Annotated in this window: 57 protein-coding genes and 1 pseudogene (2 of these 58 running past the window's edge); 45 read left to right on the forward strand and 13 right to left on the reverse strand. The window is 38.7% G+C overall.

Annotation, left to right across the window (positions count from 1 at the left end):
* Nucleotides 1-1,174, forward strand: partial view of a Na+/H+ antiporter family protein gene (locus JOC86_RS20840; RefSeq protein WP_205174876.1) — the 3' portion only. The gene continues 143 nt to the left of window position 1, outside the view; 1,174 of the gene's 1,317 nt are visible here — the last part of the coding sequence; the start codon falls outside the window, past its left edge; its stop codon occupies nt 1,172-1,174.
* A gap of 1,391 nt (nt 1,175-2,565) precedes the next feature.
* On the opposite strand, the gene JOC86_RS20845 is transcribed toward JOC86_RS20840, so the two are convergent.
* Together JOC86_RS20845 and JOC86_RS20850 are read right to left on the reverse strand one after the other, a co-directional pair.
* Nucleotides 2,566-2,781, reverse strand: a complete 216-nt coding sequence (locus JOC86_RS20845) for a twin-arginine translocase TatA/TatE family subunit (RefSeq protein WP_205174877.1) — start codon at nt 2,779-2,781, stop codon at nt 2,566-2,568.
* A gap of 24 nt (nt 2,782-2,805) precedes the next feature.
* The gene (locus JOC86_RS20850) at nt 2,806-4,557 is read right to left on the reverse strand and encodes an alkaline phosphatase D family protein (protein WP_205174878.1); all 1,752 of its coding nucleotides are present in this window, start codon (nt 4,555-4,557) and stop codon (nt 2,806-2,808) included.
* A 364-nt stretch (nt 4,558-4,921) separates the two neighbouring features.
* Here JOC86_RS20850 and JOC86_RS20855 point away from each other — a divergent pair, with 364 nt between their 5' ends.
* The 16 genes and pseudogenes from JOC86_RS20855 (at nt 4,922) to JOC86_RS20925 (ending at nt 15,497) form a co-directional block, all read left to right on the forward strand.
* Entirely contained in the window at nt 4,922-5,275 is a 354-nt protein-coding gene (locus JOC86_RS20855; protein WP_205174879.1) for a hypothetical protein, read from the forward strand.
* A 272-nt stretch (nt 5,276-5,547) separates the two neighbouring features.
* On the forward strand, nt 5,548-6,414 hold the full coding sequence (locus tag JOC86_RS20860) for a YitT family protein (RefSeq protein ID WP_205174990.1): 867 nt from the start codon (nt 5,548-5,550) through the stop codon (nt 6,412-6,414).
* Nucleotides 6,415-6,453: 39 nt separating this feature from the next.
* On the forward strand, nt 6,454-6,636 hold the full coding sequence (locus JOC86_RS20865) for a twin-arginine translocase TatA/TatE family subunit (protein ID WP_205174880.1): 183 nt from the start codon (nt 6,454-6,456) through the stop codon (nt 6,634-6,636).
* A gap of 99 nt (nt 6,637-6,735) precedes the next feature.
* Nucleotides 6,736-7,440, forward strand: coding sequence for an ABC transporter ATP-binding protein (locus JOC86_RS20870; protein ID WP_205174881.1), 705 nt, complete (start codon nt 6,736-6,738; stop codon nt 7,438-7,440).
* On the forward strand, nt 7,430-8,566 hold the full coding sequence (locus JOC86_RS20875; protein ID WP_205174882.1) for an ABC transporter permease: 1,137 nt from the start codon (nt 7,430-7,432) through the stop codon (nt 8,564-8,566). Before JOC86_RS20870 ends, JOC86_RS20875 begins: the two co-directional genes overlap by 11 nt.
* A gap of 363 nt (nt 8,567-8,929) precedes the next feature.
* Entirely contained in the window at nt 8,930-9,328 is a 399-nt protein-coding gene (locus JOC86_RS20880) for a GNAT family N-acetyltransferase (RefSeq protein ID WP_205174883.1), read from the forward strand.
* A 24-nt stretch (nt 9,329-9,352) separates the two neighbouring features.
* Nucleotides 9,353-9,970: an FMN-binding negative transcriptional regulator gene (locus tag JOC86_RS20885; protein ID WP_205174884.1), complete on the forward strand. Its 618-nt coding sequence runs from the start codon at nt 9,353-9,355 to the stop codon at nt 9,968-9,970.
* Nucleotides 9,971-9,999: 29 nt separating this feature from the next.
* Nucleotides 10,000-10,548: a GNAT family N-acetyltransferase gene (locus tag JOC86_RS20890; protein WP_205174885.1), complete on the forward strand. Its 549-nt coding sequence runs from the start codon at nt 10,000-10,002 to the stop codon at nt 10,546-10,548.
* A 20-nt stretch (nt 10,549-10,568) separates the two neighbouring features.
* Nucleotides 10,569-10,970: pseudogene (locus JOC86_RS20895) on the forward strand (SDR family NAD(P)-dependent oxidoreductase); the annotation flags it as partial.
* 152 nt (nt 10,971-11,122) lie between these two features.
* Complete coding sequence (locus tag JOC86_RS24800; protein WP_239587752.1) at nt 11,123-11,293, forward strand: MarR family transcriptional regulator; 171 nt, start codon at nt 11,123-11,125, stop codon at nt 11,291-11,293.
* A gap of 46 nt (nt 11,294-11,339) precedes the next feature.
* Nucleotides 11,340-11,465 carry a hypothetical protein gene (locus tag JOC86_RS25075; RefSeq protein ID WP_275583422.1) on the forward strand — a complete coding sequence of 42 codons (126 nt, stop codon included), beginning with the start codon at nt 11,340-11,342 and terminating at the stop codon, nt 11,463-11,465.
* Between the two features lie 284 nt (nt 11,466-11,749).
* A complete protein-coding gene (locus JOC86_RS20905) occupies nt 11,750-13,435 on the forward strand; it encodes a methyl-accepting chemotaxis protein (RefSeq protein ID WP_205174886.1) in 1,686 nt (561 codons plus the stop codon).
* Between the two features lie 27 nt (nt 13,436-13,462).
* Nucleotides 13,463-13,609 carry a hypothetical protein gene (locus tag JOC86_RS20910; RefSeq protein ID WP_205174887.1) on the forward strand — a complete coding sequence of 49 codons (147 nt, stop codon included), beginning with the start codon at nt 13,463-13,465 and terminating at the stop codon, nt 13,607-13,609.
* Between the two features lie 288 nt (nt 13,610-13,897).
* Nucleotides 13,898-14,410: an AAA family ATPase gene (locus tag JOC86_RS20915; RefSeq protein ID WP_205174888.1), complete on the forward strand. Its 513-nt coding sequence runs from the start codon at nt 13,898-13,900 to the stop codon at nt 14,408-14,410.
* Nucleotides 14,411-14,424: 14 nt separating this feature from the next.
* Nucleotides 14,425-14,889, forward strand: coding sequence for an NUDIX hydrolase (locus JOC86_RS20920; RefSeq protein ID WP_205174889.1), 465 nt, complete (start codon nt 14,425-14,427; stop codon nt 14,887-14,889).
* Between the two features lie 14 nt (nt 14,890-14,903).
* A complete protein-coding gene (locus JOC86_RS20925) occupies nt 14,904-15,497 on the forward strand; it encodes a histidine phosphatase family protein (protein ID WP_205174890.1) in 594 nt (197 codons plus the stop codon).
* 189 nt (nt 15,498-15,686) lie between these two features.
* Here the strand turns inward: JOC86_RS20925 and liaG are convergent, their stop codons facing one another.
* From liaG to pxpB, 4 genes are all read right to left on the reverse strand, one after another.
* Nucleotides 15,687-16,550: a LiaG family protein gene (gene liaG, locus JOC86_RS20930; protein WP_205174891.1), complete on the reverse strand. Its 864-nt coding sequence runs from the start codon at nt 16,548-16,550 to the stop codon at nt 15,687-15,689.
* Between the two features lie 154 nt (nt 16,551-16,704).
* Nucleotides 16,705-17,472 carry a LamB/YcsF family protein gene (locus JOC86_RS20935; protein WP_205174892.1) on the reverse strand — a complete coding sequence of 256 codons (768 nt, stop codon included), beginning with the start codon at nt 17,470-17,472 and terminating at the stop codon, nt 16,705-16,707.
* A 13-nt stretch (nt 17,473-17,485) separates the two neighbouring features.
* Complete coding sequence (locus tag JOC86_RS20940; protein WP_205174893.1) at nt 17,486-18,487, reverse strand: 5-oxoprolinase subunit C family protein; 1,002 nt, start codon at nt 18,485-18,487, stop codon at nt 17,486-17,488.
* Nucleotides 18,487-19,191 carry a 5-oxoprolinase subunit PxpB gene (pxpB, locus tag JOC86_RS20945; RefSeq protein WP_205174894.1) on the reverse strand — a complete coding sequence of 235 codons (705 nt, stop codon included), beginning with the start codon at nt 19,189-19,191 and terminating at the stop codon, nt 18,487-18,489. Before pxpB ends, JOC86_RS20940 begins: the two co-directional genes overlap by 1 nt.
* Nucleotides 19,192-20,100: 909 nt before the next feature.
* On the opposite strand from pxpB, the gene JOC86_RS20950 reads away from it, so the two are divergent.
* From JOC86_RS20950 to JOC86_RS20960, 3 genes are all read left to right on the forward strand, one after another.
* Nucleotides 20,101-21,252 carry an MFS transporter gene (locus tag JOC86_RS20950; protein WP_205174991.1) on the forward strand — a complete coding sequence of 384 codons (1,152 nt, stop codon included), beginning with the start codon at nt 20,101-20,103 and terminating at the stop codon, nt 21,250-21,252.
* A gap of 231 nt (nt 21,253-21,483) precedes the next feature.
* Complete coding sequence (locus JOC86_RS20955; RefSeq protein WP_205174895.1) at nt 21,484-24,234, forward strand: dynamin family protein; 2,751 nt, start codon at nt 21,484-21,486, stop codon at nt 24,232-24,234.
* A gap of 349 nt (nt 24,235-24,583) precedes the next feature.
* Nucleotides 24,584-25,396, forward strand: a complete 813-nt coding sequence (locus JOC86_RS20960; RefSeq protein ID WP_205174992.1) for a ZIP family metal transporter — start codon at nt 24,584-24,586, stop codon at nt 25,394-25,396.
* Nucleotides 25,397-25,489: 93 nt separating this feature from the next.
* Here JOC86_RS20960 and JOC86_RS20965 read toward each other — a convergent pair whose 3' ends face one another.
* Nucleotides 25,490-26,887 (reverse strand): FAD-binding oxidoreductase, encoded by a 1,398-nt coding sequence (locus tag JOC86_RS20965; protein ID WP_205174896.1) that lies wholly within the window; start codon nt 26,885-26,887, stop codon nt 25,490-25,492.
* 127 nt (nt 26,888-27,014) lie between these two features.
* Here JOC86_RS20965 and JOC86_RS20970 point away from each other — a divergent pair, with 127 nt between their 5' ends.
* From JOC86_RS20970 to JOC86_RS20995, 6 genes are all read left to right on the forward strand, one after another.
* Nucleotides 27,015-27,686, forward strand: a complete 672-nt coding sequence (locus tag JOC86_RS20970) for a GntR family transcriptional regulator (RefSeq protein WP_205174897.1) — start codon at nt 27,015-27,017, stop codon at nt 27,684-27,686.
* A complete protein-coding gene (locus tag JOC86_RS20975) occupies nt 27,683-28,729 on the forward strand; it encodes a TRAP transporter substrate-binding protein (protein WP_205174898.1) in 1,047 nt (348 codons plus the stop codon). The genes JOC86_RS20970 and JOC86_RS20975 overlap by 4 nt, the downstream gene beginning before the upstream one ends.
* 211 nt (nt 28,730-28,940) lie before the next feature.
* Nucleotides 28,941-29,462 carry a TRAP transporter small permease gene (locus JOC86_RS20980; RefSeq protein WP_205174899.1) on the forward strand — a complete coding sequence of 174 codons (522 nt, stop codon included), beginning with the start codon at nt 28,941-28,943 and terminating at the stop codon, nt 29,460-29,462.
* Nucleotides 29,463-30,749: a TRAP transporter large permease gene (locus tag JOC86_RS20985; protein ID WP_205174900.1), complete on the forward strand. Its 1,287-nt coding sequence runs from the start codon at nt 29,463-29,465 to the stop codon at nt 30,747-30,749.
* 15 nt (nt 30,750-30,764) lie between these two features.
* On the forward strand, nt 30,765-31,931 hold the full coding sequence (locus tag JOC86_RS20990; RefSeq protein WP_205174901.1) for an aminotransferase A: 1,167 nt from the start codon (nt 30,765-30,767) through the stop codon (nt 31,929-31,931).
* A 40-nt stretch (nt 31,932-31,971) separates the two neighbouring features.
* Nucleotides 31,972-33,612: a M20/M25/M40 family metallo-hydrolase gene (locus tag JOC86_RS20995; RefSeq protein WP_205174993.1), complete on the forward strand. Its 1,641-nt coding sequence runs from the start codon at nt 31,972-31,974 to the stop codon at nt 33,610-33,612.
* Between the two features lie 79 nt (nt 33,613-33,691).
* Here JOC86_RS20995 and JOC86_RS21000 read toward each other — a convergent pair whose 3' ends face one another.
* Both JOC86_RS21000 and JOC86_RS21005 read right to left on the reverse strand, forming a co-directional pair.
* Complete coding sequence (locus tag JOC86_RS21000; protein ID WP_205174902.1) at nt 33,692-34,261, reverse strand: biotin transporter BioY; 570 nt, start codon at nt 34,259-34,261, stop codon at nt 33,692-33,694.
* Nucleotides 34,262-34,396: 135 nt separating this feature from the next.
* Entirely contained in the window at nt 34,397-34,720 is a 324-nt protein-coding gene (locus JOC86_RS21005) for a YflT domain-containing protein (protein ID WP_205174903.1), read from the reverse strand.
* A 201-nt stretch (nt 34,721-34,921) separates the two neighbouring features.
* On the opposite strand from JOC86_RS21005, the gene JOC86_RS21010 reads away from it, so the two are divergent.
* Together JOC86_RS21010 and JOC86_RS21015 are read left to right on the forward strand one after the other, a co-directional pair.
* Nucleotides 34,922-35,482: a DUF4352 domain-containing protein gene (locus JOC86_RS21010; RefSeq protein WP_205174904.1), complete on the forward strand. Its 561-nt coding sequence runs from the start codon at nt 34,922-34,924 to the stop codon at nt 35,480-35,482.
* On the forward strand, nt 35,482-35,814 hold the full coding sequence (locus JOC86_RS21015) for a hypothetical protein (RefSeq protein WP_205174905.1): 333 nt from the start codon (nt 35,482-35,484) through the stop codon (nt 35,812-35,814). The genes JOC86_RS21010 and JOC86_RS21015 overlap by 1 nt, the downstream gene beginning before the upstream one ends.
* A gap of 79 nt (nt 35,815-35,893) precedes the next feature.
* On the opposite strand, the gene JOC86_RS21020 is transcribed toward JOC86_RS21015, so the two are convergent.
* Both JOC86_RS21020 and JOC86_RS21025 read right to left on the reverse strand, forming a co-directional pair.
* A complete protein-coding gene (locus JOC86_RS21020) occupies nt 35,894-36,049 on the reverse strand; it encodes a hypothetical protein (protein ID WP_205174906.1) in 156 nt (51 codons plus the stop codon).
* 18 nt (nt 36,050-36,067) lie between these two features.
* Nucleotides 36,068-36,220 (reverse strand): Fur-regulated basic protein FbpA, encoded by a 153-nt coding sequence (locus tag JOC86_RS21025; RefSeq protein WP_239587753.1) that lies wholly within the window; start codon nt 36,218-36,220, stop codon nt 36,068-36,070.
* 274 nt (nt 36,221-36,494) lie between these two features.
* Between JOC86_RS21025 and JOC86_RS21030 the strand changes: the two genes are divergently transcribed.
* The 3 genes from JOC86_RS21030 to JOC86_RS21040 all read left to right on the forward strand — a co-directional run bounded on the left by JOC86_RS21030 (nt 36,495) and on the right by JOC86_RS21040 (nt 38,753).
* On the forward strand, nt 36,495-37,250 hold the full coding sequence (locus JOC86_RS21030; RefSeq protein ID WP_205174907.1) for a threonine/serine exporter family protein: 756 nt from the start codon (nt 36,495-36,497) through the stop codon (nt 37,248-37,250).
* Nucleotides 37,251-37,262: 12 nt separating this feature from the next.
* On the forward strand, nt 37,263-37,715 hold the full coding sequence (locus JOC86_RS21035) for a threonine/serine exporter family protein (protein WP_205174908.1): 453 nt from the start codon (nt 37,263-37,265) through the stop codon (nt 37,713-37,715).
* Nucleotides 37,716-37,919: 204 nt separating this feature from the next.
* Nucleotides 37,920-38,753: a zinc-dependent metalloprotease gene (locus JOC86_RS21040; protein ID WP_205174909.1), complete on the forward strand. Its 834-nt coding sequence runs from the start codon at nt 37,920-37,922 to the stop codon at nt 38,751-38,753.
* A gap of 16 nt (nt 38,754-38,769) precedes the next feature.
* On the opposite strand, the gene JOC86_RS21045 is transcribed toward JOC86_RS21040, so the two are convergent.
* Complete coding sequence (locus JOC86_RS21045; RefSeq protein ID WP_205174910.1) at nt 38,770-38,949, reverse strand: hypothetical protein; 180 nt, start codon at nt 38,947-38,949, stop codon at nt 38,770-38,772.
* Between the two features lie 125 nt (nt 38,950-39,074).
* On the opposite strand from JOC86_RS21045, the gene JOC86_RS21050 reads away from it, so the two are divergent.
* Nucleotides 39,075-40,475 (forward strand): M28 family peptidase, encoded by a 1,401-nt coding sequence (locus JOC86_RS21050; RefSeq protein WP_205174911.1) that lies wholly within the window; start codon nt 39,075-39,077, stop codon nt 40,473-40,475.
* 192 nt (nt 40,476-40,667) lie between these two features.
* Nucleotides 40,668-41,084, forward strand: a complete 417-nt coding sequence (locus JOC86_RS21055; RefSeq protein WP_205174912.1) for a GNAT family N-acetyltransferase — start codon at nt 40,668-40,670, stop codon at nt 41,082-41,084.
* 213 nt (nt 41,085-41,297) lie between these two features.
* Here the strand turns inward: JOC86_RS21055 and JOC86_RS21060 are convergent, their stop codons facing one another.
* Nucleotides 41,298-42,041 (reverse strand): MerR family transcriptional regulator, encoded by a 744-nt coding sequence (locus JOC86_RS21060; protein WP_205174913.1) that lies wholly within the window; start codon nt 42,039-42,041, stop codon nt 41,298-41,300.
* A gap of 725 nt (nt 42,042-42,766) precedes the next feature.
* On the opposite strand from JOC86_RS21060, the gene JOC86_RS21065 reads away from it, so the two are divergent.
* The 12 genes from JOC86_RS21065 to JOC86_RS21115 form a co-directional block, all read left to right on the forward strand.
* Complete coding sequence (locus JOC86_RS21065) at nt 42,767-43,534, forward strand: 3-hydroxyacyl-CoA dehydrogenase (protein WP_205174914.1); 768 nt, start codon at nt 42,767-42,769, stop codon at nt 43,532-43,534.
* 644 nt (nt 43,535-44,178) lie between these two features.
* Nucleotides 44,179-44,268 carry a putative holin-like toxin gene (locus tag JOC86_RS24805; RefSeq protein ID WP_239587754.1) on the forward strand — a complete coding sequence of 30 codons (90 nt, stop codon included), beginning with the start codon at nt 44,179-44,181 and terminating at the stop codon, nt 44,266-44,268.
* A 472-nt stretch (nt 44,269-44,740) separates the two neighbouring features.
* Complete coding sequence (murQ, locus tag JOC86_RS21070; RefSeq protein WP_205174915.1) at nt 44,741-45,640, forward strand: N-acetylmuramic acid 6-phosphate etherase; 900 nt, start codon at nt 44,741-44,743, stop codon at nt 45,638-45,640.
* Nucleotides 45,641-45,680: 40 nt separating this feature from the next.
* Nucleotides 45,681-46,514 carry a MurR/RpiR family transcriptional regulator gene (locus JOC86_RS21075; RefSeq protein ID WP_205174916.1) on the forward strand — a complete coding sequence of 278 codons (834 nt, stop codon included), beginning with the start codon at nt 45,681-45,683 and terminating at the stop codon, nt 46,512-46,514.
* Nucleotides 46,515-46,535: 21 nt separating this feature from the next.
* Nucleotides 46,536-47,894, forward strand: a complete 1,359-nt coding sequence (locus tag JOC86_RS21080) for a PTS transporter subunit EIIC (protein WP_205174917.1) — start codon at nt 46,536-46,538, stop codon at nt 47,892-47,894.
* Nucleotides 47,891-48,901: a MupG family TIM beta-alpha barrel fold protein gene (locus tag JOC86_RS21085; protein ID WP_205174918.1), complete on the forward strand. Its 1,011-nt coding sequence runs from the start codon at nt 47,891-47,893 to the stop codon at nt 48,899-48,901. The genes JOC86_RS21080 and JOC86_RS21085 overlap by 4 nt, the downstream gene beginning before the upstream one ends.
* Before the next feature lie 219 nt (nt 48,902-49,120).
* The gene (locus JOC86_RS21090; protein ID WP_205174919.1) at nt 49,121-50,266 is read left to right on the forward strand and encodes an acyl-CoA dehydrogenase family protein; all 1,146 of its coding nucleotides are present in this window, start codon (nt 49,121-49,123) and stop codon (nt 50,264-50,266) included.
* Nucleotides 50,267-50,280: 14 nt separating this feature from the next.
* Nucleotides 50,281-51,432 carry a thiolase family protein gene (locus JOC86_RS21095; protein WP_205174920.1) on the forward strand — a complete coding sequence of 384 codons (1,152 nt, stop codon included), beginning with the start codon at nt 50,281-50,283 and terminating at the stop codon, nt 51,430-51,432.
* Nucleotides 51,433-52,119: 687 nt separating this feature from the next.
* The gene (locus tag JOC86_RS21100; RefSeq protein ID WP_205174921.1) at nt 52,120-54,531 is read left to right on the forward strand and encodes a M14 family zinc carboxypeptidase; all 2,412 of its coding nucleotides are present in this window, start codon (nt 52,120-52,122) and stop codon (nt 54,529-54,531) included.
* 135 nt (nt 54,532-54,666) lie between these two features.
* Nucleotides 54,667-55,446, forward strand: coding sequence for a DeoR/GlpR family DNA-binding transcription regulator (locus JOC86_RS21105; RefSeq protein WP_205174922.1), 780 nt, complete (start codon nt 54,667-54,669; stop codon nt 55,444-55,446).
* Nucleotides 55,439-56,299, forward strand: coding sequence for a Cof-type HAD-IIB family hydrolase (locus JOC86_RS21110; RefSeq protein ID WP_205174923.1), 861 nt, complete (start codon nt 55,439-55,441; stop codon nt 56,297-56,299). The genes JOC86_RS21105 and JOC86_RS21110 overlap by 8 nt, the downstream gene beginning before the upstream one ends.
* A 256-nt stretch (nt 56,300-56,555) precedes the next feature.
* A protein-coding gene (locus tag JOC86_RS21115) for a hypothetical protein (protein WP_205174924.1) crosses the window boundary here: on the forward strand, nt 56,556-57,671 show its 5' portion. The gene runs 222 nt beyond the window's last position; the window shows 1,116 of its 1,338 coding nt (coding positions 1-1,116); the start codon lies at nt 56,556-56,558; the stop codon falls past the right edge of the window.

Here is a 57,671-nt window from a genome sequence, read left to right on the forward strand (position 1 = left end):
TATTTCAGGGATGGGGGGGCAAGCGAATACAGCATTAAGTTATGTAATGCTTGGGATTTTTGCGGTTATGATTGGTTATTCAGGAATTACAGGATTTCTTGTGAAAAGACTTGTAAGCGTTTTAAAAGGGAAACGTTCTATTTTACTATTAACCATTGCGGGAGTCGCCTGTTTGTCTCAAAATGTGGTTCCAATCCATATCGCGTTTATCCCGATTCTAATTCCTCCTTTACTTCATTTGTTTGATAAAATGAAAGTCGATCGCAGAGGGGTCGCCATGGCCTTGACGTTTGGACTAAAAACTCCTTATATCATGATACCGGCAGGGTTTGGACTGATTTTTCATGGAATCATCGCAGATGAAATGACCGCTAATGGAATGGAAATATCCATCGGTCAAATTTCAATGGCGATGCTGCTACCAGGAATCGGAATGATTGCGGGGTTGTTATTTGGAGTTTTTGTTACATACCGGAAGGACCGTGAACCAAAAGAAACAATTGAAATGGAAGAGAGTACTGGCTTCGAATCAGCAGCAGCACTAGAGAATTTCAAATTTTCCAAAGAGCATTTGTTTACGTTGATTGCAATTGTTGCTGCACTTGCAACTCAATTAATCTATGATTCTCTCGTCCTTGGTGCGTTGCTAGGAATTATTCTATTGTTTGCATTTCGAGTTGTGCCGTTCTACAAAGGAGATGAAATCGTTAACGATGGAATTAAGATGATGGGGATGATTGCCTTTGTCATGTTAATTGCTTCTGGGTATGCAACCATTTTGAAAGATACAGGTTCAGTTGAAGCATTAGTAGCATCAACCTCAGGGGAACTTGGTGATAATAAACTACTGATAGCGATGGTATTAATAATGGTTGGTTTAGTCATTACAATGGGAATTGGTTCTTCCTTCGCGACGATTCCAATCATTGCCGCTTTATACGTACCGCTTTGTGCAACAGTTGGGTTCTCACCTTTAGCAACAGCCGCCTTAATCGGTACAGCTGCCGCCTTAGGGGATGCAGGTTCTCCAGCATCTGACAGTACATTAGGTCCAACCTCTGGATTAAATGCAGACGGTAAGCATCATCATATTTGGGACACCTGCGTTCCGACATTTTTGCATTACAACACGGGGTTGGTGATTTTTGGAGTGTTGGCTGCACTAGTTTTATAATTAGTTTCTAGATTATTTAAGCGGGAAGAATGAATAGGAGATACTTTAGAAAAAGTGAGGTCTTAATAGAAGCCGCGAAAAAGAGTTGAAGTCGAAATGATGTCATGAAAAGAAGCTATTGGTACCGTAAAAAAGGGTGAAGAGGTCATCATAATCAAAATGACCGCCCGTTTTCCTATGGATGGCAGAAATTTGGTCGTTCATGAGTTTAATGAACGTCCGTTTTCCCATGGATGGCAGGAATTTGGTCGTTCATGAGCTCAATGACCGCCCGTTTTTGCATGGATGGCAGGAATTTGGTCGTTCATGAGCTCGATGAATGCCCATTTTCCCATGAATAGCAGAAGTTTGGTCGTTCATAAACTCGATGAACGCCCATTTTTCCATGGATGGCAGAACTTTGGTCGTTCATGGGCTCGATGAATGCCCATTTTTCCATGGATGGCAGAACTTTGGTCGTTCATGAGCTCAATGAATGCCCATTTTTCCATGGATAGTAGAACTTTGGTCGTTCATGAACTCAATGACCGCCCGTTTTCCCATGGATAGTAGAAATTAGGTCGTTCATGAACTCAATGACCGCCCGTTTTCCCATGGATAGTAGAAATTAGGTCGTTCATGAGCTCAATGAATGCCCATTTTTCCATGGATAGCAGGAATTTGGCCGTTCATGAGCTCGGTGACCGCCCGTTTTCCCATGGATAGTAGAACTTTGGTCGTTCATGAACTCAATGACCGCCCGTTTTCCCATGGATAGTAGAAATTAGGTCGTTCATGAGCTCAATGACCGCCCGTTTTTGCATGGATGGCAGGAATTTGGTCGTTCATGAGCTCGGTGACCGCCCGTTTTCCCATGGATAGTAGAAATTAGGTCGTTCATGAGCTCGGTGACCGCCCGTTTTCCTATGGATAGTAGAACTTTGGTCGTTCATGAACTCAATGACCGCCCGTTTTCCCATGGATAGTAGAAATTAGGTCGTTCATGAGCTCAATGAATGCCCATTTTTCCATGGATAGTAGAAATTAGGTCGTTCATGAGCTCAATGAATGCCCATTTTTCCATGGATAGCAGAAATTAGGTCGTTCATGAACTCGATGAACGCCCATTTTTCCATGGATGGCAGAACTTTGGTCGTTCATGAGCTTGTAGAAAATCGCAAAAGCAAAAGTGACATGCTCAAAGAATTTGAAACAAGGCTTTCATTTAATGTTTCGTCAATTAATGTTTGGGATCTTCCGTATCAATGTGTATAGAAGCAAAAAATAAATGAAGCAAAACGAGGCTGCCCCAAACCTGGATGACAGATCCCACAATAGCCTATATAGAAGTAAATCCTCCATATAGACGAACATTGTGGTCCCGCTCCTTTGTGGACAGCCTCATTATGCCATTAAACTGTTTTATCTTGTTTTTTATCCAGTTTCGTTAAGCCTGATTGTTCTTCTTCTTTTTTCTCACCGGACATTAAGTCACTTGTTGCACTTTTAAACTCGGATAACGTTCTGCCAAAGGCACGGCCGATTTCAGGCAGCTTTGACGGACCAAAAACAATCAAAGCGATGACAAGCACGATAATTAATCCGGGAATTCCGATATTTGAGAGCATTAATTATTCATTCCTTTCAAAAAGTTAGTTCGGGACTTTTTCTCCTTTTTTTATCATTTGCTTTTTATGTGCACGTCCATGTGCTTTATGACGATCTTCTTCCACTTCATTGGATTCGTGTTTACCCATTGGAACGGTTGTTGCCGCTATTTCTTTTAGACCTTCTTGACTTTTTTCATAGACAAAGGAGGCTCTAGTTGAAATATCTGCTCCTGGTTTTGAGACAAATGGAAGGACGCGGTAGTCTGTTCTCCATTGGGTCGGAGTTACTTCACAGCGAACATATCCACGGTAATCATTGAAGAATTTGATATGTTCATTATGTGATAAAATGCGGTCGGTATCGGCACGCTTATCAGCTCCGTTTCCACCGGATGTGATGGAAGTTCCGACAAACTCAGCTCCCAACACTCGTGAATCTGGTTTATCAAAGTCTGCTGTTATATTAGAAGCCCAGCTTGCATGAACATCCCCAGTAAGGACGATGAGATTATTCATGTCTTTACTTTCAGCGAAATCGATAATCCTTTGACGAGCAGGAACATATCCATCCCAGCCATCCATGCTGTATTTTGGATTGGTTGGACTGGATCCATAATTTCGTTGTGCAAAGAAAATTTGTTGGGCTAGTACATTCCACTTCGATTGTGATTGATCAAGATTTCCAAGTAACCACTTTTCTTGATCTGGACCAAGTAGAGTACGAGACGGATCCAATGATTCTGGTGTTTGTGGAGAACTCTTATCACCATTTGCTTGGTCAGAACGGTATTGGCGAGTATCCAGTACAAAGAAGTTCGCTAGGTCACCATAAGAGAAGTCACGATATAACTGCATATCGGCACCGTGTGGTAACGATGATCTACGAAGCGGCATATGCTCGTAATAGGCTTGATAGGCATTAGCACGGCGTTTAACAAATTCCTCCACTGATTGACCTTTTTCAGGAATGATATTGGCATAGTTATTTTCGACTTCGTGGTCATCCCATGTTACAACCCAAGGGAATGCAGCATGAGCCGCTTGCAGATCCCCGTCCGTTCGATATTGTGCATGGCGATTGCGGTAATCCTCTAATGATATAATTTCTGGACCGCTATGGCTTCTAACATTACCAGTACTTGCCACATATTCATTTGGACCGTATTCATATATGTAATCACCAAGATGAAAAACGAGATCAAGATCCTCTTTTGCCATATGTTTGTAAGCAGTATAGTAGCCATGTTCGTATTGTTGACAGGAAGCAAAGGCAAAGCTGAGGCTTGCTACACTTGCACCTTTTGCTGGAAGTGTTTTCGTTTTTCCTACTTGACTAAGTTCATGGCCAGCTTTAAAACGATAGTAATATACTGTATTAGGCAGTAGCTTGTCGACTTCAACATGGACGGAATGAGCAAGTTCAGGCTTTGCAATTTCTGTTCCGCGTTGAACAATATGACGGAAATGTTCATCTTTTGCTAATTCCCATTTCACAGGAATGTTTCGTAAAGGCATTCCTCCACCTTTAAGAGGTTCAGGGGCTAATCTTGTCCATAAAACGATACTGTCAGAAAGCGGATCTCCAGAAGCAACTCCTAGTGAGAAAGGATAATCACTGAATTTTGGAGCGGCGTCGACTTTAAATCCACCCATAGATTGAGCTAAAGCAAGTCCCAGGGAAATACCGGCAATTTTACCTGCACCTTGAAGAAATCCACGTCTATCAAGATTTTTTTTCAAGCTTTCCTCATTTAATTTTTTGATCCATTCATCCATCGGTCTTTCATGTGACATGTTATCTTTCCCCTTTCAAAAATGTATTAAATGAACTGTGTTTATTGTAGGGAATGTTTATTAACGGACTGTGAAGAATTGTTAAGAGAGAAAGGCGAGTCATTTAATGGATAGGGAAATGATAACAGGACTATAGAAGAAGATCGTTACTGATATTTCCAAATTTGCTTTTAAATGTTTCTAACTTCGACAGAATCCATCGTTATGCGCAGTCTTTCTGTCCCTGTTTTTTTTATATTAACTTAAAGAAAACAAAATGTATTACTAGAACACAAGTTGCTGTTACGAACGCTGCTAATAGACAGAAAGTAAAAATAAGTGCTAGTATTACTATAAGGGTTATCATGTGGAAGGAAGGAATCAAGTGAATAAGTTATTTCTCGTGGTGCTTTTTTGTTTTTTGGTGTTGATTCATCCAGGTAAAAAACTAGATCAGTATGCTATTCATTCAAATGAAGAACACTCTATTTCAAGTCCTTCCTACCTTTCTGATGTCGATATGATCCCTGTTTCTATTACCTCTATTTTACAAAAACAAGAAATGACGGGTGCTATTCCACCATCTGTTCATGTATTATCTGTTGAAATTTCTCAACGTTCTGTGAATCTTCTTCCTATAGATTCATTTCCAGATTCCCGTGGGTTTTTGAAAGTGGTTATGTCCCATTCTAATTACCTCTCCAAGCATTCACTTATAAATGTACAGTATATTTACTAAATAGCTTTAAAACAGTATGTTCTTTCAACTTTTTAGCAAGTTTGAGAGTTTATTTGCTGTGTCTTTTTCATTTTGATGTTTATTCTATCGGAATGAAATAAAAATTAATCCTTATCAGTCTTTTTCTCTTGTTTATTTTTTGGTCATAATATATGACAGGGGGCTGAAGGGAAATGCTTTATCAATTGGTGTGGCCTATACAATGATGAAGCTTTGCAAATGAAGGAGGAAGCTTTGTGAGTGAAAATGATCCATTAGAAAATTTGACGAAAATGAAAGTTCAACATAAGAAAATCCCTTTAAAAGAAGTTGTGAAAAGAGCCATTCTTATTACCATTGGGGCCATAATCATGTCGGTCGGTCTTGAGATTTTTCTAGTTCCAAATCAAGTTATTGATGGTGGGATTGTAGGGGTTTCGATTATGCTTTCCCATATATCGGGATTGAAATTAGGACTCTTTATCTTCTTGCTAAATATTCCATTTTTCTTTATTGGCTATAAACAAATTGGAAAAACGTTTGCGTTTTCTACTTTATATGGAATTATCGTTTTATCTATTTCCACCACCTTTTTACATTCGGTGCCTGCCTTTACGCAGGATATTCTTTTAGCATCCCTTTTTGGAGGGATTGTATTAGGGATTGGTGTGGGAATGGTTATACGATACGGTGGTTCTCTAGATGGAACGGAGATATTGGCGATTTTATTTAGTAAAAAGCTTCCCTTTTCAGTAGGGGAAATTATTATGTTTATCAATCTGTTTATTTTAGGAAGTGCCGGATTTGTTTTTAGCTGGGATCGTGCAATGTATTCTTTATTAGCCTATTATGTAGCCTTCAAGGTAATAGATATAACGATTAAAGGATTAGATGAATCGAAATCAGTATGGATTATAAGTGAAAACTACGAACAATTAGGAGATGCCCTGTTGCACCGGTTAGGAAGAGGTGTAACGTACTTAAACGGTGAGGGAGCTTTTTCTGGAGATAACAAAAAAGTGATTTTTTGTGTCATCACTCGTTTGGAAGAGGCAAAGCTGAAGGATATTGTTTCTGAACATGATTCATCGGCCTTCCTAGCGATCGCGGATATTGCTGAAGTAAAAGGCGGTCGTTTTAAAAAGAAAGATATTCATTAATGATCATATGATAAATTCCCTTAGGAAAAGGTGACAGATATGAATTTAGGATTTGGTGAAATCGTTATTATTATATTTGCTGCTCTATTATTTTTCGGTCCAAGTAAACTTCCTGAGTTCGGAAAATCGCTGGGAGTTACTTTACGAGAGTTTAAGAAAGCCACCCAGGGATTAGTCGATGATGGCGCTGATCAGGATAGGGAAAAGAAAAAAGTGGAGTAAGAAGCTTCTCATGAAGATATTTTTTAAGTGATAAAATTGAAACCTTTTCTCCTAATGATTCGTATGAAATATGGAAATATCAGTCATTAGGAGGAAAAAATGTTTCTAACCCTTGATATAAAAGAAGCTGGATATTCCATTGATGAACCTGTTTTAAAAGATATTCAATTTTCTGTGGGACCAGGGGAGCTTGTTGGGTTAATTGGCCCGAATGGAGCGGGGAAAAGTACGACGATTAAGTCGATATTAGGAGTAGTAAATCAAGTTAGAGGAGATATTCAAGTTAATGAGTATGCCTACATACCAGAAAGACCGATTTTCTATGACGGGTTAACATTATGGGAACATATAGATTTTCTTTTATCTACTTTACAAACAGATGAAGACAGCTTTACTCAAAGGGCAAAGAGGCTTTTGGACCTTTTCCAATTATCTCGTGTTACCCACGATTTTCCCGAGAGCTTCTCTAAAGGGATGCAACAGAAAGTCATGCTTATCCTTGCATTGTTAAAGAAGCCTGATCTCCATATTATTGATGAGCCATTTATGGGGCTTGATCCAAGAGCTATTAAAGATTTATTGCAAATGATAGACAATGAAAAAGAACGTGGTGCGGGAATCTTAATGTCGACACATGCCCTTGATACAGCTGAGAAAATCTGTGATCGTTTCCTACTTATTTCAAAGGGACGCCTGGTTGCTCAAGGGACACTCGGTGATCTTCGTAGAGAAAGTGGCTTAAACCAAGGTTCACTTCTAGACTGTTTTGATGTCTTAACGATGGGTGAACCAAATGTCAGGTAAACAATTATTTAAAAAAAGATTGGTTAAGGAATGGAAATCGCAATGGAAAGTGATCCGCTCTGTATTGGATTGGACGATTGCCGTTTATTTAGCCATCCCGGCTATTATTGCTGCGGTGGTTATTTATACATCAGCTTGGAAGAACGATCATCTGTATTGGAGTGAAGGGATCCCTTTTTTTGTATTATTATTGATCATCTTATTTCTATTGTTATTAGGGAATTTTCGAACCTATCTTGAGGAAGCGGATTTAATTTTCCTGTTGCAGCGGAAGCAGCTCCTTTATCAATTAAAGCTGTATGGTTTTCTGTATTCTGCCTTTCAAGCAATCATCGGAGTAGTTTTTCTTTTTATCGCGATTTTACCTATACTGATCACCATTTATAAGTTTTCAATAGTGGCAACCGTGATGCTGTTTATCGCAGTATGTGCTTTTCACTTCCTTTGCTTAACTTTGAAGAAAATCATACGTCGCAGGCTCTATAAATGGCTCGTTTTCCCTTTATGTTTTATCCTCACTTTCCTATTGATCTTGTTTGCAAATCCTATAGCTTATGGGATTGTCAGTATTATAGGAATTTCCTATCTAATCTACTATCAAATCACTCAATTAACGAAACAGAATCACTGGTTTTTAAAGGAAATCGAGATTGAGGGTGAGGAAAGAAGAAGGTATACGGAGTTGATTTTAAACCTATCAATGGAAGTGGAAAAAGATACGACTAAACAAAGAAGGAAACCAATTCTTTTTCGCCATTCGGGAAGGATTTTTCGAAAGCGAAATAATGAAAATGGATTGTTAGAGCTGTACCTAAAAGCTTTCTTAAGGAAAAAGAGCTATGTCTTCACATACTACCAGCTCCTTGCCGTTACATGTACCGCCATCATTCTCTTACCACTTTGGATAAAATGGATTGTTTTTATTTGCTTTATCTTTTTCGTCCGTTCTTGGCTCCATAGTCTTTATATAAAAATGATAAAAAGTCCATTTTTTTCAATTGTTCCTGTAAAGAAAGAGTTATCCGATTCCGTCTGGTTGCGTTTCAAAAAGGTACTAACCATTCCTGCTGTCATATTCATTGGTAGTGTGACTGTACTAACTTCGATTTTCAGCTTGATTTACTAGGTATTTTTTTATAGAGCTACTCTTTGGGTAGCTTTTTTTCAATGGATTAAGATCCAGGTACGATAAACTATAAAAAGATGAACCGAAGTGTCCGAACGGAAGTGAAAAATCGAAAATGATGCTCTCAAAGGGATCGAATGAGGAAGTGAAAATCTGCAAAATCGAAAATGACACATTCAAAGAAGTCGGATGAGGTCATGAAAATCCAATAAATAAGGCAATTGGAGATATCTCTCGTTGCTTCTTAGTCCGGCTTCTTAATTCTGACACCGAGCACACAATGCGTTACTGAAACTGTGCATTTATTTTGAGCAGGATACTGCTAAGGGGTTGTCTAATATTACTACTGGGAGAGTGTTTAAATTGAAAATTAGGTATACGGATTTGATTCCTAGTCAGGAGGATCTTTTTAAACTGTATGATGATGAGGGATGGAACGATTTTTTGAAATTGCCAAAAGAAGCTTTACACCGGGCCATGATCCAAAGCTGGTATGTTGTTAGTGCGTATGATCAAAATCAAATCATTGGTACGGGACGGATTATTTCGGATGGAGTTATCAATGCTTATCTCTGTGGAGTCGTAGTTCACCCAAGCTATCGAAACCAAGGAATCGGGAGCGAAATTGTCCGACAGTTAGTGGTGAAAAGTCATGAAGCGAATTTACATATTCAATTATTTAGCGAAGAAAAAAATGCGCCTTATTACGAAAAGCTTGGCTTTGAACGATTTGCTTTGGGGATGAAAGCGAAATGGTCATGATTCTTAATGAAGGGGGAAAATGAATTGTATATTCCAAAGCATTTTAAAAATGAAGAGGAAGCATCGATAGTTAAGTTTATTGAAGATCATAGTTTTGCTACGTTGTTTTCCCAACATAATGGTTCTCCTTATGCTACCCACCTTCCGCTCATTCTTACTAAAGAGGACAGGGTTTTAACGGGTCACTTTGCCCGTCCTAACCTACAGTGGAAGGACATTGAAGGTCAGGAGGTACTTGCTGTCTTTCATGGACCACACAGTTATATCTCCCCGTCTTGGTATGAAACGAATAAAGCTGTTCCTACCTGGAATTATGAAGCCGTTCATGTTTATGGAACGATTGAAATAATCGAAAATGATGATGAAGAGCTATTGCTTTCTATGATCGAAATGGTACAAAAATACGAAGATCAAAATAGCAGCTATAAAATCAATGAGATTGAAAAAGAGTTTTTGGAAGGTATGAAGAAGGGAGTTGTAGGGTTTAAATTCAAAATAAACAAAATCGAAGGAAAAAGAAAGTTAAGTCAAAATCATTCTGAACATCGGCAAAGAAGAGTGATTGAACACCTTGAACAAATTTCAAGTGACAATGCCCGCCAGATCGCTTCTCTGATGAGGAGAAATTTAGAAGATAAATAGACAAAGTGAATATTCAGGAGGAGAAAGGTATGATGATAAGAGAAATGAATAACGATATAACCCTTAGGTCGTTTACTGTTGACGATTCTGAAGAGCTATTTCAATTGACAGATCGATCAAGAGAGTACCTTGGCAAATGGCTACCATGGATTGATTATACCAAAGAAGTGAACGATACAAAAGAGTGGATACAAGCCTCTTTGAAGGGGGTTGTGGAGACAGGGGGATATATAAAAACAGCGGCCATTATCTATAAAGGGTCTATTGCAGGGACCATTGGCTTCAACATCATAGATCAAACGAACAAGAGTGGAGTCATTGGCTACTGGATAGGAGAAGACTTTCAGGGAAAAGGGATTATGACCCAAGCGTGTAAAGCTTTAATAGATTATGGCTTCCGAGAGCTGGATCTTAATCGGGTTGAGATTAATGTTGCAACCGGAAATCTCAAAAGCAAAGCCATTCCTGAAAGATTAGGTATGACCCTTGAAGGGACAAAACGTCAAGTAGAAAAGATTGGCGGCAAATTCCACGATCATTTTGTGTATAGTATTTTAGCTGATGAGTGGCAGAAGTAATAGATTTTCCAGAAAAGGTTGGGCCATTTGCTGGAATGAAACACGTTGCTCCTTATATGGCAGTACAAAAGAAAGGGTCAATCATCAACATTTCTTCTTATACGGCTCAAATCGGTCAAGGTTTTAATCATTATTCAGCATCTAAAGGTGCTGTACGGGCAATATCTAGAGCGGCCGCAACAACTTTTGGCCATCAAGGAGTACGTGTAAACGCACTGTTCCCTGGAATTATCGAAACGCCTATGACTAAATCATTAGAAACATCAAAAGAGCTTCTCGGACGATTAGTTCAAGCAACACCCCTTCAACGATTGGGTCAACCCGAAGATATTGCAAATGCGGCGTTATTCTTAGCATCTGACGAATCCTCATTTATCACTGGTGCAGAATTAGTCACTGACGGCGGTTTTTCTGCTCAATAAAATAGTATATACACAGTAAGAGCCCCTAACTACTAAGGGGCTTTTCCTATTATAGAAAGCAGGGATGTAAGCCTATGAAAGAAAAAACCATCTTTGGACTCATTCATTCCATGGACCAGGTTACGAACCATTTAATTATTCAATAGAATAAAATGTTCAAAGAAAGCCTCGTTATCTCCCATATACTTGTACTTAGTCATCTAAAGGACAACGGAAAAAGCCGTCCATCTGATATTGCGAGAGCTTTGGGATTGACTCCTCCGACTTTAACTCATTTATCAGAAAAACTCGTACAGAAAAAGTTAGCCACCCGTAGACGATGACGATCGTAGAATTATTTATTTAGCTATTACGGACACAGGAATCGATTTGATCAAGAAAGCAAATGAAGAAGGAAAAACACTACGTAAAAATTTGTTTGAAAAGCTAACAGAAGAAGAACGTCAGCAACTCTTATTTATTTACGAAAAGTTAAATGATTCCATTAGGAATTAAATTTTATTTTTAATCATAATAAGCTAAAGAGCCTTTCCGACGAGAAAGGCTCTTTACTTTTTGACACCTCTCAACCTTATAACTCCATTGGTTATTTTTATAAATATTTATTTTGATCCACATGTAGAAAAAGTTCTTTATTGAAATCCAACTAAAAAAATCTATAACTAGTGCCGATATTAAAGGGTGTTCATCATTAAGAGGGGGATGGATAAAGACTTGTCTGAGTCATTTATTTAGCCCATTCAAGCAACTAAAGATTATTAGAAATTGGGGGCAGCAAAGTGAAGATAAGAACAAAATTAATGGCGATAATTTCAATTCTAGTTTTAGCCATTGTCATCCTGGGATTCTTCTCGGTTACGATCATTGGAAGAACGATCGATCAGAATAATAGGTTAAAAGATAAAATGGAACTTCAAAAAGAAGTAAAGCATATTCAATATCGGATAGCGGGTCTATCCAATGATGAGCGAGCCTTTATCATCAAGGGTGATAAAGGGTTTGCTGAAGGAATGCGAGAGAAAGCAGACGATGTAGCACAAAGCGTTGAGAATATGAAAGATTTGACCCGTGAAAAGAAATATAGGAAAGACATTGTTTTATTAGAGGAAAGTTTTAATCGTTTCTGGGATATGAATCAGGAAGTTCTATCATTATATAACCATAATCCTGAAGACGCGAAGACCTTACATTTTAGTGAAGAAAGAACACTTAGAAAAGAAGTGTTAGACCCGGCGGTGAATCAGTTGGTCGACCGTCTTGATTCAGATGTGGCAGAACTAAAGAAAAATAATGAAGCTACCGCTAAATGGAGTAAAACTACTCTATTAGTGATTACGATAATTTCATCTATTATCGGAATTACTCTAAGTATTCTGCTTTTAAGGTCGATTCTAATTCCACTAAGAATCATAAACCAACAGTTAGAAGACATAGCTCACGGTGAGGCAGATTTAACTAAAAGGGTACAGGTGAAAGGGAAGAATGAGTTTGGACAATTAGCCAATTCCTTCAATTCTTTTGTAAAGTCTTTAAGTGAAATTATTAAACATATCGGCAGCTCTTCTTCTCAGGTAGCCGCTTCCTCAGAAGAGCTTTCAGCAAGTGCGGAACAATCAAAAGCTACCTCTAAACAAGTATCAGAATCGATGCAAACGATTACGAATCATAATAGCCGCCAAAATGAAATGACAGAAAATAGCTTAGAATTAATGAATAATAGTCTTGAAAACTTGAAAATGGTCGCTTCTAACACGAATAATGTTGCCGAGCTCTCAAATACAATGAAGGAACAGGCCGAAACAGGAGCAAGCTCTGTTCAAAAAGTTCTTGAACAAATGCAGTTTATCCATCAATCAGTAGACCAAGCTCGCAACGGTGTTCACTCTTTAGTAACAAGTGCAACGGAAATCAGTGATATCTCTTCATTCATTACTGATATTTCATCCCAAACCAATCTACTTGCACTAAACGCGGCGATTGAAGCAGCTAGAGCTGGAGAAAATGGAAAAGGATTTGCAGTGGTTGCGGAAGAAGTAAGAAAACTAGCCGATCAAACCAATCATTCTGCCGTTCATATTCAATCGTTAGTCTCTACCATTCAAAATGAGTCCACTGATACCGTTTCAAATATTCATTTAGTTCAAGAAAATGTCTCATCAGGTATTACTCTTTCTCAAGATACAGTAACAAAATTCAGAGACATTCTCCGATCTATTGAACAGGTCACTTCACAAATTCAAGAAGTAGCAGCGACGACACTTCAAATTACATCTGGATACGAGGTTGTTCAAAGGTCTATGAAAGAAATAGCAATGGGATCGAAAGAAACGTCTGCAAGTACAGAGAATATTGCTGCCGCTACAGAAGAGCAGCTAGCTTCTATGGAAGAAGTCTCAAATGCAGCAATTTCTTTATCCCATTTAGCGGACGAATTACAGTCCATGGTTTCTCGTTTTAAAGCTTAATTTTTGATCCTCTGCTGCATGTTTGGAATGGATCTAATTAGTAAAAGAGGTGTTCTACATGCCCTTAATTTATTTAGAAGGAGCAAGTGCCGTAGAAAAACGACCACAGCCAATGAAATTGTAAAAGCAACGGAGGCATACGTCATTCCAGAGGTGAATCATCATCTTCCTTGACTTAAAGGGGAAAATGCACAACTTTTTGATTTTATGCTTCAGTATGATTTGTAAACGCACGAGAATCAGATTTTATGCACAACTTTTAGAAAAAAACACACGAGATTCCAAATTTATGCACATGTTAATTTGTTGGTGGTTACTAATAAAAAGCATGGAATATCTTCTATCTATGATGGTTCCAGTTCCCTTTTGAGACAGCCCTTTTGTTTATTCGTAAAATCAAAGAAGGAAAATTAAGAGCTAATAAAGAAAAGGATAAGGATAGACTTTAAAGTGGTGATTTCATTGGAAAGTAGAAGGCCAAAGAAGATTCATATTATTGGTTCAGTAGGTAGCGGGAAGACAACTTTAGCACGGAATTTATCAGTAGAACTGAATATTCCCTATTATGAACTAGATAATGTTGTTTGGAGAAGGTCTAGTAACGGGGATATAAGAAGATCTCATGAAGAAAGGGATCGGCAGCTTGACTCCATTGTTCGCACTGATGAGTGGATTATAGAAGGAGTACACCATACATGGGTGTCACAAGGCTTTGAACAAGCTGAAATGATTCTATTTTTAGATACAAGTTACTCCAAAAGGCAATATCGAATTACTAAAAGATTTATTTTTCAAAAACTCGGATTGGAACTGGCAAACTATCAGCCTACATTGTCCATGTTTAAAAAAATGTTTGTCTGGAATCAATATTTCGAAAGAGAAAGTAAGCCACAAATCTTACATATTTTAAAAGAGTACGAACATAAGACGATTATTTTACAAGACAATATAGAAATTAAAAAGTATATTGGTTAGAGAGGAATGTTCATTTGGGATACATTGAAGATTTAAGGAAACTAGTAGGACATCGCCCATTAATATTTGCGGGAGCCGTAGCCGTTCTTGTGGATCCAGCAGGGAAAATCTTATTACAACAGCGTAAGCACCCACGAGGTACATGGGGAATTCCAGGTGGCTTGATGGAGTTAGCTGAATCTACTGAAGATGTAGCGAAACGGGAAGTATTCGAAGAAACAGGGTTAATCATTGATGATTTAACGTTAATCAATGTTTATTCAGGGCCTGAACACTTTATAAAAGCAGCAAATGGGGATGAATTCTATGTTGTCACGACCGCTTATTATACAAAGAAATATGATGGGGAAATAAAAGTAGATCCAATAGAATCGATTAAATTTGAGTTTTTTTCTCCAAACGAACTTCCTGAGAATATGGTTAAAAGCCATAAGGACATTTTGAATGAATTCTTAGAGAAGCACTATACCATTGAATAGAAAGGGGATAAACGATGACGACGATTTGTTTGGTAAGGCATGGGGAAACGGATTGGAATGTCTTGGGGAAGCTGCAAGGTGGAACAGATATCCCCTTAAATTCAAGAGGGATTCAACAGGCTGAGGAATGTCGTGAATTTTTCAAGGACAGTCATTTTGATGTACTAATTGCAAGCCCCCTAAAACGGGCAAAACTTACTGCAGAAATCATTAATAAAGATCTGAATCTTCCACTCATTGAAATGAAAGACTTTGTAGAAAAACATTTTGGGGATGCAGAAGGGCTTAGCGTAGAAGATAGGACCGCTAAATTCCCAAGTAGAGAGTATCCTAATGAAGAGGACTGGAGTTCCTTTCAGAAACGTGTCATGGAAGGCGTTCATAAAGTTAATCAAAAGTATCCCGATCAAAAAGTCCTGCTTGTAGCCCATGGGGGAGTCATAAATGCGATTCTAGCTACAATTTCAAATGGGAAAATTGGTTCAGGGAAAACGAGATTAATCAATGCATGTATAAGCAATATTCATTTTCATGAAGAAAAGTGGAATGTAACGGAATATAACCAGGTTTCGCATCTTTCTGATTATATGGTAAAAGGAAAGGTTTAAAGGGAAGAGAAGCAACATCCACGTAATTTGTCCGAGTTATGAAGTTTTTTGTCCATAAATCCCTATAATTTGTCCGTCGCTCCACTTTATTTGTCCAAAACCACTATTATATTGACCGTTCGACAAAATACAACAAAATTCACAATCAAAAGGTTGACCCCAACATGGTGGTCAACCTTTCTGTTCGTGTTAGTGAATATCAATATTTCCACTAGAAACTTTTAAGTTGATCGGATGTGTTCCCTTTCCGTGCTTTCCGCTGATATCCTTCTTGTTTACCTTATGATTGGTTAAAGGGAATTCACTAGAAATGTCCCCGCTGCTGACCTTGCCATTTAAAGTGAAGTCGGCATTGTCGGGAAGGTCGAGGTCAACGCTTCCTGAACTTATCTTAATATTGACAGAATCGTTAAGCTCATCCATTTGGGCGTTTAACCTGCCAGAAGAAAGGTCAGCATCAAGTGGGCCTACATATCCACTTAAATCGATTTTTCCTGAGCTAATATCGAAGGAACCCTTATCCGTTTTGAGTGAGTGAATACTGATTCTCCCCGATGAGCCTTCATGATCAAACTCTTTTGTAACGAAATTCTCCAGTTCTACATTTCCAGAGCTCATTTCCAATGAAAGGGTTGAAAGTGTCATAGGCTTTTCTTCTGAGTGTCCTTCAAAGACGAAATTTCCGGAACCGACTTTAATATCCATGTCACGGTCGTAATTTTCTGGAAGATAAATGGTGAGTTTGTTCTTCTTATCAAAGAAGGATAACCAATCAAACCATTTTCGATCTACTTTTAATTCGATTGTGTCGTTCGTTTGGGAAATGGTTAATTTTCCTTTCCCATGTAATTCCGCCTCTAAGCGATTGTTATTAGTGGGAATGACAGTTGTGCTGCTACTGTCTACATCAATTTCAATGGATTCAATATCCTTGCTTACTTTGATTCCTTTAGTTTGATCATCAGAGCCGAAAAACGGAAGTTTATCTCCATAATTCACGAATACTAACGCGAATGCCACAATGAGTAATAAAATAACAAATAAATTCTTCAAAACTATACCTTCTTTCTTCATTCGTTTTCGATATCCTCATCATATGACATTGGACTTCATTCAACAATGAACTCTGGATTTATTTTCAAGTAAGACCTGAGGCTTATGAGCTTCTAAGAAGAAATAATCTATTCTATCTGGAGGGAGCGTGCCTTTATAAAAAATCACTAATTTTTTTGGTTGAAATGCCAGCGTTTTTTAGTGCTTGAGAGATGTGCCTCGCAAACTCTAGTGCACGTTTGCCGTCGCCGTGAATACATATCGTATCAGCTTGAATTCTTACTTCCGTATTTTGGAGGCTCGTGACTTTCCCTTCTTTAACCATACGGATGACCTGATTTATGGCAGATTCATGATTCTCAATGAGTGAGTCGGGAAGTCGACGGGAGGTTAATGTCCCATCTTGTTGATAAGTGCGATCGGAAAATACTTCATGGGCTGACCGCAGTCCTATTTTTTTTCCTGCTTTAACTAGCTCACTTCCGGCAAGTCCGTAAAGAATTAATTCTGGATCGACTTTGTAAACCGCTTCAGCGATGGCTTCAGAGAGACGTGTGCTTTTGGCGGCCATATTGAAAAGGGCACCATGCGGCTTCACATGCTGAAGCTTTCCACCTTCTGATTTGACAAAAGCAAAGAGAGCCCCGATTTGATAGGTCACTAAATCATGTGCTTCACGAGGGGAAATATCTATATTTCTTCGACCGAAGCCAACTAAATCCTGAAGTCCAGGATGAACTCCGATTCCGACGTTTTTTTCTAAAGCAAGTTGAACGGTCTGTCTCATTGTGGAAGGGTCACCAGCATGAAATCCACAGGCGATATTCGCAGACGTTACATAATGAAGAATCTCGTTATCATTTCCTATCCTGTAAGCACCAAAGCTTTCTCCCATGTCACAATTTAAGTCGACTGTGTACATTTTGATATGCCTCCTAACGTAGTTTTAAAGCAATTCCTTGTTTAAGCTGCTGTAAATTCCATTCTTGTTTTAAATAAAGCTTTTGTGCTTCTTCCACTGTAATTTCTTTAAATGCTACCCTGTCACCCGGCTTTAATTGTGCAACATATGGTAAATCGGCGGTTGCGACTTGGGCAATTTTCGGATAACCGCCTATTGTTTGCCGGTCTGCCAGAAGGATAATCGGATTCCCGTTTGAAGGAACTTGAATGGTTCCGAAACTTACTGCTTCTGAAATCATATCCTCTTCATGCTGTAGTTTGAGTCTCGGTCCTTCAAGGCGATAGCCCATACGGTCAGATTGGGCTGTTATGTTAAAGGGCTCATTGAAAAAGTTGTCCAAGCTATCCTTTGAAAATAAGTGATATTGCCTCCCTGGTGTTACCCTAATATAAGCTTTCTTATGATGGGTCGGAATCAATTCAGAGGCAACGGTCCATTCCATTTCAGTGAAAGGGGAATTTATAAGATTTGGAGTAAGCGATTGAATCATATTTTTTGAAAGAGATCCAATTTGTCCAGGTTTCAGCTCGTCATCAGGCTTGAGGGCTCGTCCTTTGAAACCACCAATTTCTGCCCGGAGATAGGTTGATTTACTATTCATAATAGAGGAAACGTTGAGACCACCTGCAATCGCAATATAGGCTCTACACCCATCTTGGCATTGACCGATACGAAGTTCACTGCCTTTTTTAATAAGGACAGGGCGCCATAGTGGCAATGATTGTCCATCAATCGTCGCATTCATTGTTGCTCCGCAGATGGAGATCAGTGTCGTTTCAGTAAATTCAATTACAGGTCCAAGTAGGGTGAATTCAATGGTAGGATGAATTTCCTCGTTTCCTACTAGTAGATTGGAGATGCGATGTGCTAATGAATCCATTGCGCCACTGACGATAACACCATGCTTCTGAAAACCGTATCTTCCTAAATCCTGTACAGTTGACAGGAGGCCTGGTTTTTTGATTTTTAACATTATGTAGCCTCCATTTCCATATATTCTTCCAGTGTAATCGGTTTGAACTTAATTTGATCTCCCGCCATTAACAAACTAGGATTCTCCTCATAGGGGCGAAATAATTTTAATGGTGTTTTTCCGATAAGCTGCCATCCTCCAGGTGTTTCAATTGGATAAACCCCAGTTTGATTGCCGGCAATACCGACAGAGCCTTCAGGAATTTTCAACCTGGGGGTAGCTTTCCTTGGTGTTGCGATTCTCTTATTCATCCCGCCAATATAAGGAAACCCAGGGGCAAACCCAATCATATAGACCAAATATTCACCATTAGCATGAAGGGTCATGACTTCCTCCGTGGTTAACCTGTTATACTTAGCCACTTCCTCTAGGTCTGGCCCAAACTCCCCGCCATAGCAAACAGGAATTTCTACTATTCTAGGTTTACTTTGTTTTATAGAAGGAATGTTAGATAATAATATTTTAATCTTTTCACAGATGATGGAATAAGGAAACGTGCTCTTGCTGTGTAATGGAATTTTCATTAGGTTATAAAAAAGAGTAACCGTTGTAAAAGCGGGGATATACTCTATCATCCATTCCGGAGGGTGTTCATCTAATAATGTCGCTACCGTTTGAACGGATTGGTGGGTTACTTCATTGATCTCATTTCCGAAATCAATAATAATTGCCTGATCCCCTAGTGGGTGGAGTTGATAGTTCATGAGTAGACCTCCTGGTTTTTGGTAGTGATATAGCTAGGTGCATAAATTTCGAAAGCAGGCTATAAAATTAACTCATAAAAGGTAGATTCGCGCTCATAAGAGTGCTAGTAGGCTCCAAAAAACTAGTTAAGCGAGTATCTTCCGGAAGTCGGCTCATAAAGAGGACCGATAAACTCATAAAAAATGATTCGCATAAATAAAAAAGCTAATTAAGCCCAAAAACCCTGACTAGGGGTATGGTATACCTTCCAAAAGTAGGCTCATAAAAAGGACAAGCTACCACATATAAGGTAGATTATCGCGCATAAAAGAGCTAGTTAGGCTCAAAAAGACTTGCTAAGCGTATAACTTCTGAAAATCGGCTCTTAAAAAAGGCAAATTAACTCATTAAAAGGATAGATCCACACATAAAAGTACTAATCCATACTCATAAAACCACCTCTTGCCAAACAAACCTCTATGCTTCCGGCTACCCAATTTGTAAAATGCAAGAAACTAGTTCGCAATTACAAGAGAAATAAGATAATTGCACAAATCCCGACCTGAATTGCACAAATCCAAATTACCAGCAATTCACCCATACGATACAAGATGTATCCTAGTGTCACCTCGTTATATTTTCAGAATTTTCTCCCTGATATTCATTATAATATAAATGCAATTCAATTCCCAAATTCATGAACAAACAAGACGTAATCATATCCCCATCGAAAATGGTCTTTTTTGACAAATAAAGTCATGCCTTTTTTATTTCTTTTTTGTGACTGATGTGATAATATTTAGTGATTCGAAATACTTTGACTTACAAACATTTTTTTGCAACTAGGGTCGTTGCATAAATTATAAGTAAAGGAGTGAATTCCGTTGAATCAGACTGTAAAACAGCCTTTATGGACGAAGTCTTTTATTATGCTGATGGTAGGGAATTTATTTGTGTTTATGTCGTTTCAGATGTTAATTCCGACTTTGCCACCGTATATTAAGTCGATTGGGGCATCTGGGTTAGAGATTGGTTTGGTTACGACGTTGTTTTCAGTCGGTGCTGTATTAAGCCGCCCGTTTATCGGTTACATGCTTGAATATCGAACGCGGAAGCCACTCGTATTAATTGGGGCCATTGCCCTTCTTGCGATTACGGTGATTTATCCACTTTCGCAAATAGTTGTGATTTTCCTATTATTCCGTTTTGTACATGGCCTTGCTTGGGGCTGGTCAACAACGGTGAATGGGACAGCGGCAGTAGATGTTGTGCCGAAATCTCGGCTAGGCGAAGGAATGGGTTACTACGGACTATCGGTTACTCTCGGTATGATTGTGGCACCTAGTCTAGGAATCTATTTATTTCAAATCACTTCGTTTACGAATTTGATTTATATTTCCAGTGGTTTAGGAGTAATCGCGATTTTCTTACTGGGAATTGTCCATTATCAGACACCGGAAGTGGTGAAAAATACGAAGAGAGAACAGCTTAAGTTCTCTTATCTAGGATCATTAGTAGAAAAATCAAGCTGGTTCCCAGCATTTATTACGATTATTGTTACTTTTGGATATGGATCGATTGTGACATTTATTGTTATTTTTGGAGAGGAACGTGGGATTGATCAGATTTTTCTATTCTATTTGTTTAATGCTATAATGGCCTCTTTATCCAGACCTATTTCAGGGAAATGGTTTGACCAAAGAGGACCAAAAGGGCTGGTCTTGTTTTGTACCTTCATCACATTTATCGGAATGTGGGTGCTTTCATTTGCCCACTCAAGCTTGCTCATCGCTATTTCGGGAGTTCTATTTGGAATTGGATTTGGTTCATTGATTCCAACACTTCAGTCTTGGACTCTTTCGCAAACACCGGATCATCGGCGTGGAGTGGCAAATGGGATGTTTTTCTCATCAATCGATCTAGGAATTGGACTAAGTGGTCTTGTATTTGGTGTACTGGCCCAGTATGTAGAAACAGGAACCCTTTTCCAAATCTCTAGCCTATTCCTTCTAATTGCAATGGGAGTAACAGTCGTTGAGGGGAAAAGAAGAAAAGTGTTAAGGCATCAAACAACTTCATAATAAGTATTAAGGACTAGCAGGATGAGAGTATTTTGACCCCTCATTTCAGCTGGTCCTTTCTATAAATTTCTAAATTGTATGGTTTCAGTCGTAGTCAAAACGGGTTAATTCTAAAATGAAAACGAAATGAAATTTTACTGACACTTTTTTCTGTTAAAATATTACGAAGAGACGAGAAGTGTAGATTCCTTAGGAAAATAATCGAATCCTATACATATAACGGAGGCAATTATGACACAAGAAAAATGGATGATTGAAAAGACGTATTATGAGACCTTTTTAACGGAAAGTGAAAAGGAACACCCTGTCAATGTACTTGGAAATGCCTATTTTGAGGAACAAAAGAACGAGATATACGATTTATCACATATCCGATACGCTCAAGGGGAGATCTATTTCCATTGTAAAGATTATGAAACAGCTATTTTTAAATGGGAAAATATTAATAACGAGCTGGAACCATGGGCTAAGAAAAATATAGCCGATGCTTACTATGAGCTAGGACTGCTATCCTCTGCAGAAGATGTATACACTTCGATTCAAGCGGATGACAAGATTCTTAATATGGAAGTCGCTTTACAATTATTCTCACTTTATATTGAGAGAAATAAGCTTGAGCTCGCCTATGGAGAAATTGAAAAAGCGATTAGCATCGATCCCGATTATCCCAATGTTACTTCATTGGCAAAATCGTTTTATGAAGAACATGAGGATTGGGATAAGGCTGTGGAACTTGCAGTTAACGAAGCGATTCGCACGGAATCATTGCAATGGTTATCTACACTGAATAGCTATATTGATCGAGAATACACAGGTAATTTTACACCGGGATACTTCTATTCTTTATTAATTTCGGCATACCGTGTTGACCGCAATCATTTTAAAGGGATTACATCATCACTTTGGAATAGTCATCAATATCGCGAAAATTACCTTGATTGGATCCGAACAATCAATGATATTTTCTTGAATATTGAAGTAGAGCTTTATGATGCATGGCAAGAAATTTCTACTTTATATAAAAATACGTATTATGAATTGATGGAAGGACCTTTCCTAGTGAAAGACCTTCAAAATGTGATGCCCAATCTATTAGTCAACTGGTTTAAAACGACGAATGCTCCCAATGCATTACCAGTAACGGCTGCTGTTCTTGCGTGGAGTGATTTATTCCCGTCAACGATTGATACAGAAATTGTCCATGAAGCGAAAGAGTTATTAGCTCAAGCAAGGGGAGAAGAGGTTAATTTGGAGGAGTCCCTTCAATTTTTTAATCAAATCATTAAATGGGCGGAGAGCAATCGACTTGAGGTTGGTTATAAGCTGAAATGGTTAATTGAGCAAATTGCTCATTCAAAGGAAAAGCACCTAGTCATTGCAGGTACGGTAGGAAGCGGGAAATCTTCATTTATTAATTCCGTCTTAGAGGAGAATGTTTTAGAGAGTACGACTTCTACTCTTTCATTCCTTCAGCATGATGATCACATTGAAATGAATGAGATCTTTGAGGGGGGGAAAAGAACGTGGAATGACCGTTCAGAGCAACATGAAGCAATGACAAGCGGGGCATATGTTGAATGGAGACTTCCGTCGAACCTTTTAAACAAGTTAGGTTGTCGATTCATTGATACCCCAGGGTTAAGCGGCAGTAGCTTGCGATTAAAAGAAACCTTTGAATATTTCCCGTTAGCGGATGGGGTTTTATATGTAATCGATGCGAATACATCGCTTCCAGATCATGAGGCTGAAATTTTAGCAGAAATGAGAGATTACGTTAGCGATCTACCTGTTCATTTTCTCCTTAATAAAATGGATGAAGTTGATAATGAGTACGATGCAGAATCGATTTTAAAAGATATACAAGAAAAAATTGATATCATCTATCCTGGTGCAAAGGTCTTTCCTTACTCATCTGTGAAAGCCGTTAGCCTCCAGCAGGATGACTTGGCAAGATTTATAGAATCAGAATATAAGGTAAATGAGCGTAAAGGAGAGGGAGAGCGTTCAGCACAAATTCTATATGTCGTCCGTCAAACACTAACTAAGCTTTTAAACAAACGAGTAGCAATGGAAAAAGGGCTTAAAAACTCGATTGAAAAAAATGAGGATATTCTCAACCGTCTCACAGGTTTTATGAATAGCTTGGGAGATTTAGAGAAAGATAAAGCTCGTGTCATTTCTAAATCATATCGTGAAGTAGTAGCTCAAATGAAAGCAGAAATGGCGGAAGAGGTTCCAAATCGATTGCGTGAATGCTCGAGCTTGATCGGTGAGGAAAGTGATTTTAGACAGGTACACATTGAGCTTAATGAAAAAATGAACGAGAAAATTCAAGATTATCTGCGCAGCGATCTTTTACCTAAGATGAATGAACTTCTATTAGATTGGGTTACTTCAACAAATGGTGAACTTACTGAGACCCAAACCTATTTAGATGAAATGTGTGCTACTTTTAACGATTTGTTTGAAGAGGATCGACTTAGCCTTCCGTGTGATTTTAAAGTTGTCGAAGATTGGCAGAGAGACATCTCCCGTATGACTGGTCGATCTCAAATCGAGAAAGAAAATATCATGATGAGATTGAAACCAGCTCAATTTCTATTAAAGAGTGCAGGGAAGCTATTAGGAGTTCTTCCACAAAATAAATCACTTCTCTCTAATCAGTATAAAAAGTATTTAGAACATGAGAGTTTTGAGGATGTCACACAATCGATTACTAATAAGTTCTTCTTACAATTTGAAATGTTTGAAAGAGCTTTAGAGCAAGATGTATTGATTCTTTTCAAAGAACCCCGTGGCAATTTAGCAGAAACGGTAAATGAGGTTCAAGCTGAAATCGAAACAAGTCAAGAATCATTAGCAGAGATGAAATCGAATCCTGAAGCCTATTATGATCCTCTAACACTATTTGAAGTAAGGCTTCTTCAATATGAGTTTATGAAAAAAGCAGGAGGATCTAATGCCTTTTCCTATTCTAGATAAGAAAGCGCGTCCGTTATTGGGCGCTTTTTTTTATTAGGCTCAGCTTTAGTGAACGGAGGCGAAATTTGTTGAGGATTGTCGAACGGTCAATATATTAGTGTTTTTGGACAAATAAAGTGGAGTGACGGACAAATAATATAGGTTTATGGACAAATTAATAGTGAGATTGGACAAATTAATTAACTGTATCCATCTCTAGTACTATAGCAATCTAAGGAATCCCGTTTTCAGTGTGCTTTTTGTGCTTGATTCTGGTTCTAGGCACATTTCCCATTCGAAAAGAATATAGATGAAAGAAGGTTCCTCTAGAACCCGAAATCATTTCATGGTGAAGGGAACGAGTTGTATGATGATGGATTGGTTTATAGGTTTAAATCCTACTATACAAGCGTTGTTAGGTGGAATGTTAACGTGGGGGTTGACGGCGCTTGGGGCCGCAACGGTATTCTTTTTCAAACGAATTGAAAAACATATGATGAACATGATGCTTGGGTTTGCCGCTGGTGTTATGATTGCCGCCTCGTTCTGGTCGCTTTTAGCTCCATCGATTGAATTCAGTGAACAAAGCGGTCAGATCCCTTGGCTTGCACCTGCAATTGGATTTTTGTTAGGTGGAATATTTATACGATTATTAGACTTTGCGGTGCCGCATTTACATCTAGGAGAACCATCAGAGCATGCAGAAGGCCCACCGACCCAGTTGAAAAAATCAACGCTGCTCTTTTTAGCGATTACTCTTCATAATATTCCTGAAGGATTAGCGATTGGTGTTGCATTTGGCGCGGCGGCTTTGGGAATTGGAGATGCGACGATTATTGGTGCCTTGGGTTTGGCGATAGGGATCGGGATACAGAATATGCCTGAAGGGGCAGCTTTATCCGTTCCATTAAGAGGGGAAGGGATGTCGAGGTTTAAGGCATTTAACTATGGTCAGCTCTCAGCAATCGTCGAACCCATAGCAGCGGTGATCGGTGCAGCAGCCGTCATCATGATTCAGCCACTATTACCCTATGCACTGGCTTTTGCAGCGGGTGCAATGATCTTCGTCGTTGTCGAGGAGCTCATACCAGAATCACAATCTTCTGGAAGCACAGACCTAGCCACCTTAGGATTAATGTCTGGGTTTGTAGTCATGATGATATTGGACGTTGCGTTAGGATAGGTCTTTGAAAGGCTGGTGATAGTGGAAAATCCAATGTTTCTGTTGTCAAAACAAAAGGAGTGTTGGCCCATACGAAGGGGCAACACTCTTTTATTATTTTTGAAAGGAGCTTAATGATTCGATTTCAGTATCAGAAAATATTTTTCCAGGGTTCAAGAGGTTATTAGGGTCTAGTAAGTGTTTGATCCCAATCATGATATCGAGAGAATCGCCATGTTCTAGTCTTTGGAATTTTTGTTTCCCTAATCCCACACCGTGTTCCCCTGTGCATGTTCCTCCACATTTTAATGCAAATGAAACAATGGTTTCGTTTAATCTTTCTGCCTTTTCTCTTTCAGATGGGGAATTAGGGTCGAATAAAATTAAAGTATGAAAGTTCCCATCTCCAACGTGACCGAAAATGGCACCGTCCAAATGTAAGGAATCAATTTCCTTCCTCGTCATCTCAACAATTCTTGGGAGAGAGGAAAGGGGAACGCATACATCCGTCCCTAATACACTTAAATGCGGATATGGATGTCTGAATGCATAGGAAAGCTCATGACGTGCTCTCCAAAGTAATGCCCTTTTCTTTGAGTCGGATTCAAAGAAAAGAGAAGAACAATTATACTCTTCTAAAATTTCTTTTGTAAATGAAACATCATGCTGAACGCCTGAAGCGTTCCCAGTAATCTCGATAAAGAGAGTTGGACGCTCTTCGAAAGATGTCTCATGGTATTTATTCATTTGGATTATGGAGCGTTCGTCAACCAATTCGATGCGACCAATGGACACTCCACTTGTAAGTAGTGCTACCGCAGCTTCTCCACACTCTTTAACGGATTGAAAACAGGCCCTCCCAGCAGAAATGGTTTCAGGAATTCCATGTACTTTCAGGGTGATTTCAGAGAATACTCCAAGTGTACCCTCTGAACCAACGAATAAATTCGTTATGTTATATCCAGAGGATGATTTACTTGCAAGGCTGCCGGTACGAATAACCTTCCCGTTTATTAAAACAACCTCCATATCTAATACTTGCTGCCTCATTGCACCGTACCTGACGGCTGTTGTCCCACTTGCATTTGTGGATGCCATCCCGCCTATTGTGGCATCAGCTCCTGGATCAATAGGGAAAAAGAGCCCATGCTTTTTTAATGTCCGATTTAGCTGTTCTCTTGTCACCCCGGGCTGTACTCGTACTACTAAATCTTCAGGTCTAATTTCTAAAATATTGTTCATTTGCTGAAAGTCTATGGAAATGCCTTGTTTTATGGGGATTGCCTGTCCTTCTAAGCCTGATCCAATTCCATAAGGGGTGATCGGGAGCATATTTTTGTTTGCATAATCAACCACTTTTTGAATGTCTAAGGTAGTATGCGGGAAAACCACGATGCTTGGAAAAACGGGTGGATGTGATGATTCATCAAAACTATGTTCTCGTAAAATCGTCTCATTAATCGACACCTGATCATCTGTTAGTAAAGATTTTAATTCCTTATAACAATCCAATCGAGCATCCCCTTTCTAATAATTATAAATTTTCTAAATATTTGGTTTACATTCATCGTATCATAATCTATAATTCTCTGTATACAGTATATAGTATTTAAATACAAGCGAAATGAGGTGGTCGTAATTGCTTGAAAAACTAAAGCAAAAAGAAACGTTAGCTCAACAGGCTTACCGTGCCATTAAAAAAGCAATTATTCAAGGGGAATTTATTCCTAATGACACTCTTCCAGAGGAGAAGCTGGCAGAAGACCTTGGGATTAGCCGAACCCCCCTAAGAGAAGCGTTAAATCAATTAGCCTTTGAAGGGTTAATAGAATTAGAGAAAGGTAAAAAAGCAAGAGTCGCACCATTTACCGAAGAAAACTTTCATCAATTCATAGAATTACGTTTACTACTAGAACCACTCAATCTAGAAAGATTAATCTTGCCACTCCCATCTTCATTCCTCCATGAACTTCAACATAGCTTAGAAACCCAACAATCAGCCATCCATACAAGAGACTTTAATTTGTTTATTGAAGAAGATACTAGATTTCATCTGCTTTTAGCTCAGCAGGGATCGAATAAAAAACTGGCTGATTTTATAAATCAGTTAAATAGTAGTTTAAATCGACGCTTTCTAATCCTATCGGGAACATTGGAAAGTAGTGCACAAGAGGCATACTTAGAACATCAGAGAATCTATCAGCATTTAAAGGCACTAAATTTTACAAAAGCTTGTGATGAAATGAGTAATCATATTGAACATATAGAAAAGAGGCTGAAACAATTTCAAATTAAAGGAGAGATAAAATGAAGAAATGGTTGTTTTTAGTTTTAATTGGATTGCTATTTGTAACAAGTGCATGTGGACGAGGAGCACTATCAGAACAGCAAAGTAGTGGAGGGGACAAGGGTGAAGGGAATGGGGCAGGTAAAGAAAAATATACGATTCGGCTGCCGCACTTAGTACCAGAAGAACAATCTAGTCATGTTGCCTTATTGGAATTTAAAAAAACAGTAGAAGAGCAATCAGATGGGCAAATTGAAGTTGAGCTCTTCCCTAATGGTTCCCTATATGGATCCGACCGTGAAGCCGTTGAAGCTGTTCAACTTGGGAATGTTGAAATGACTCTTCCTGCCGCTGCTGCTGTCGCTGGATTTAATAAAGAATTTATGGTGTTAGATTTACCATTTTTATTTGACTCTAAGGAAAGTGCTTATAAAGCGTTAGACGGAGAGGTAGGAAAGCAGTTATTAAAAGGTTTGGAAGGTAGTGGTTTGAAAGGTTTAGTATTTGGGGAAAACGGTTACCGTCATATTTCTAATAATAAACATCCCATCACAAAGCCAGAGGATTTAGAAGGCTTAAAGATAAGAACGTTAGAAAATCCGGTTCATACCGAATCCTTTAATTTGCTTGGTGCTAATGCTTCTCCATTTGCGTTTGGAGAATTGTATACAGCATTACAACAAAACACCTTTGATGCAATGGAGAATCCAATCTCTCTTTATTACACCAATAAATTTTATGAGGTGCAAAAATACTTATCCTTAAGTGGACATGTCTACGCATCAACTGTTTTACTCATAAATGATGATTTTTATCATTCATTACCAGAGGATCTACAAAAAATCATTGATGATGCAAGTGTTGAATTTCGAGATGATCAACGGAAAGTCGCAACCGAACAGGATGAAAAGTGGTTAGCAGAGTTGAAAAAGAATGGAATGGAAGTGACGGAATTAACAAAGGAACAGAAAGCATTATTTAAGGAAGCGGTGCAACCAGTCTATGAGCAATTTGCACCGGAAATTGGAGAAGAACTTATTAAGAAAGCACAAGCGGCAAATGAATAGGGATAGCTAGCTTTCTATCCCAAGCCTTAGGGAAACTATGGCGAAACATAGAAGAAACTAATGATGAGTTTTACTTTTGGAAAATATGATGGGACTTACCCAAACAATGTGTAAGGATCGACCACTTCAACATATAGGACAAACCTCTAATGTTTGAATCGTGGTTCCGAACACTTTTGGGTCAGTCCCTTTTTAAAAAGAAGGTGAAGGAATGAAAGTGATAAAGTTTTTCGATGAGAAATTTGAAGAAGCCTTTTTAGTTCTAACTCTTATACTGATGGTTGCCCTTATTTTTATGCAGGTTGTTGGTCGTTATGCATTAGGGAATGCCCCAAGTTGGACAGAAGAGCTAGCCCGCTATATTCATATTTGGCAGGTTTGGATAGGAGCTAGTTTTGCTGTAAAAAAGCAAGAGCATATAAAGATAGCAGCGTTTGTAAATTTATTTTCAGGAACGGCTAAAAAGGTGATCGATTTATTAGCCGTTGTCATTTGGTGCATATTAGCTATGTTTTTAGCCTTTTATGGAACAGAACTTGTTTTAGTCAGCTTCCAAAATGGTCAATTGTCTCCAGCCATTCAAGTGCCGATGTGGATTCCGTTTTTAGCGATCCCGCTAGGTTCTCTCGGTATGGTAATCAGACTTATCCAGAGAATCGTCTTCATTATTCGTACACCCTATCAATCTAGAAAAACAACTCTAGTGAACGAAGTGAAAGAGGAGGTATCTTAATTGACGATTCCGATTTTATTTGGATCCTTATTTATTTGTTTGCTAATAGGGGTGCCAATCGCTATCTCCTTGGGAGTTTCTGCTTTAGCAACGATTTATTTAACGACTCAGCTTCCTTTAACGATTATCACCCAAAAAGCATTTACATCCTTAGATTCCTTTCCGCTAATGGCAATCCCATTTTTTATGCTAGCGGGTATTTTAATGGGAAAAGGCGGGGTTTCCAGGAGATTGTTAGATTTAGCCACTGCCTTAGTTGGCTGGATGGTGGGCGGATTAGCAATGGTGACGGTAGTAGCCTGTATGTTCTTCGGAGCTATCTCGGGATCTGGCCCTGCAACGGTTGCCGCAATCGGTTCGTTTATGATTCCGGCGATGAAGGAAAAAAATTATGGGGAAGGATTTGCTGCTGCTTTATCAGCAACAGCCGGTGCGATCGGAGTATTGATTCCGCCAAGTATTCCGTTTGTTCTGTATGGTGTTGTTGGAGGTGTGTCAGTTGGAAGTATGTTTCTGGCAGGGGTATTTCCTGGCATCCTTGTTGGGTTGTTGCTAATGATCATGTCATTTTTCATTTCAAAGAAAAAGGGTTATAGTGCTGCATCCGTTGAGCCTATAAGAATTAAGGGGGTTTTAAGAGCTTTTTATGAAGCCAAATGGGCATTGCTTATTCCTGTAATTATTTTAGGAGGAATTTATGGTGGAGTATTTTCACCTACAGAGGCTGCTGTCGTAGCCGTAGTGTATGCCTTAATTATTGGGGTGTTTGTTCATAAAGAGCTGACGTTTAAGGATGTTTACAATTGTTTATTAGAAACGGTCTTAATTAATGCAACGACGATGATTATTATAGGCCTCTCTATTTCCTTTGCTTATATTATGACAATCGAACAAGTGCCAACAACAATTGCAACCTATATTGCTAGCATAACGACGAATACCATCATTCTATTAATTATTATCAATATCTTATTGTTAGTTGTGGGAATGTTTATTGATACCATTTCAGCCCTAGTGGTGCTTGCTCCGATTCTATTGCCAATTGTTACTCAAGCTGGTATAGACCCTGTTCATTTTGGAGTCATATTAGTAGCTAATTTAGCCATTGGTTTTATTACTCCGCCATTAGGTGTGAACCTATTTGTAGCATCAAGTGTCAGTAAGATTAAGCTTGAAAAAATAACGGTAGCGATCATTCCGTTTTTACTAACGATGATTATTTCTTTATTAGTCATCACATATGTCCCAGCACTATCTACATGGTTACCATCGATTTTAATGAAATAGTAAGGAGAGAATCAGATGAAAGAATGGTTAAATCCCACTGTAAGGCAATTGCAAATTCCTGGAATTCGTCATTTTTCTAATCTAGTCAGTCAATTTCCACATGCCATTAATTTAACGGTAGGTCAACCTGATTTTGCTACTCCTGATCATATAAAAAAAGCCGGTTGTGAAGCGATTAAATTAAATGAAACCACTTATACTCATAATGCTGGATTATTGGAACTACGTGATGCGGCAAGTGTCTTTATGCATAAAAAGTATGGAATAAACTATAATCCTGAAAATGAGATCCTTATTACATCTGGAGCCAGTGAGGGAATCGATACAGCATTTCGTACGATCTTACAGCAGGGAGATGAGGTCATTCTGCCTGTACCTAATTATCCGGGGTATGAACCGATTATACGACTCTGTGGGGCAAAGCCGGTACTGATCGATACAACAACCAATCATTTTAAATTAACTGTATCCATGTTGGAGAAAGCTGTGACAGATAAAACGAAATGTCTTTTATTGAATTTCCCCAATAATCCAACGGGGGTTGTTCTTCAAAAAGAAGAATTAGAAGAATTAGCGTCGTTTTTGGCCTCTAAAACGATTTTTATTCTTTCTGATGAAATCTACAGCGAGAATACTTATGAAGGGGAACATACATCCTTTGCATCATTACCTGGTATGAGGGAGAAAACAATTGTCATAAATGGCGTGTCAAAATCTCATTCTATGACAGGGTGGAGAATTGGATTTCTTTTTGCCCCAAAAGAGATTACAGAAGAAGCGATTAAAGTTCATAGCTATAACACGATTTGTGCTTCAACGATTAGTCAGCATGCAGCCTTGTCTGCATTACTAAAAGGAAGTTTAGATCCTGCATTGATGAATAAACAGTATCTTATCCGACGTGACTATATGTTTAATCGGTTAGTAAAAATGGGATTTGAAGTAGTAAAGCCACAAGGAGCCTTTTATATGTTTCCTTCTATAAAGCATCTGAATTTAGCCTCCTTTGATTTCGCTTATCGATTATTATCTGAAGCGGGTGTTGCTGTTGTCCCTGGTACTGCTTTCTCGGCAGAAGGAGAGGGGTATATTCGCTTATCCTATGCTAGTTCACTTTCTCAATTAGAGGAAGGATTAAATCGTTTAGAGAAGTATGTTAAATCTCAGCATTTAGTTTCATAGGTGAGGAGGATCTATTTTGAGCTCAGTCTACAATAAAAAAATGCAAACCAAAGACCAATTGATCCAATTATTATGTGAACTTGTCAATGTGAAAAGCATTACAGGCACATCGGATGAAGTCACGATGGCAAACAAAATTGTCCAGAAGCTTGCCGACCTACGTTATTATCAAGATTATCCTGAATACCTTCAACTACATACCACTGGAGATGGACGCTATTATGTCATGGCATTGGCTAAAAAAGAAAATATTAAAAAGACAATCGTAATGGTCAGTCATTTTGATGTTGTCAATGTGGAAGATTACGGGATGTGGAAAGAAGAAGCCTTTCAACCTGAAAAATTAAAAGCGTTGATGAAGAGCCGGATAGAGGAGTATTCTGAGGAAGTACAACAGCATTTAGAATCTGAGGACTGGTTGTTTGGCCGCGGTACGATGGATATGAAAGCTGGATTAGCTCTTCAAATGTCGCTTCTTGAAAAAGCAGCACTTGGGGAGTTCGATGGAAATTTAGTGCTGCTGGCTGTTCCTGATGAAGAAGTGAATTCAGAGGGAATGCGTAAAGCCGTGCCTACCTTATTGCGATTAGCTCAGCAATATAATCTTGAGTATGAGTTGATTTTAAATTCAGAGCCAATGTTTACCCAGTATCCTGGCGACACGAATCAATATTTGTATACGGGTACAATTGGGAAAGTAATGCCTGGATACTTAGCGTATGGGAAGGAATCCCATGTAGGGGAACCGCTATCTGGTTTAAATGCAAACTTAATGACTTCGTTGATTACGTCTGAATTAGAGTTAAACACTCAATTTTGTGAAGCCTGTGGAGATCAAATAAGTCCACCGCCAACGAACCTTATCCAGAAGGACATTAAACTGGATTATTCTGTTCAAATCCCACATCGTGCTGTGACACTGTTTAACTTGTTTCTTTTTGAAAAACCATTGGAATCAGTTGTAAAGGAGTTACTCGCTGTTGGAAAACGTGTTGCCAATCAAATCGAATCGGTTTATCAGCAGCGGGCAAATAGTTATGCCAGATTACATGGTCAAGAGAAAAGTGAACGGAGTGTAGGGGTTAGTGTTCTTTCCTTTGAGCAACTGCGAAATTATGCGATGCAAACCTTTGGGGTCACAAAAGTTCAGGAAATGGAACAAAAAATATATGCCGAAGCCGACCTTCAGCTTTATGGCGACCGTGACTTGACCATAAAAATCGTCGATGAATATGCCATTCTTTGTAAGGATTTATCACCGATGATCGTTTTATTCTTTGCTCCGCCATATTATCCAGCTGTAGGTGATCATGACCATCCTCTTGTGAAGATGCTAACTGAAAACTTAAAAAATTATGCAGAGAAACAGCATGATATTCCACTCAAAAAGATTCGATACTACAATGGAATTTCTGATTTAAGTTATGTCAATTTAAAAGAAGATTTAACATCACTTGGATTTTATACGAATAATGTTCCTGTATGGGATATAACCTATTCGATTCCTATTTATGAAATGAAGCAGCTGAATGTCCCCGTTTTAAATGTAGGACCTGTGGGACGAGATCCTCATCAGCAAACAGAGCGACTTCATGCGACATATGCCTTTACTACGTTAAAGGATATGGTTGAACATTTATTGGATGCTGCTTTCGATCATTCTGGGAGGGAAGACAATTAATCACATGGCTAGCTCGCGTCAGAAACAAAGCTGGAGAATTTTAATAAGGTTGACCCTGACAAAAGGATCAACCTTTTTCTTATGCAGCGACTTTTTTACCACCTGATAGTAACTTCGCTTGAATTAATCGACTACGAACGGTAATCCCAATCCAGCTAGCTAAAAAGGCTTTAATAAGTCCAACGGCAATAAAAGGATAAACTCCACCTGCTAGTGCTTGTCCCCATGTTAAATCTAGGACAAATTTTAGTTGGATCGTCCCAAATAACAAGGTGATAATCATTCCAGCAGTATTCGCAATCATGGCCATCGTTAAATTATATTTAGTACGCTCAAGAATAAGACCTGTTACAAAAGCGGTAGCGATAAAACCAAATATGTACCCTCCTGTTGGCCCAACTAACACCTGAGCCCCACCTTTAAGTCCTGCAAAGACTGGTAATCCAACAGCCCCTAAAGCAGCGTAACAGACCATGGCCAATGCTCCATATCTGCTGCCTAAGATCGTAGCTGTTAAACCAACTGCTAATGTTTGTCCACTAATCGGTACAAGTGGTAGAGGAACCTCAACCTGTGCTAATACTGCTGTAATCGCTGCGAATATCCCACATTGGATCATCATTCTAAGCTTTGACTTTTCTTTCGTCATATTACCCTCCATAATTGTTAACTGTTTTTTAATAAAGTTAACACATTTAGAAGGGAATGAGTAGAGTTATTTATTAAATTGCTATTATAATTGGAAAAGGGAATGACCTCGTGTAAGGCCATTCCCTTTTAAGTTTTAATTATTAACAATAAGCAGGATCTTTCCATCATCCAGCTTGTCTTCATAAGCTTCAGCTTCGTGTTGAGTGAATCCAAACTCTTGCATTTTCGTCCGTAGCTCGTCTCCTTTTTTCATAAAGACATTTCCAACGACTGTATCAAGACCGACTTCTTTCATACCGATTTCATTAGCATTTGCATTATCGGCTACCCGCTCTGTTCGATCATCATCATGAGAGAGGACATATAAATTCTTTGTATCCATTCCTTTAGAGGCTAACATTTCAACTTCAGAAATTAATTCCTTGTCATTGTAGAACTCTTTCACTGTTGGTTTCATGTCTACTCCTCCTTGATTCGTTTTTACAACTAGTTGTTATAAAGACTATTCCCGGAATTATTTTTCGTAAACATAAGGATAAAATTTAGGAGGCTAAAATATTCCTGTTTTTTATCATAACCCTTCTGAATTTTTAAATGGGTTGGCGTTTATTATTGGTTATAGAAAGAAAATGATTTTACTTGAAAGGGTGCGGTTAGGATGAAAAAGCAATGGAGAAGAACTTTTTTAACTGGATTTACTATGTTGATAATTGGGGTGCTTATGGGCTGTGGTGAATCTGAAATTTCAAAAGTGGAAGGAGACGGTACAGAGGAAGTAAAGGCAGAAGAGAAAAAGGACGATGCACCGAAGGAACAAACCTTAAAGGTAGGGGAAACCGTCAATTTTGATGGATTAAAGATTACTTTGAATGAGGCGAGAATTGAACCGGGCGGGGAGTTTGATTCACCCCAAAATGAACAATTTGTAGTGGTGAATTTAACAGCCGAAAATACAACTGAAGAAGAACAGGCGGTAAGCTCCATAATGAATGTTGAACTGAAGGACTCTGAAGGATATTCCTATAATACTACGATTTTAACTGAGGGGATAAAAGGTCAATTTGACGGTTCGGTTGTAGCTGGTGGAAAATTACGAGGTGAAATTCCTTTTGATGTTCCGGCTTCGGAAACGTATGAGCTACATTTCTCCGATCCATTTAAATCAGGTAAGGCTATCTGGGTTGTTCCGAGCTCTGAATTAAGTGGAGGTGGACAATAATGAAGGTGTGGATTCCAGTTTTAGCGATATTAGGTGGAATTGCTGGAGTTGTTTCAGGTTTTTTAGTGACGGCTGGAGGAGCAATGTTTGGGAATGAATCGATGGCGAATGATGGTGCCGCTGTGTTTTGGTTGTCTGCTCTTTCCATATTCTTAGGTTTTCTCAGTTGGAAATGGCAGCGAATCTCAGGTTGGAGTTTAATTTTAATTGCAATAATTGGTTTCTTTATGAATGGCCTATTTTTTACATTTGCCTTTATCTTTCTATTGTTGGCAGGAATTCTATCGTTAACTCTTGGGAGAAAGCTAAGAAGAGCATCGGAAGCTATTTGATTGAGTTGTTTAATCAAATATTAATAAAATTCTTGGAGTTTGATTTTACCAAATGAAATGATATGAAAACGGGGTAGCCTCAAAGGGCAGCCCCGTTTTGAATTTTTCTTAAGATTTCATAAGCCTGATTTCCAGCTTTGTTAGCATAGATCTCCCAAATTTCATCTCTTAATAGGTCGATCCAGATAAGTTGTTTTGCCAGATAAAGGGTGGCTTCATCTAATTGGGTGCTCATTCGATTCGCTCCTCTTTGTTATCTATTTTTATTTTTTTTATAAACATATTCTAATTCCGTTAACGTTAATTGCTGGATATATTGATCGGATTGGTGAAAGATTCCTGCTTGAATTAATAGCTTAATGAAATGCTGTCTTTTTTTCTCGACAGCTTCCCTTAGATATGGCATTTTCATTCCTCCTTCACGTTTTATTAAGATAATCATAAGGCGCACTAAAGTAGATTACCGTTACTTTGTTAGGAAAAGTGACGGATTTTTTTAAGATTTTGTATAGAATTGAGTAAATGTTAATAGAACCAAGAATTCGACAAATTCTGAGCCGTGCCAGGCACGACCCGAAATGGCTCGAAGTTTGTCGGTGCTGGTGATTGCTATTTTTCCTTGTTTTCCTTTAAACTAATGAAAAATAAGTTTTGATTTGAATCGGTTCGGAGAGATGAAAATGGAACAGGAAGTTAAGTACGACATAATAGAAGTGTGCCTTCTGGCAGGAAAGATATTGCTCCAAAGCGGTGCTGAAACGTATCGGGTTGAAGATACGATGATGCGGATTGCGTCCCATTACGGAATCTCCCAATCACATAGTTTTGTTACTCCAACGGGTATCATTTTTTCGATCGAGACTTCAGAACCAACGAAGACAAAGCTGATTAGGGTTTCCGAGCGGACAACGGATCTTAAGAAAGTAACAAATGTCAATCGAATTTCCAGAGAGATCAGTGCAGGAGAAGTGACACTTGAAGAGGCCTATCAGCTGTTAAAAGAGGTGGAATCATCCAATCTGTCTTTTTCGTTTATGACACAGATTCTTGCAGCAGCTATTGCGAGCGGTTGTTTCCTGATTATGTTTCAGGGAGGATGGAATGATTTTATTCCAGCTATGGTGACTGGTGGCATCGGATTAATGGGCGTTATTTTTTTACATCGAATGGTTCAAATTAAATTTTTCGCTGAATTTATAGCCTCTATCATTATTGGTTTGCTATCCTATGGCTTTGTACAGTCTGGGCTTGGGAATGAAATTGATAAAATTATCATTGGCTCTGTCATGCCGCTTGTACCAGGGCTTCTTATCACCAATGCCGTACGAGATCTGATGGCTGGGCACCTATTATCGGGATTGTCAAAAGGTGCGGAAGCCATGCTGACAGCTTTTGCGATTGGTTCCGGAATAGCCGTCGTATTAACCATTCTTTAGGAGGAGAGAGACATGTCCATTATCGAACAGCTTGTCACTAGCTTTATTGCGTCAGCAGGTTTTGGAATCATTTTTAATGTGCCAAAAGAATCTCTTCTCAAATGTGGATTTGTTGGCATGGTCGGCTGGATTGCTTATATCCTATTATCTAATGGAGGGATCGACATCGTCTTAGCGACTGTCATTGCTTCCTTTATAGTAGCGGTGATTAGTCAGTATTTTGCTAAAACCTATAAGACGCCTATCATCATCTTTACAGTCGCCGGAATTATCCCGCTTGTTCCTGGTGGCTTAGCCTATGATGCAATGAGAAACTTTGTAGAGAATGACTATAACATGGCGATCAATCTTGCGGCAAAGGCGTTTATGATTTCGGGTTCCATTGCAATGGGACTAGTGTTTTCTGAGGCGATTAACCAAGCCATACGTAAATCGAAACACCGACTTACCAGAACATTACGATAATCAATGACTCACTTAATTATCCAATAAAAATCCTGACGATTCTTGTTGAAAGAATCGTCTATTTTTATGAAAATTTTCTTGGGAATCATTATTTTTAACGAATAAAAAAGGGGTAAAACATCGTTTTTTCCCAATGTCGAAACAGCAGGAAAAAAGAAAGATTTTCCGTATTTGTTAAGTATCAAATAAAGGAGGAATCTTTCTATGAAAATGAAAAAAATTGCATCAGTCACTCTAGCGTTAACAATGTGTGTTGCCCCAGCAATTGGAATCGCAAAAGACAAATCTATCGGGGACAAGCATCATGCTCACGTACATACGACCTCAACTACGATCGATTCATTACCAAAAGCTAAAAAATTTGCTCCTAATAAAGGACCAGCAGCAATTGAAAAATCAACCATTGTAAAAGAATTAGATGAAAAAGGGAATGTAAAAGCAACGAGTGTTACGGAAAAGAATGTGAAAGCCGGGAAATTACAGAAGTCAAAAGCTAAGGACCAGTCACAGGCAGCAGCGGCATCTAAAACGGTAACCGTACTAGCGGTAGCAGATGAAGAATACCGTGCAGCATATAGTGATTGGCAAAGTAGAGTACAACAAATTATTGAGAATGCAGATAACGCTTTTATTAGAGACCATGGAATTGATTTTCAGGTTAAAGCAGTTGGAAATTGGAGTTCTCAAGGCGGAAATAGCTCGCAAATCCTCTCTGACTTAAGTAGAGACTGGAATGGTTATGACTATGATTTCGTTGTCGGGTTTACTAGGGATACGAACTTTACTGCTGGAGGAATTGCTTACGTTTATTCTTCAAATCCAGGTGGCAGTGCATTTAGTGTGAATTTAGACCAAGGTGTAACGAATACATCTAAAGCTGCACAGCATGAATTTTCCCATAACTTTGGATTAGGCCATGACCCTCAAGGAAGTGGAATCCGTTGTATCATGAACTACGATTATTCTTATTCTGTTGATTATTGGCATGCGGACCATAATGCACAAATACAAAGAAATAAAGTTTGGTATGGAAATTAAGTAGAATTATAGAATTCTAGGTATTTAATTCAGAAGCTGTCCCATTAAGGATTGGAACTGCATTAATTTTATTAGTAGAAGCTTTTTCTATTAATGAGATGGTTGTTCCTGAGCCTAGTTTTGGGATAGCCTCTTTCTTTGCTTGGAAGTATCGTAATCCTGTAAAAATCCCTATGATAATAGTTGTGAATTCCATTATGTTTTACAATAATTAGAAAATTCATACTATATTAATTCGGTAGGAAGGTCTCTTATTTCGTTTTACGAAACACAGTAAAATCTATTAGTAAATATCACTACTAAACTTCTAGGAGGAATTCTATGAAAAAAACAGTTCTAACAATCGCAATTGCTACATCTCTTGCATTTGGTACATTGGGAACACAGGCCACTTTGGCAAAGTCAGTAGAAACACCGCAACAGCAATCATTAAAAGCTCTTGATAAAAAAGTGTTTAATAGTATTAATGCAGATAATATTTTTGACAATATTGATTATCTGTCTAGGACTCCCCGTGTGGCTGGAACGGATTCAGAATATGAAGCGGTCCAGTTCATCAAAAGCCAATTTGAATCCTATGGATATGAAGCAGAAATTCAGCCTTTCACTTTCTTCGGCTATACACCTCCATCCACTCTTGAACTAGCTGTAGATGGCTATGGTGGAGAACTTGAACCTGGCACATTTACATATGCTGTGAGTGGAAATGTTTCGGGTGAGTTGGTTTATGCAGGATTGGGTAAGAGTGAAGAGCTTCAAGACATGGATTTAACTGGGAAGATTGCTCTGATTAAACGGGGGGAATTATCTTTTGCAGACAAGGTATTAAATGCAGCTGAAAGAGGAGCGGCAGGTGTCATTATTTTTAACAACTCAGATGGCTCATTAAGTGGAACCTTAGGTGGTCCAAACGAAAATTTTGTTCCGGTTGTCTCCTTATCTAAGGCAGAGGGTGAAGCTCTTTTAGCTCAACTAAATAATGGGATAGAGCTAACGGCGTCGCTTAATATTGAAGGAGCAAAATTTGGTGAAAAAGATTCTTATAATGTTATTGCTACAAAAGAGCCAACGAATAGAAGGAAAGCAACGGATGATATTATCGTTGTTGGGTCTCACCATGATTCAGTAGCAGGAGCACCAGGTGCCAATGATGATGCGTCCGGAACGGCAATGACTCTTGAACTGGCTCGAGTAATGAAAAACGTACCAACTGATACCGAAATCCGCTTTATTACATTTGGTGCAGAAGAGAATGGTCTTCTTGGATCATCTCATTATGTGGAAAACCTGTCTGAGGATGAAATTGAGCGAACAATAGCTAATTTCAATCTTGACATGGTTGGAAGTAAAGATGCTGGTGATTTAGTCATGTTGACGCTAGATGGCGAACCAAATCTAGTAACAGAACTTGCACAAAAATCAAGTACTCTATTAAATGGGGAACCCACTCCATTTGGACAAGGTGGGAGAAGTGACCATGTTCCATTTGCGGAAGCAGGAATCCCAGCGGCATTATTTATTCATAGCCCGACAGAGCCTTGGTATCATTCGCCTGAAGATACGATTGATAAAATTAGTAAAGAAAAGTTACAGGATGTAGCTGAAATCGTAGCTGTAGCTGTCTTTGATCAAGCCCGCTTCAATAGCATGGGACCAAAACCGAATAAGTTACCAAAAGTGAAAGCAGCTCCTGAAATGAAACAGAAGCAAGATATCAGGTAATGAAAACAGTCACTTCCTATGATTTTATGGAGGTGGCTGTTTTTATTATTGAAGTTGATAAGAAAAAGGGGGAAAGGCAAGAGTGAACCGATAGAAGTGAAGAAAAAAGAAAATAACCATTAAAATCGTTCCTAAAAACTACTAAAATAAAGAGGCTGGAAAAAATTCTTTAGCAGAAGAAGGGTGAGTAACATGGAAATGATCCAACAATGGAATCAACAGGATAGTGATTACATAAGAAAAAAAGTTATAGAACATAATATGAAAAGTCTTTCCGATGAAGTGAAAACACCACTCGAAAATGTAAGTTTTGTAATAAGAAATGATAAAGGGGAATTGGTTGGCGGAGTTACCGGAACGATTTTCTGGTATCATATGCATATTGATTTTTTATGGGTTTCAGAAGAGCTGAGACATGATGGGTACGGGAGTCAATTAATCAAGAAAATGGAAGACCTAGCCTATGAGAAAGGCTGTCGTCTCATCATCTTAGACACTTTTAGTTTCCAAGCACCCAATTTTTATAAGAAACAGGGATTCAAGGTCATTGGAGTAGTGGAGGATCATCCAAAGGGACATCACCAGTATTTTATGGAGAAGAGATTATAGTTAAAAAAATACCCCCAAGAAGGAACCATAATTGTGGTTTATCAGGATTCGTAGGTGAGGCCCTCATTTCACGATTTGTGCTTTATGAGGACCTCAAAGGGCATGATTGAGGTCCCCATTTCACGATTTGAGCTTTATCAGGACCTCATTCGATACTATTGAGTCCTCAATGTCTCATTTGCTGTTTCTTCTTTTAGTAGTCCTTGTAGTTTATTACTTTTGTTTTTTATTTTTGTCTGCATAAACAGCCATGGCATCACACATAAATTTCGCTAAACCATCACCAAATTGATCGATGTTCTTGGTAAAGCGCTCATCATCAACGTACATTTGACCTAAGCCTTTAAAGGCATCGAGTGAATAGTTCCCCATCTTGTTTAAGAAGTCAAACCATTCTTTAATGGCAGCTTGAGCTTCTTCGGATTCAGGTGAATCATTACGAAGAGTAGCAAGCTTTCGGTAAATCGCATTCATTGCATCGGACATCGCTTCTTGTTCCTCTTTAGACTTCCCTATTTTGGCATTCGCCTCATCGACCGCTTTGTCTCCCCAACGTTCACGGGCTTCTTGCTCATATGGGTTATGACTAAAATCAAATCCTTCAAACTTTTCTTTATTCGACATTTGTATTTCTCCTCTCGAGTGTTTAATCGTCTTATCAATCGTCGCAATCATTTTATCGAGTCGACTCCGCTTTTCTAGCAGCATTTTTCGATGCAGCTCTAATGCTTCCTCTCGATTAAAGGATGGACTACTAATAATTTCCTTAATTTTTTTCAAAGGGAAGCCAAGTTCTTTAAAAAATAAGATTTGTTGTAGTACCTCAACGTTATCGTCAGAGTATAGGCGATAACCGGTCTCCGTTATCTTCTCAGGGACTAATAATCCAATTTCATCGTAATGATGTAGTGTGCGCACACTAATACCAACTAGATCAGCTACTTCCTTCACTCTCATTTTCTCTTGTCTCCCTTCTTTTATAACTTTAAAGTATTACGCAACGTGAGAGTCAATATAAAAGTGAAAAATTTTCATCCCTAAATTTTCTGACTTTATTAGAGAATTTCCTTATACAAACTTATCGAAAAAACTTATCAAATTACCTTCTACATAAAGACTACCCATAATTTCTTTTAGGAATAACGGGCAGTAATTCTAACTTTATAAAGGTTATTTAAGGAAATAAAAGAATAGTAATAATAAATAAGCCTTAAGGAGGAATAAAAGTGATGTAAAAGAAATTCTCATCGAATAAATTACAACTTGCTATGCTGAAAGTGGATGGTTTGTATGTCATAAGAATGCATTGAAAGGTCTTACAGCTGAACAAGCATCACTTAAAGATGGTGATACAAATTCTATTTGAGAAATCGCTCTACACCTTTTATTTTATATTGAACGATATTTAAAGCGCTATACCGGTAATGACATTCCAGACAGGGAAGGAAGTAATGATCAAACATTATTAAATGATGGATGAGGCGGTCAATCGACTTTTACAAAATTTGGAGGAATGGCGAAAGGTCGTAAAAGAAAGCAATAGCAAACAGTTAGAAGAATAGAGCCCGACTCTGTCCCTTTTATTTCCTCACAATGCCCATTATATTGGGCGAATCGCCCATATCTGTAAATAGTATGGATTATGGAACTCTGAACGAGGTGTTCATTAAGGAGGGTGAAGGATGAAGATAAAAAACAGTTGTGCGATGGTAACGGGAGGAGCCTCAGGTCTTGGGGAAGCAACCGTTAGGAATATCATTAGGCAGGGAGGTAAAGCACTGGTTATAGATGTGTCAACAGAAAAGGGGAAACAGCTTCAGGAAGAGTTAGGAGAAGCCGTTCTTTTTGTAAAAGCAGATGTGACGAACGAGGAAGATATCAGAAATGCTATTGACGAAGGAATCGATAAGCTAGGTCCCCTCAATATGGTTATAAACTGCGCTGGTGTTGTGGTAGCGCAAAAGGTGTTAAGCCGGAAGGGAACACATTCTCTTGAAGACTTTACAAAGGTGATTTCGGTAAATTTAGTGGGAACATTTAATGTGATTCGATTAGCCACCGAGCGAATGGTTTCCAACAATGAAAATGAAGAAGGAGGGCGCGGTGTCATTATTAATACGGCGTCTGTAGCAGCTTTTGATGGACAAATTGGGCAAGCCGCTTACTCAGCATCAAAGGGAGGGATTGTAGGGATGACTCTTCCAATAGCCCGTGAGCTGGCTACAAAAGGCATTCGTGTTGTATCGATTGCACCGGGGCTTTTTCATACACCAATGTTTGATGCACTTCCTGAAGAAGCTCGCACTTCACTAGGTGAAATGGTGCCGTTTCCCCCTAGGTTAGGCTATCCTTCTGAATATGCACAGCTCGTCCAAAGTATTATAGAAAACCCAATGCTCAATGGAGATACGATTCGTCTCGATGGTGCTATTCGGATGCAGCCAAAATAAGGACAAATTAAGTGAAATAACACATAATACTTCTGGTTCCATTTTTATAGATGGTGCTATTGGAAATTTTGAGGCGCTTCGTATAACCAAACTATTGACATATAAAAATGCAAGAACTCGTCACTAGTTGGCGAGTTTTTGCCGAACTATTATTTAGTAGTAGTCCACTGTCTATAATAGGTTTTTGAAGGCCCTTTCACGGTTCTTGTAGGAGTATCGTCCTTCATAGTCATGATGAAGGCCATTTTGATCGTTTATGTAAGAAGTTTGGTCCTTCAAAGGTTTAAAGAAGGCCATTATAACTTTTTTAAATGTTTTCCTAATTATAATGACACTATAAATGGTGTTGTTTGTGACGGGTGTTACTTTTTAGTGGATTATCGATATTATTCTTTATTTTTGATAACGACAAAAAGCTTGATAAATGAAGAAAGATATACATGTTCAAAATTTACATTTCATTTCTCATGTCATTAATTCAAGAAACACCTGAAAATTTTAATAAAAAACGGGCTGTTTTTTATCGAATTTTGGGAAAAATTAGGTCGGTGTCGCTGATTATGCTATAATTTTATTAAGTACAATAGCCATGATGATCTCTAGGGTGAAGGGCTTTCATTCCCTGAAAGAAAGGGGGTGAAGCCTTGATTACCATTGCAGAGGCATTGACATTGACGATTAGCTTTTCGTTGCTTGTAATTGCGATTTTGTCTTTTCGGAAAGACGAAAAATAAACCACCCCATTAGCTTGCAGGCGTAGGGTGGTTCTGCACTAGGGCCCACTCGGGTTATGAGCCTTCTCCCTATAAAGGGAATTTCTATTGTACTGAAGAGTTGGATGTGGAACGTTCAACTCTTCTTTTAAATAGTATGTCCATCTACCTAAAAGATACCACAAAAGATTTCTCATGTCATTATATACAGGACCCCGCGAGGAGTTGATTAAAAGCTTAGGATTACAAAAGCCTTTATCAACTCTTCGTTTTTATTTGAACTATTTTTTTAGAAGCTGACGGTTCAGAAAATAAGTATTTGTCAACAAACCTTGGAAAACCAAGTTTTTTCTTGATTGGTTGAAGAATTTTAAAAAAAGTACTAAAAATATATTTTAATAATATAAATAAAATGTTGAAATATAATTTCAGAAATGATTATAATATAGATAATCAATATTTTGTAAACGCATTCAACAGGAGGGTTTAATAGATGCAAGAAAATTTCTCAGGATTATCTACAGAAAAAGTAAATCCGAATACGCTTAAGATTGATATAGCTAGTACTGGTGATATTCTTCAAATGATAAATGAAGAGGATCAGAAAGTAGCTATAGCTGTTCAGAAAGTCTTACCGGAAATTGAGGGTGTTGTAGATGAGGTGGTTCATTCCATTTCTCAAGGTGGCAGACTCATTTATTTGGGGGCAGGAACAAGCGGTCGTTTAGGTGTGTTAGATGCTGTTGAATGTCCACCTACCTTCAGTGTTGATCCTGAACTAGTTGTTGGTTTAATTGCTGGTGGGGAGAAGGCGTTTGTAAAAGCAGTAGAAGGGGCAGAGGATAGAGAAGAATTTGGGAAAACGGATTTACAAGAAATAGGGGTAACACCTAATGACACGGTTATCGGAATTGCTGCTAGCGGACGCACACCTTATGTGATTGGAGGACTTCGTTATGCAAGGGAATTAGGTGCCAATACAGTAGCTCTTTCTTGTAATGAAAAGGCCAAGATTTCTAAAGAGGCAAAGCATGTCATTGAGGTCATTGTTGGTCCGGAGGTGTTAACAGGGTCAACTCGCTTAAAAGCAGGAACGGCTCAAAAGCTTGTACTAAATATGATCTCCACTGCCTCAATGATCAAACTTGGCAAGGCATATGGAAATCTTATGGTTGATGTCAATATTAGCAACTTTAAACTTGAGCAACGTGCTATTGGTATGATCCAAAGTATTACTGGGGTTGAATATGAAGAAGCCGTTTCTACTTTAAAGAAGGCAAATAATGAAGTAAAACCATCAATCGTGATGATTACTTTAAATTGTGATTATGAAGAGGCAAAAAATCGACTCGAGGATGCAAATGGATATGTAAGACTAGCCATTGAAAGATGAAAGGTAAGGGATTTCGATGCAGGTAAAAGGAACACTTAAAATGATCTCTAATCTAATCGACGAGCTCCCTAGTTCAGAGAGGAAGATTGCTGAATACATCCTCGAACATCCAGGGAAGGTGATCAAATTCACTACAGCCGAGCTAGCTGAAAAGTCGAACACAAGCGCGGCAGCTGTCATCAGACTCTGTAAATCTCTTGGTATAAAGCGTTTCACAGAGCTAAAGGTAAGACTTGCGGGGGATTTAGCCAATAAAGACGACTCGACAGGCTACCGAGATATTTCCGCAAATGAATCCCTTTACTCAATCATTGAAAAATCAAGAACCAACAGTATTCAAAGTATAAATGAAACAGCTGAGCTGATCCAGGAAGAAATGGTTCAAAAGGCGATTCATGTCCTTGAAAAAGCAAAAAACATTCATTTATTTGGAATCGGTGCTTCACATATCATCTCGCTTGATGCACAGCAGAAATTTTTACGGATCAAAAAGAATGCGACTGCGTTTTCAGATTTACATTTAGTCGCGACATTGATTGCTAATTCAAGTGAAGATGATGTTGTTTTTGGAATTTCTTATTCAGGTGAAACGGAGGAAGTTGCCAAGGTCTTAAAGCTTGCGAAGGAAAAAGGAGCGAAAACCATTAGTTTAACAAAATATGGGGGCTCTAAAGTCGCTAATATAACTGATATTTCCTTGCACACTTCTTTCACACGTGAAGCACCATTTAGAAGTGGAGCGACATCCTCACGCCTCGCACAGCTTTTTATGATAGACGTTTTGTTTCTTGGGTTATCTGCTTCGCGATATGAGGATACAGTCACGTACATTGATCGTACTCGTGAGTCGATCCATACATTGAAAAAACTTTAGGGGAGAAGGGGGATTTTAGAAATGAGTAATCAAGAACTAGCAAGGAAAATATTAGAGCAGTTCGGCGGCGCAGACAATATAGCAAGCTATGAAAATTGTATGACTAGACTTCGTATTAAGGTATATGATGATCAACAAATCAATAAAGAAACAATTCAAAAGATTGATGGGGTACTAGGTTTTGTAGAAGATGAAACCTATCAAATTATTTTAGGTCCAGGTAAAGTCAATAAAGTAACCGAAGAATTTGGGAAGCTTGTCGAAAATGAATCTGGAGAAATTGACTTGAAGGCTCGTGCTTCAGAACAGAAGAACGAACTGAAGAAAAAGAATAGTACACCATTTAAATTACTTCTAAGAAGGATTGCCAATATTTTCATTCCACTGATCCCGGCACTTATCGCTTCAGGACTCATCACTGGTTTTACAAAGTTCTTCGTGCAGGCTGGATGGTTAAACGGCGAATCCCAGTTAGTCATGATTCTATCAATTATTGGAAGCGGTTTATTTGGATATCTAGGCATACTAGTAGGGGTGAATGCGGCAAAAGAGTTTGGCGGTTCACCAGCATTAGGTGGTTTAGCTGGAATATTAATTATTAATCCAGCAATAGGTGATGTTGCTTTATTTGGAGAGAATTTACTACCAGGCCGAGGCGGATTAATCGGGGTATTAATTGCTGCAATATTTATGGCTTTCGTGGAGAAAAATGTTCGGAAAATCATGCCGCAAGCGATTGATATTATTTTTACACCAACAATTGCTTTATTAGTTACTGGATTATTGACGTATAGCGTGTTTATGCCAATTGGAGGATTTATATCTGATATCATTACTCAAGGATTGCTATCCCTTATTGATGTTGGCGGACTTGTAGCAGGCTTTGTGCTGGGTGCTACCTTCCTCCCATTAGTCGTGACTGGTTTGCATCAAGGTTTAACACCTGTTCATCTTGAATTAATTAATTCCCTTGGTGACGATCCATTACTTCCGATTCTAGCGATGGGTGGAGCTGGTCAAGTAGGGGCTGCTTTCGCCATCTTTATGAAGACGAAAAAGAAAAAATTAAAAAGAGCCGTTGGAGGAGCGTTACCAGCCGGTATTCTTGGAATTGGTGAACCACTGATCTTCGGTGTTACCTTACCATTAGGGCGACCATTTTTAACAGCGTGTCTAGGTGCTGGTTTTGGAGGTGCATTTCAGGCATATTTTGATGTTGCAACGTTTGTAATCGGAGTTTCGGGAATTCCACTCATTTTCTTAGTAAATGCAGGAGAAATTATATTCTATATTATCGGGCTTCTTATTGCCTATGCAGCCGGGTTTATTCTGACTTATCTCTTCGGTTTTAAAGACGAAATGGCGAGTGAATTCGAATGATCGGGATATCTGTTTATTTATCTGATGACTCGGCAGAAAAGCAAATCCTTAGGGCAGCAGAGTTAGGAATACGGAATGCTTTTACTTCATTTCATATTCCTGAGGAGTCAGGAACTCTAGTGGATAAAGCCCGTAAACTTTTATCATTATTTAATGATAATGGCTTCGATGTTTATGCTGATGTTTCCCATAAAACTCCAGAGGTATTGGGTGTTTCCTCCCTAAAGGCTTTAAAGGAGCTAGGTGTAAAAGCGATCCGTTTAGATGATGAATTTACTCCTGAAGAGGTAGTCAATTTATCAAAATCATTTACACTCGCTATAAACGCAAGCACACTGAGCTTAAGGGAAGTGAGGGAATGGTTGAATATAGGGCTAGACCCTGAGAATCTAATTGCCTGGCATAATTTTTATCCAAGACCGGAAACAGGATTAGACTATGCATCTTTTATTGTACAACAGAAGATGTTTGACGAATTAAAAATACCAGTCTACGCTTTCATTCCAGGTGACCGAGAAAAGAGGGGGCCCCTATTCAAGGGGTTACCAACCCTAGAAGATCATCGTTCGACAAATCCCTACCTAAGTGCTATTGAATTAAATAGCTTAGGAGTAAAAGGAATATTCATCGGTGATCCCGACTTTTCCAATGAACTTCTTGGAAAACTAACTAGATTTGATCATGAAGATCTCATTGAACTCGGATATACAGGGGATGCTGAGTTAGAAGGTGACTACCAGCTACGGCCTGATCCAGGAAGGGATGTCTTAAGATTACTAGACACAAGAACAAAGGAGAATGTCACACCACGGAATACGTTTGAACGCCATCGGGGCACCATTACTCAAGATAATGATGAATACGGCCGTTATCGTGGAGAAATTCAACTAGTGAAACGAAATCTAAAGGCAGATTCCGCTGTAAATGTAATTGGGAAAATAAATGAAAGCGATTTGCCATTACTTGATTTAATGAATCCAGGACAAAAAATTGCCTTTAGAAAATAATCGTATTGGAAATAAGGATGACCTATTTTTATGGGGCATCCTTTTTTTGTTTATTGTTTGTTGGATATTTTAAAATATTCTAATAATTTATGAGGTTTTCCGTTACAATATAAGTAATAAGAAAAATAAACTTTTTCGTGCAAACATCCTCTCAATAGATTATGAAAGTTATGGCATACAATGTATCAATAACACCATGCCTAAAAGGAGAGATTCCAAATGAACCATCCATACTTACAGGAAGAACATGATATCTTTCGTAAATCCTTACGCAAATTTTTAGAGAAAGAGGCTTACCCTTATTATGAAAAGTGGGAAAAGGATCGTATGATTCCAAGGTCATTTTGGACAAAAATGGGGGAGCAAGGATTTCTTTGTCCCGATATTGACGAAAAATACGGTGGCAGTGAAGTGGATTGGGGATTTGCTGTTGTCATAAATGAAGAGCTAGAAAGGGTCGGATCAGGATTAATCGGTGTTGGCCTGCACAATGATATCGTTGTTCCTTATATAACGGCATTTGGGACGGAAGAACAAAAAAGTCGTTGGCTTCCATCGTGTACAACGGGTAAAACGATTACCGCAATTGCCATGACCGAACCTGGTACGGGGTCTGATTTGGCTAATATTAAAACTACTGCAAAGCTTGAGGGTGATTACTATATTGTAAATGGAGAAAAAACATTTATTACCAATGGGATCCATGCCGATCTTGTCATTGTTGCTTGTAAAACGGATACAAACATACGTCCCAAACATAAAGGTGTGAGTTTACTGGTTATCGAGCGAGACCATCCAGGGTTTTCACGTGGCAGGAAGCTTGATAAAGTCGGTCTTCATTGTCAGGATACGGCTGAATTAATATTCGAAGATTGCAAGGTTCCGAAAGAAAACCTTCTTGGTGACGAAGGTAAAGGCTTTCTTTACATGATGGATAAACTTCAACAGGAACGTCTGGTTGTCGCGATTGCAGCGCAAGTGGCGTCCGAGGAAATGCTCGGAATGACGATAGAATATGTAAGGAGTCGGGAAGCTTTTGGAAGATCGATTAGTCAGTTTCAAAACACACAATTTAAAATTGCTGAGATGGCAACCGAAGTGGAAATGGGAAGAGCATTTTTAGATCAATTAATAGCGGAACATATGGATGATAAAAATGTAGTAACCAAAGTATCGATGGCAAAATGGAAGCTGACGGAAACAGCAAGAAGTATTGCAACTCAATGTATGCAGCTTCATGGTGGATACGGGTATATGGAAGAATATAAGATTGCTAGGAGATATCGAGACATACCGGTAGCAAGTATCTATGCAGGAACGAATGAAATCATGAAGACGATTATTGCAAAAAAATTAGGGTTATAGAAAGGGAGGTTAATATGAGAGAAGTTGTTATAGTTGAGGGAGTACGATCACCGGTCGGAAGGAGAAATGGGTTATTAAAGAATATCAGGCCAGATGATTTAGCTGGGGATGTATTGAAGGAGCTTGTGAAGCGTTCAGGTGTCAATCCGGCATTAATAGAAGATGTTATTCTTGGGTGTGTTACTCAATCTGGAGAACAAGCAGGTGACATTGCCAGGGTTTCAGCTCTTATTGCTGGGCTGCCTACAGAAGTACCGGGCATCACCATTGATCGCCAATGCGGTTCAAGTCAGCAAGCGGTTCATTTCGGTGCACAGGCGATCCTGGCTGGCGATATGGATGTCGTAATCACGGGAGGGGTTGAAAATATGTCCCGAGTTCCGATTGCCTCAAACTATCAAGGGGCCCCTTTTAGTGAGAAATTAAAAAGCCGTTATGAGATCATTCATCAAGGTCTATCTGCTGAAAGAATTGCGAAGAAATATGGCTTTACCCGAAAGGAGCTTGACCAATTTTCCTGGGAAAGTCATCAAAAGGCATTAAAAGCTCAAAGTGAAGGATATTTTTCAAGGGAAATAATGCCTCTTGAAGTCACAGCAGATGATGGGACCTCAACTATTGTTAATGAAGATTCAGGACCAAGAAAAGAAACGACGATGGAAGCATTAGCAGGATTAAAAACGGTTTTCCAGGAGGATGGCGTGATCCACGCGGGGAACTCCAGCCAGATAAGTGATGGGGCAGCGGCGTTATTGCTAATGAATAAAGAGAAGGCGATAGAATTAGGGTTAAAACCGAGATTCAAAGTTCATACTCGTGTGGTGGTTGGTTCAGATCCAACTTTAATGCTCACTGGACCGATTCCTGCGACAGAAAAGGTGCTAAAAAAAGCAGGACTTTCGTTAGAAGATATCGATATTTTCGAAGTAAATGAAGCTTTCGCACCTGTCCCATTGGCATGGTTAAAGGAAACGGGTGCCGATCCGACTAAATTGAACCCTATTGGAGGAGCAATAGCACTAGGTCATCCACTAGGAGCGAGTGGTGCACGAATCATGGTTACCATGATGCATGAATTAGAACGAACAGGCGGACGCTTCGGGCTACAGACAATGTGTGAAGGACATGGAATGGCAAATGCAACCATTATTGAGCGGTTAGGATAAAGGAAGTGTGCTGGTAGAGGTGCCAGGTACATTAGCACCTTTATATTAATATTTTTTGATGTTCATATTCATTTTTAAAAGAATTGATAGCTCTTTTTAGTGGTGCCATTATTTGCGATTTGTACACAGAATTTTGTCATGAACCTTTGAGACATTGGACTTATCATTTCCCGACAGGAGTTTCCCACTTCAAGGAATGTAGCCCAAGAGTAAGTGGGAGATGAATGTCGGTTAGCGTTACCCAACAATTCCCTCACACAGAGTGAATAGGCTGTAGAATCTGGCTTAAAGGATGGTAGTGAACATAGTTTTGCTTAAAATAAATCCTGTTTTCGGTTCCTCTAGGTGGTTACATGATAAATCGTACTCGGAAAACCATTCTTGTGTTTTCTTAGCATAGAATTGTCCTTCTGAAGTTATTCAACATACATATTTCGCTGTTATTTTGAAAAAAACTACAAAGTTTTTCGGAAAGCATAAATTATTTCCCCGGAAAAGATAGTTATTTGTCGTTTTTCTCCCAGGTACAAAAACAGCGAAATGTACCTGGCACCAGCCCTGCCCCTGATTCTTATCAAGTACAAATCTAGTAATATAGTAGGGATTTCTAAAATAGATATAAATATTTATGTACTAAATTGAATAATTATACTAATATAATGTACAAGATTACGAGGAGGTACATAGATGAAAAAGAATTTTCTTATTGGTTTAACAAGTATTGCGTTATTAAGTGCCACACCAGCCCCGATTAATGTTCTAGCAGATTCCCCTCCAAAAACTATCGTAGAGCAACAAGGTCAACTAGTTGAGAAGGATAAAAGTCTATTTAATAGTGAGCACTATGATTTTGTGAAGTATTCTGAGATTCAGTCAAATCTTAGTCAACTAGCTTCTGAGAGTAATAGAATTACTTTAGAAGAGAGCGATGTTACTTCAGCTAATGGGCATAAGATGTTCACTGTCATTGTGTCCGATACAGATGCAAAGGGAAAGTTTGGTCATTATAAGGCGTTAAGAAAGAAAATGATTAAAAGTCCTGTGAAAGCACAAGAATTTGTGGACAAGCATCCAGATGTAAAAGTACCCGTATTGATCAATGGGTCCATTCATGGGACTGAATTTGTAGGAACTGATGCCGTTCTTCAGCTAATTGAGCGTTTTTCAAAAGGGAATGATCCACAAACGAAAGCGATTTTAGAAGACCATATTCTAATCTTTAATGTGGTTGCTAATCCAGATGGGCGAATTGGTGCGACCCGTTTTAATGGGAATGGAATTGACTTAAACCGTGACTTTATTACCCAGTCACAGGTGGAAACCGAGCATATGGTGGATATGATTACTGAATGGAATCCAATGGTTTTTCTTGACCTTCATGGTTATGTGAAAGGCTATGGTGGTCCATCTAAACCAGGGTTAATCGAGCCTTGTACACCACCTCATAACCCAAATTACGAATATGATCTTTTTTCTGAATGGGCATTAACTCAAGCGGAAGCAATGGAAAAAAGCATTGTCAGCAATAAAGAAAACTATAAAAATACGAATACAGAAACGTCAAAAGTGGATTATCAGAATATGACTGGCACATATATTCCACAGCGTGATGACTCAGCCGGCTGGGACGATTATCCTCCAATTTTCACTCCAATGTATGCGATGTATCATGGAGCCTATGGCTATACGCTTGAAGCACCGACAAATGATTGGGATGGAGTGCAATGGACGTATGATGCTGTTATGGGTGCTTTAAGTTACTCCAGCGAGAATAAAGTAGAAATGGTTAAAGATCAAATAGAGATATTTAAAAGAGGCGTTCAGTTTGATCATCCGTTTCATGAGAGTGGACATTTTCCTAAAGCCTACATACTACCTGTAGATGAACAGGATGCTTCAGCTACCTTAAAGGTAGTACAGCATCTTGAAGACAATGATATATCTGTGGAACAAGCGAAAAAGAACTTTGATTATAATGGAGTAACTTATCCGAAAGGAACCTATATCGTACCAATGGATCAGGCAAAAGCAGGTCTTGCTAACACGATGCTTTGGGATGGAGAGGATATTACTGAGGACACCCCATCCATGTATGATATTTCTGCTTGGAATCTCCCTGAGTTATGGGGGTTTAAAGCTATTGAAGTAAGTGCGGATGCTGTGTTTGATGTGAAGGGAGCCCTAGTAAATAAAGTGACCACAAAAGGGGAAGTTATCGGATCCGGCCCATATGCCATTCCTAATACGTCAGTGGAGTCCATCTCGATTGCGAACACCCTATTAAATAGTGGACATTCTTTACAAAGGGATGAAGAGGGAACTCTATATGCACCAGTAGAACTGAGAGGCGAACTGAAGGAACTAGTAAAAGACCACCCTGTCAAAATAGAAAGTAAACAGGTGCCTCAAGGAGTGGAAATGATTGATAGCCAAACCGTTGCGATATTAAAAGACGGTGGAATGAACAAAGCTCAAACACATGCAGGGACAAAATTAGCATTGGATCGTCTTGGATTTAATGTTCAAGAGGTTACACCACAGGAAGTGGTTGAAAATGGAATAAATACAGATGTATTTATTTATAATGGAACATCTAACTTAATTTCCTATAATAATAGATTAGCAAATAAAGAGTTCGGGCTAGAGAGTCAGGAACAATACAATCAATTTAAAGCTAATGTCGAGAGCTTTGTTGGAAACGGTGGGAGCTATATAGCGATCGGTGCTGGAGCATCAACAGCAACAAAAACATTAGGTCTGACTGATATTGTAGTTAATAATGGGGGAGCTAACAGTAATGGAATCGTAAAGCTAACCCACACAACATCTAGTTTAACTGCGGGTTATCAGCAGAGTGATCTAGGCTTTGTCTATCAGCCGACATGGTATACAAATACAGAAGGTAAAAAGGTGATTTCAAGCTATGAGGAATCTGATGACTTTTTCCTTGCTGGGCATTGGAAAGGTCAAGAGGCGGCAAAAGGTAAGCCAGTTATCGTACAAGATGGTAATGTTACCTTAATGGGACTAGAGCCAGGATTCCGAGATCATACGGATTACTTATTCCGACTTTTATCGAATGCTGTTTATACAAAATAATCGAGAAAACCGTCCTTTTGGGCGGTTTTTTTAAGTTTTTCCCTTGTTAAGACATTAAGTCCCTTGAAAAATACCACTTAAAAACTTATAATCACTTATATAGACTTATAAACACTTAAGGTAAGGTGTTCTTGGATGTATCAAGAAGAGCGATTAATTGCAATTTTAGACTTTTTGAAAAAGAATAAACGTATTTCTGTGGAACAAATATGTACGTTATTTGACGTTTCTAAAGATACGGCTAGACGTGATCTTGTCAAGCTAGAAGAGGAGAAGAGAATCATTCGAACAAGAGGTGGAGCGATTCTTCCGGCTTTGCATAATGAAATTAAAGATTATTCTAATCGTCTCAAAACAGTGTCAGAGGAAAAGAAAATCATTGGGAAAAAAGCAGCTGAATTAATGACTGAAGGGGATCGGATTATTTTGGATGCTTCCACAACCGTACAGGCTTGTGCTGAACATTTAACGATTGAAGATGGAACCATTATTACAAACTCTATAAATCAAGCTGAAGTATTATCGAATAAGCGGGGAATACATATTCATTTACTTGGGGGACAGTTACAAAAAGAACATCGATTTCTATTTGGTTCAGCGGTAATTGAAAAGCTCTCGCAATACTATGTTGATAAGGCATTTATAGGTGTAGTTGGTATATCAGAAAATGGTTTGACTATTGCTCACGAAGATGACGGAATGGTCAAGCGGAAGATGATTAGTCGAGCGAAACAAGTTATTGTTGTCGCTGACCATACAAAGATAGGAGTGACTGATTTCTATCAGTTTGCTGATATATGTGAAGTCGACCTGTTTATCACAGATAAAACTCCGTCGAAAGCTTTCCAAGAATTATTAAATAAAAACAATGTGGATCTACTTATTGCAGATGGGGAGAGTGAAGAAAATGAGTAAATTAATTGCCATAGATTTAGACGGAACCCTGCTAAATCATCAAAATCGAATAAGTGATGAAAATTTAAAGGCGATCAAAGAAGCCCAGCAAGATGGAATAGAGATTGTGATAGCTACTGGTCGTGCCCACTTTGATGTGAATGCACTTTTTGAAGGAACAGGAATTGAAACTTGGATTATAGCGGCCAATGGGGCGACCATTCACACTCCAAGTGGCGAACTGTTTCAATCAACTCCTATTGAGCAAACAAAAGCTTTAGAAATCCTTCAATGGTTAGAATTGGAGGGGTATTACTATGAAGTGTTTAGTCAGAATGCGATTCTTACCCCTCAAAATGCCAGAGAATTACTTGCCATAGAAATGGACCGTGTTGTGAGTGCGAATCCAGAGGTTAAACTTGAAGAATTGCAGGAAGCTGCTGAAACACAGTATAGTCAATCAGGATTTCAATTCATTTCTTCTTATAAAGAAATCGAGAGCATGAATGTAGAGGTCTATAATATTTTAGCCTTTACTTTCCATCGTGAGAAATGGCAAAAAGGCTGGGAGCATTTTAAGGCTGAAAAGGGATTAACGCTTGTCTCCTCTGCGGTTCATAACTTTGAACTTGAGCATAAGGATGCTTCAAAGGGAGACGCCCTTACAAGGGTTGCGAAAGAATTGGGAATACCACTTTCAGACATTGTTGCAGTGGGTGATAGTTTAAATGACCTCTCAATGTTAAAAATTGCAGGGAAAAGTGTAGCAATGGGAAATGCACATCCAGAGGTCAAAGAAGTTTGCGATGCCATGACATTAAGAAATGATGAACATGGAGTTGCGCACCTGATTGAAAAAGTAAGGGCACTATAAGAATGGAGAAAGCTAATCGGAAATCGGCGTAACCCGTACGGGGCGTGACGATGACGATTAGCTTTTTTTATTTTTGTTAGGTTATAGAGTTAATGCACGAAAATCTAGATAACTGCCCTTTAACCCTTCTTGAAACCTCAAAAAAAGAAGAAAAGTTTGCAATTTCTTAACAAATTTCGTCGATTTTTGAAGGTTTTTATCTATTGAGTATGGAAGAGATATACAAAACCTGACTACGAGGGGTGATGATTAGAATATGGATCTCGAAATTTTAACTAAAACAGCAGGGGCTTTTGTGATCTATCAAGGATCCTTCGTTTTTCAAATAGACCCTACAAAACAAAAGGACACATTAGCAATTGTAGAATTAGGTGGGAGAAGGATAAAAGGAGAAGCTCCAATTGAAACAGCTGAACGGGAAGTAAGAGAAGAGGCGGCAATGAACTTATATCCTCTATCAGCTCCAGTATGCTATTACAAGAAATCCAATAGTGAGTCATTACAGCAAATGTACTTCGACGAATTAATCGCCCCAATAGTAATACTCGAAAAGGAAGATCACTCTTTGTCCGTCACGTATCTAGTGGAGTCAGAAGATCCGCCAGTACCTTCAGGCGACACAAGCGGCATCATTATTCTAACCCCGGAAGAAATTCATACTTTATGTGAAGGATCATGGACATTAGAGGAATTTAAATATAACGGTGGAAGAGTAATAGAGGGAAGAGAAATAAATAAGAATTTACCTTTGAAACCATTTCCTCAAATTCATATTCTTTCAAAGCTATTAAAGGAATATGAGGGTTGGTTTCAAAGATTTCAAGTAAATACTTATGTAACGAACATTTCTGACGGTGTAGATAAAACTTTTCGATCAAATATTTATCAAAAAGTGAAATCTATAGTGGGGGAGAATTTTGTAACCTTTGAAGACACAAAGTATCTAACGGAAAATGAGATGAAGCAATTCATTGACTATATATTGGAAGACTCTATGTTTAGTAATAAGAAATTTATTAATGTGTTAGTGCACCGTAAGTTCTCTCGACATATTGATCAACTTCTTATTGGAGAAGGCTTTTATTTACATGACGAATTTATAATGGTTTATAAAGATCTTAAAAACCATTTTGCTGAAACAAGTCCATTTACCTTTAAAAGTTTAGAACTAATATCAGAGGGAGAGTTCAAATCTGTATGGAAAGGTACGATGGAGCAATCCTTAAATGCACCTTCTTCGTTAACGATGGATGAACAAATGGAGAATGTGAAGATAGAGCTGGGGGAAGGGTATCGGAAATCCTGTGTCATAGCTTATGAAGAAGGAAGACCGATTGGAGTTGTTATGCCGCATATTGAACCAGGAACAGAG

The sequence above is a fragment of the Rossellomorea pakistanensis genome, from assembly GCF_016908495.1.
Classification (GTDB): domain Bacteria; phylum Bacillota; class Bacilli; order Bacillales; family Bacillaceae_B; genus Rossellomorea; species Rossellomorea pakistanensis.

Excerpts from the sequence above, each read along its gene's own strand:
- JOC86_RS20925 (WP_205174890.1), top strand. The coding sequence starts at position 14,904 with ATGACGACGATTTGTTTGGTAAGGCATGGGGAAACGGATTGGAATGTC.
- JOC86_RS20845 (WP_205174877.1), bottom strand. The coding sequence starts at position 2,781 with ATGCTCTCAAATATCGGAATTCCCGGATTAATTATCGTGCTTGTCATC.
- JOC86_RS24800 (WP_239587752.1), top strand. The coding sequence starts at position 11,123 with ATGTTCAAAGAAAGCCTCGTTATCTCCCATATACTTGTACTTAGTCAT.
- JOC86_RS21030 (WP_205174907.1), top strand. The coding sequence starts at position 36,495 with ATGGAACAGGAAGTTAAGTACGACATAATAGAAGTGTGCCTTCTGGCA.
- pxpB (WP_205174894.1), bottom strand. The coding sequence starts at position 19,191 with ATGAACTATCAACTCCACCCACTAGGGGATCAGGCAATTATTATTGAT.
- JOC86_RS21100 (WP_205174921.1), top strand. The coding sequence starts at position 52,120 with ATGAAAAAGAATTTTCTTATTGGTTTAACAAGTATTGCGTTATTAAGT.
- JOC86_RS21035 (WP_205174908.1), top strand. The coding sequence starts at position 37,263 with ATGTCCATTATCGAACAGCTTGTCACTAGCTTTATTGCGTCAGCAGGT.
- JOC86_RS21025 (WP_239587753.1), bottom strand. The coding sequence starts at position 36,220 with ATGCCATATCTAAGGGAAGCTGTCGAGAAAAAAAGACAGCATTTCATT.
- JOC86_RS21090 (WP_205174919.1), top strand. The coding sequence starts at position 49,121 with ATGAACCATCCATACTTACAGGAAGAACATGATATCTTTCGTAAATCC.
- JOC86_RS20890 (WP_205174885.1), top strand. The coding sequence starts at position 10,000 with ATGATGATAAGAGAAATGAATAACGATATAACCCTTAGGTCGTTTACT.
- JOC86_RS20950 (WP_205174991.1), top strand. The coding sequence starts at position 20,101 with ATGCTGATGGTAGGGAATTTATTTGTGTTTATGTCGTTTCAGATGTTA.
- JOC86_RS21075 (WP_205174916.1), top strand. The coding sequence starts at position 45,681 with ATGATCTCTAATCTAATCGACGAGCTCCCTAGTTCAGAGAGGAAGATT.
- JOC86_RS21095 (WP_205174920.1), top strand. The coding sequence starts at position 50,281 with ATGAGAGAAGTTGTTATAGTTGAGGGAGTACGATCACCGGTCGGAAGG.
- JOC86_RS20865 (WP_205174880.1), top strand. The coding sequence starts at position 6,454 with ATGAATTTAGGATTTGGTGAAATCGTTATTATTATATTTGCTGCTCTA.
- JOC86_RS21110 (WP_205174923.1), top strand. The coding sequence starts at position 55,439 with ATGAGTAAATTAATTGCCATAGATTTAGACGGAACCCTGCTAAATCAT.
- JOC86_RS21050 (WP_205174911.1), top strand. The coding sequence starts at position 39,075 with ATGAAAAAAACAGTTCTAACAATCGCAATTGCTACATCTCTTGCATTT.
- murQ (WP_205174915.1), top strand. The coding sequence starts at position 44,741 with ATGCAAGAAAATTTCTCAGGATTATCTACAGAAAAAGTAAATCCGAAT.
- JOC86_RS20960 (WP_205174992.1), top strand. The coding sequence starts at position 24,584 with ATGATGGATTGGTTTATAGGTTTAAATCCTACTATACAAGCGTTGTTA.
- JOC86_RS21060 (WP_205174913.1), bottom strand. The coding sequence starts at position 42,041 with ATGAGAGTGAAGGAAGTAGCTGATCTAGTTGGTATTAGTGTGCGCACA.
- JOC86_RS21105 (WP_205174922.1), top strand. The coding sequence starts at position 54,667 with ATGTATCAAGAAGAGCGATTAATTGCAATTTTAGACTTTTTGAAAAAG.
- JOC86_RS21085 (WP_205174918.1), top strand. The coding sequence starts at position 47,891 with ATGATCGGGATATCTGTTTATTTATCTGATGACTCGGCAGAAAAGCAA.
- JOC86_RS20935 (WP_205174892.1), bottom strand. The coding sequence starts at position 17,472 with ATGTACACAGTCGACTTAAATTGTGACATGGGAGAAAGCTTTGGTGCT.
- JOC86_RS20980 (WP_205174899.1), top strand. The coding sequence starts at position 28,941 with ATGAAAGTGATAAAGTTTTTCGATGAGAAATTTGAAGAAGCCTTTTTA.
- JOC86_RS20995 (WP_205174993.1), top strand. The coding sequence starts at position 31,972 with ATGCAAACCAAAGACCAATTGATCCAATTATTATGTGAACTTGTCAAT.
- JOC86_RS20910 (WP_205174887.1), top strand. The coding sequence starts at position 13,463 with ATGGATCTAATTAGTAAAAGAGGTGTTCTACATGCCCTTAATTTATTT.
- JOC86_RS20860 (WP_205174990.1), top strand. The coding sequence starts at position 5,548 with ATGAAAGTTCAACATAAGAAAATCCCTTTAAAAGAAGTTGTGAAAAGA.
- JOC86_RS21000 (WP_205174902.1), bottom strand. The coding sequence starts at position 34,261 with ATGACGAAAGAAAAGTCAAAGCTTAGAATGATGATCCAATGTGGGATA.
- JOC86_RS21040 (WP_205174909.1), top strand. The coding sequence starts at position 37,920 with ATGAAAATGAAAAAAATTGCATCAGTCACTCTAGCGTTAACAATGTGT.
- JOC86_RS20990 (WP_205174901.1), top strand. The coding sequence starts at position 30,765 with ATGAAAGAATGGTTAAATCCCACTGTAAGGCAATTGCAAATTCCTGGA.
- JOC86_RS21015 (WP_205174905.1), top strand. The coding sequence starts at position 35,482 with ATGAAGGTGTGGATTCCAGTTTTAGCGATATTAGGTGGAATTGCTGGA.
- JOC86_RS21045 (WP_205174910.1), bottom strand. The coding sequence starts at position 38,949 with ATGGAATTCACAACTATTATCATAGGGATTTTTACAGGATTACGATAC.
- JOC86_RS20940 (WP_205174893.1), bottom strand. The coding sequence starts at position 18,487 with ATGTTAAAAATCAAAAAACCAGGCCTCCTGTCAACTGTACAGGATTTA.
- JOC86_RS21055 (WP_205174912.1), top strand. The coding sequence starts at position 40,668 with ATGGAAATGATCCAACAATGGAATCAACAGGATAGTGATTACATAAGA.
- JOC86_RS21065 (WP_205174914.1), top strand. The coding sequence starts at position 42,767 with ATGAAGATAAAAAACAGTTGTGCGATGGTAACGGGAGGAGCCTCAGGT.
- JOC86_RS21080 (WP_205174917.1), top strand. The coding sequence starts at position 46,536 with ATGAGTAATCAAGAACTAGCAAGGAAAATATTAGAGCAGTTCGGCGGC.
- JOC86_RS21005 (WP_205174903.1), bottom strand. The coding sequence starts at position 34,720 with ATGAAACCAACAGTGAAAGAGTTCTACAATGACAAGGAATTAATTTCT.
- JOC86_RS21020 (WP_205174906.1), bottom strand. The coding sequence starts at position 36,049 with ATGAGCACCCAATTAGATGAAGCCACCCTTTATCTGGCAAAACAACTT.
- JOC86_RS20870 (WP_205174881.1), top strand. The coding sequence starts at position 6,736 with ATGTTTCTAACCCTTGATATAAAAGAAGCTGGATATTCCATTGATGAA.
- JOC86_RS20850 (WP_205174878.1), bottom strand. The coding sequence starts at position 4,557 with ATGTCACATGAAAGACCGATGGATGAATGGATCAAAAAATTAAATGAG.
- JOC86_RS21010 (WP_205174904.1), top strand. The coding sequence starts at position 34,922 with ATGAAAAAGCAATGGAGAAGAACTTTTTTAACTGGATTTACTATGTTG.
- JOC86_RS20955 (WP_205174895.1), top strand. The coding sequence starts at position 21,484 with ATGACACAAGAAAAATGGATGATTGAAAAGACGTATTATGAGACCTTT.
- JOC86_RS20875 (WP_205174882.1), top strand. The coding sequence starts at position 7,430 with ATGTCAGGTAAACAATTATTTAAAAAAAGATTGGTTAAGGAATGGAAA.
- JOC86_RS20975 (WP_205174898.1), top strand. The coding sequence starts at position 27,683 with ATGAAGAAATGGTTGTTTTTAGTTTTAATTGGATTGCTATTTGTAACA.